The following is a 57,671-nucleotide window of genomic DNA, read 5'->3' as shown; positions in this document are numbered from 1 at the left end:
CTGGATAATTTATTTCAGAATATTATTCGCCATGCAGCAGAGGGGAAATATACAAACATTGTGGTTGATGTAGAAAAAGAACTGATTATGGTTGCAGACAGAGGTCCAGGTATGGATAACTCATCCTATGAGGGCGGAGCAGGGATTGGTTTATCGACTTCAAATTATATGTTGAAAAGAATGAAGCTAAAAGCTGAATTTACATCCAATGAAAATGGTACAAGAGTAGCTATTGGTAGAGCTTAACCTAGAGTTAACCCAGAAGTAAACAGCATGATAACCGAGATGTAACCTTGCTTCTTTATAATTGGAACCATAACAGAAAGGAAGTGTTATGGTTGATTACAATTCATAACTTGGTGAAACGTCGCGGAACTCAAGAGATCTTATCAGGTATCAGTTTTAAGGCCAGACCAGGTAGAGTAACTGGTTTTTTAGGTCCAAACGGGGCAGGTAAAAGTTCTACTCTTCGAATATTGCTTGGGTTAGATCGAGCCACCTCAGGAAATGCACTAATTGATGGGAAGCCATTCGCAGAATTACATAATCCTCTAACAACAGTAGGTGCCGCACTTGATGGATCTGGAGCTCATCGTATGCGAACAGGACGGGAGCATTTGCGTTGGATGGCACATGCCGCAGGATTGTCTCGCTCACGTGTCGAGGAAGTGCTGGATATAGTAGGTCTTACGAATGCAGCCGGTAAAAGAGTCGCGAAGTATTCCCTCGGTATGGGGAGAAGACTTGGGATGGCAGCTGCACTGCTTGGCGATCCCAAAATATTGGTTTTAGATGAGCCCGTAAACGGCCTCGACCCGGAAGGAATTCGCTGGATTCGGACATTTTTACGTGAACGTGCTGCGTCTGGTAATACGGTGTTGCTATCCAGTCATCTCATGGGAGAGCTTGCAGAGACTGTTGATGATGTGGTGATTATTCATCACGGAAAAATCGTTGCAGATGGATCATTAGAAGAAGTCATAGGTAACCATTCCACGCTAGAGGAAGCCTTTTTTGCCCTGACATCTGGACTTGCAGGTGATGTTGTATGAGAGCGTTCAATGCGGAACTATCTAAATTGTTCTCCCTACCGGGAATTTGGCTTGCCTTTCTGATCGGAGCATTTGCCCCAGCAGTCATTGCCGCCTTGGACAGCATAGCACAAAAAGAAGAGATTATAGCTGGACTTAGCACACGGCTATCGGAAGTTGGGTACATTGGATTAGGTCTTGGTGTGCAAGGCGTCATTATTCTCGGTGTGCTTGCCGTCAGCAGCGAGTATTTGGCAGAGAGCAGTGAATCCGGCGGAGGACAGCAGATTACAACAAGTTTAACGGTTGTTTCATCAAGGATTCATTTTTTGCTGGCAAAAGCAGGCGCTGTGACAGTGATCAGCATATTGCTTAGTGTTGTGGCTATTATGACAACGGTGTCTGCTACGCATCTTGTTCTTGGCGAGTACACCCCTGCATTTGAATGGCCTAAACTACTCGGTGCAGTTTGTTACTGGGCATTCACTGCTCTTTTAGCATTTGGGATTACTGTTCTAACAAAGCATGGCATGATCCCGCTTGCTGTGCTCATCATAAATACATCCTTTGTATCATTTAGTTTCCTGCTTTCTAAGGTTACAATGTTGGCGTTATACTTACCGGATCGGGCTGGCTTTGAAATGTTTATGTTTCTGAGCAATAGATTTCTCACCCCGTTCACAGGCGGTTTAGTCATGTTTGCCTGGGTCGTCGTTCTTTTCATTGCTGCAGCTATCGTATTCCATAGAAGGGACGTTTCATCATGAGTTTCCCTTCGAGTAAAAAGATAACACGAATCCTTGGCGCTGAACTGGATAAATTAGTTACACTACCTTCAATATGGATCACTCTTACAGGTACATTCATTCTTAATTTACTGTTAGCTGCATCTTTTACTTCGGTTGGTTTGCAAGGGACCGCAGGAACGCAAAGTATACTGAGTATAGGACTTGCTTCTATGAGATATCTTCAAGCAGGGTTCATTATTCTAGGTATCTTAGCTACTTGTTCGGAGTACAATGGTGGACAGATTCGAACTACTTTAACTACGATACCTTGGCGGGGGATTCAATTATCCACGAAGCATTTTGCATTGGCAATTATAATCATTCCTGCGGCATTTATTATTGCTGCTTCAGGTGTACTATATACTTTTACGATGATGAAAGACACAGCAGTAGTGATCGAAATAGACACGATGATAAAAACACTATTAGGTGCAACAGGTTATCTAACATGTACCACACTTCTTAGTGCAGCTATAGGTGCTTTATTTAGAAGAACCACTCCTGCTTTAGTGGTGCTGCTTGGTTATTATTTCGTTGTCAGTCCATTGACGAGGGATTTTCCTACTATTAGGAAATACTTTCCGGATACGGCAGGATCTTATATGTATATGCCGCCTTCACCTAATGAAATAAATGTCCTTACGCCAATGCAAGGAACAGGGATTTCAATGTTGTGGACACTGATCTTTATTACAGTAGCTATTGTACTTTTCCGTAAACGAGATGCCTAAGGTTTAGGTTCTCAATTTGACAAAAAAATGAGTCAAATCGCGGATTTGCTGTAGTGATGACGGGAAATCCTGCACCTTTAAAGTTATGGAGAAAATCGGAATGAAGTATGAAGGGATTAATCTAACGGGCAGGATAATTCAATCGTTTCTTGAATACATTTTGAGGTGGAGTATTCATGAAGTTCTTTAATATCACGTTAACAGAAATCAAATGAAAAGAGATGATATAGATCGCTTCAATCGCTCAAAAGATAGATCAATATATGAAATCACACTTAACTTGGGAATCATATTTCTCTGGATATTTTAATGGGACTGTTCTTGTGGCCCAAAAAGGAGAAGTATTGTTATCTAAAGGGTATGGGTTCTCTAAGCTGGAACATAACGTACCTAACTATGCGAAAACGAAATTTAGAATTGGATCAATGACGAAACAGTTTACCGCTGTTGCGATATTACATCTTTTTGAATTGAATAATCTAAATGTTCATGAAGGAATAAATAAGTATCTTTTCAATTATCCAAATGGACAGTCAATCTCAGTCCACCACCTTCTAACACATACCTCAGGGATTTCAAACTTAAACTATTTTCATTCTATGAGGCTTTATAATACAGCAGAAAAGTTAGTGGAGCGCATTAAAGAATTGCCCCTATTATCTGAACCAGGAGAACAATTTTCGTACAGCAATGCTGGTTATATGTTATTGGCATACATACTTGAGAAGATTTCAGGACTGAGCTATGAGGACTATTTAAGAATTTACCTATTGGAGCCGCTTTCAATGTATTCTACTGGGTGTGACAATTTCAGAACCATACTCAAGGATAGAGCATCTGGTTATAGTATGTGGGGGGAAGTTTGTAACACCGAATTTATAGATATGTCTACAGCATATGGAGCCGGTAACTTATATTCTACAATAGAGGACCTTTTTTTATGGGATCGAGCTATATCTGAAAAAAAATATATATTCAGTGAAGAATTGACGAGATTATTATTTAACCCAAATTTGAATAACTACGGATATGGTTGGTTTATAACAGAAGATGATTATACGAATCTCCTGCTAAGTAGGTTAAGAGTTCACCATTCCGGCGGAATAAATGGCTTTAGTGCTGAGTACAGTCGAATCATTCCCGATGATATAACAATTATTCTGCTAAGTAATTTTGACTCAACACCTGTTTACACAATAACTAAACAACTTATCGAAATCGTCCTTGAAAGCAATTCGAAGGGGTTATTTGACATCTAAGAATAAGGGATGATTCCCATTCCTCATCACGCGAAATCTCTGGAAACGGAGTCGGTACGAATCATGAAAGAAGCCTGCCTCCCATGGATGGGTTTAAGATGAAATATTATGAAAGGCAGCCTACTATGAACAAATTTATCGAAATAAAGGGTGCACGGGTTCATAATTTGAAAAATATCGATCTTAGAATTCCACGAGGTAAATTGACCGTGATAACCGGAGTATCCGGCAGCGGGAAATCCAGTCTTGCATTCGACACATTATATGAGGAGGGCAAGCGCCGATACCTCATGTTTTCGGGTACGCAGTTTATGGTGGACGCCGCACCGACCTTTGATCAAATCACAGGTCTAGCCCCTACCGTCGCAGTGGAACAAAGAATTATTCGCCAATCCAATCCACGTAGCACGGTTGGAACGCGGACAAAGATTGGCAATATGCTCGCCGTTTTATTTGCTACATATGGCAAGAGAGATCCCATTTACGACGATGGGCTTTCCCTAAGCATGGACATGTTCCTGAGGAACTCACCAAAAGGAATGTGCGTAAAGTGCTTAGGTAATGGAAACGTCTATTCGATTGATGAAGATAAGATATTCTCAGATGGAAGAACACAGTTAAAAGACCTATTAGTCGAACGGTTGCTATATCGGGGAGGAGCCAGAAAGAGGTTGGACGAATTTTGTTCATACCATGGACTGACTGTAACGCAACCGCTTCATACTTTGAGCAATGAACAACTGTTAGCTTTAAAAGATGGAGACCATGGAAAGACAAGTTTTCAGGGTGTCATTCCTTGGCTGTTGAATGGATTTAAATATGGTGAAATTAGCGGTAGGCAAAACGGCATTTTATCTGAAGCGTACGGAAAGAAGGAACCGTGCAGCAAATGTGGAGGAGCCGGCTTGGGTGAACAAGCAATGCATACAACAATAGCCGGAAAAACCATAACAGATCTGGAGAATATGTATATTAGAGAATTGAATGATTTTTTAACAAAGGACAACTCTGAATTATTCGGTATGACGCTTATCAATGAGATTCATCTTAAGTTGGATTGTATGATTGATGTGGGCCTTCACCATCTTTCATTGTCGCGCCCTGTCCCAACCTTGTCGGGTGGCGAAATACAACGCTTGTTCCTCGCTTCCTCTATCATTGCTCAGATGGATTCCATCATCTTTATATTCGATGAGCCGACCATTGGTTTGCATGAAATTGAGAAAGCAAAGCTCATTCAAATTATTCAAAATCTGGTTAATCGGGGGAATACGGTAATAGCTGTTGAGCACGATGAAAATTTTATGCGTGCTGCAGATTATATCATTGATCTAGGACCTGATGCTGGAATTTTTGGAGGTCATCGTATCTTTCAAGGCAGCTTCGACGATTTTATGACCTGTGAATTATCGAGAACCTCGCCATATCTAGCCGATCAAAAAAAGCTGCAAGTAAAGCAGACATATTCTAAGGTAAACCCGGAAAAAATGCTGACGATTGAAAATGCATGCCTACATAATCTTCGCCACTTAACTGTACAAATCCCTCTCGGGGTAATGGTAGGGATCGCGGGGATATCGGGCAGTGGAAAATCGAGTTTTATCTCAGGCACTTTGGTCCCTAAACTAAAAGAGTTTCTTACAATTACAGATGAAGACGAAGAAACGGTATTTTTATCCGATGTAAGGGTAAGTGGAATTGAACATATCAAGAAATGCTTGGTCATTGATCAAAAACCTATAGGAAGAAGCAGAACCTCTTGTCCGGCTACTTACACGGGGATATACGATCGGATCCGAAAAATGTTTGCAAGCACGTCTGATTCGATAGAGAGAGGATATGGAGCAGGATTATTTTCACTGAACTCCGAAGGTGGATGCCGTCAATGCAAAGGTGATCAAGTGATTAAATATCATGTGGGCTTTGGAAACTATATCGAACAAAATTGTGATGCTTGCGGAGGAACAGGCTTTATAGAAGAAGCCATGGAAATAACGATTGAAGGCAAAAATATACGGCAAATCCTCGAAATGAGCGTATCGGAAGCGATAGTTTTTTTCGGAAATGAGGAAAGTGCCGCATATGATAAAAATATCTGCCATTTACTTTTCACTCTTGAACGAGTGGGACTGGGATATATTAAGCTGGGGCAGCAAACACCGACCATTTCCGGCGGGGAGTCTCAAAGGATTAAACTTGCTAAAGAGCTTGGCAAGCAATCGGGGAAGGATCGATTGTATATTCTCGATGAGCCTACAACCGGCTTATCTTTTTCAGATAGTGAAAAACTAATCAAGCTGATGCTGGAATTAACAGAGAATGGGAATTCGGTCATTGTGACTGAGCATGACCCCGCTGTGTTAAGCAATTGCGATTATATTATAGAGTTGGGTCCAGGAGGCGGCAGTGATGGTGGGTTTATTATTGCGCTCGGATCCCCAGAGCAGTTGAAAAGAAACGAAAAATCGATTATCGGCAGGTATTTGAGATGAATTTAGAGTGGCAATATTCCACGCCCCAGGCGGAAGGCATGAATGCGGAGATGTTAGGCGACCTTGATGATTTTGTTAAACAAAAGCGATATCGGCTTGTCAACAGCGTCCTTGTTGTGAAAAACGGGAAAATCGTATTTGAAAGATATTACAACAAGTATAATGAAAATACAAGAAATCAGATTAAATCGATATGGAAAAGCATTCTTTCTTTACTGACGGGGATTTGTCTCGATAAAGGCATGATTCGAAGCCTGGACGAGCCAATCGGCGATTACTTGCCCGCGTTTCAAATGGGTGTCCATCCTTATCATAAGGCCATAACGATTCGGCATCTTCTCACTATGTCATCAGGGATTTTCTGGAACGGCGGAGTTCATTATCATTGCCCAATGGTCGAGCAAATGAAGCGGACGAGGGATTGGATCGCACATGTCGCAGATGTTGCGATGAAGGACAATCCTGGAAGCAGCTTCGTGTATAAAGAATGGGATGTGCTATTGTTATCTGCTGTTATTGGACATGCTTTCGGAAATACGTCGTATGAACTGTGTGAGGAGCTTTTATATAAGCCTCTAGGAATATCGAGTGGAAGATGGGCTGAAAGCCCTTGTGGTGTATCGTATACCGTGATGAAAGGAGAGGAACATTCTAATTTATCTGCCAGAGATCTTGCGAAGATAGGATTTCTAGTTCTAAACAACGGCATTGTAGAAGGCCAACGGATTGTTTCTGAACATTATATTAAGGAAATGCTAAAGCCAAACGACAACAACAGCTCATACGGATATTTGTGGTGGATACTGGAAAATGGTTATGCATGCAGGGGATTCGGCGGCCAAGAGATAAATATTCTGCCTAAGCAAAACATGATAACAGTTATTCAGGCTACCCCCACTCCATCAAGCAAAACTTATGGAGATATTCATAAGGAGATTCTTGAGAAATCTGTTGTTTGATTTAGCGCAGTATGTGCTAGTAAAATGGGGAAAGAAGTCAAATATAAATCGTCGAGCCAACTGAACAAATGGGGAAACAACAATCTAAAACAACACTGCAGCAGCCGGCTACTAAACGGCTGCTGTTTTTGTTGAACTAACGAGCAGGATAGTTATAAAGCACGATCTCAACGTTCCGAAAAAACTTAATTTAATCAGTTGATCTTTGCGCTATATAATTAATTATTAGAAACGACATGAATTCTCTAAGGAAACTAAATTGTGCACAAATAGTTGCGATATGAGAACGTAGCATACCTATACTTTTGATAAGAGGAGGGATCAGATGGATTGGCTCACGAGGATGAATCGAGCGATGGATTACATTGAATTGAATCTAACCGGCAAGATCGAATTGAAGGAAGTTGCTCAATGTGCTTGTTGTTCTTCCTATCAGTTCCAGAGAATGTTCTCATTTATTACAGATGTGTCTCTTGCGGAGTACATAAGGAGAAGACGGCTCACTCTTGCTGCAATTGAATTACAGAATAGTGATATGAGAGTTGTTGACATTGCGATAAAGTATGGTTATGAATCTCCAGTTTCATTCGCAAGAGCTTTTCAATGTTGCATGGTGTTAATCCAGCAATGGCTCGAGAAGAAGGGACTGACCTCAAAGCCTATCCTCGTCTTTCCTTCCTTATTTCAATTAAAGGAGAAAAGGCTATGAACTATCGTATCGAGACAAAAGAACCCTTTCAAGTATTCGGAATCGAAAAAGTGTTTCAATTAAACGGAGTAGATACCCCAGCAGAATTATGGAAGCAAAGCCATGCTAACGGCGAGGTTGAAAGGCTTACGGACAATGCAGGTGATCTACCAGCTTTTTTAAATCAGAACTATCATAAAGTACATGCTGTTTGTAGCTACAAAAAAACGGAAGAAGGTAGTTTTCCGTATATGCTGTCCGCATTTAAAGGGGATTCAAGTATAACGGATGGGTACACAATTATAACAATACCAGCTCAAACATGGGCGATTTTCCCCTCTGATCCGTTCACATGGGACAAATTTGATGAAACCATTGAGACATTATATAAACGATTCTTCTCCGAATGGCTTCCTACTGCTGGATACGAGCAGGTCGATGGGATGGAATTTGAAGTTACAGGAGTTAAAGACGGACTTAATTTCGTTGAGCTATGGTTTGCAGTAAGGAAATTAACTTAGGTATGGTTGTTTAAACACATTTTCTTGATTAGATAGAGCAGTTTTCAAGTTGCAGCTGCTCTATGTTTCGTTAAGCTAACGGGAAACAATTCACGTAATTCATTCAAAATTTTTGAGGAGAGCAAGAGTATGGGTGTTTTCCGGGTATTTTCCGTTTTGATAACCAGGCCGGAAAGCAATGAGAAGATATTAGTCGAGATGAAATGGTTCTGAAATCCGCACTAAGCTAACGGGAACCGCTAGCTCACTGAAAACATCTGGAGGTTGCTGGCTTTTTGGTCGGCTGCACATCGCTCCCTTTAATCGAGCATACATTTTGTGTATATTTAACACACACCAATAAAAGGAGATTAAATATGAGATCAATTGATTTAATTCTTTTAAATTTCAATGAAACACGAAGAAGAAGTATTAAGGTTTGGACTTCGATTCCTCAAGAAAAACTACATTGGAAACCCGATGACGAAGCAATGACTTGTTTAGAGATGATTAGGCATGTACTAGAAAGTGAACATTATTACCATCTAGCTATTCAAAATCGTGGAAGTCTAGAAGTATTCGATTCTCCTTTCGAAAAACAACCATTTTCCACTGTACATGCTGAATTAAATTTTGCAGAACCATATAGAAATCACTTCTTAGAGACTGTTAAGTCATTTTCTGAAGAAGATCTCACCAACATTAATATTGATCGTTCTGATGTAGGTTACGTGAGAAGTTTAGGCGACATGTTACTAAGAATCGCTTACCACGAATCAGTTCATATCGGACAATTGCTCGATTATTTAAGAACTGCACAGGTTCCAAGAATACGAGTTTGGGATTAATAGATAAACTGCGTAATCACTTAGATGGTACGCCTATTTTTAGTTACTACGTTCAAAGCTTTATTTGAGTCCTAATACCGCGCAGCATCCAGCAGTTTCCTTCAACAAGTAATAGTTAGAGGTGTAGAAAATCTATGAACGTATTTTTTAAAGGAACAAAAATGGTATTTGTATTGCTCATTTTGTTAGTAACGATTACAGGATGCACCACCAAAAAGCCTATATCTCCAACTGAAAATCAATCTCTATCTGATCAACCTCAAAATACGAAGCCTATAGAAAATGCTGTAAATGAAACACCCGTTGCCGAAGTGAAGAACATACCCAAAAACAAACCGATTAATTATGATCCTGCCTGGCCGGATCGTTCGGTGAAATCTTCTAACGGGCATCTTGTGAATAGTTGTGTTCCTGATGAGCTACGCAATAAAGCAACTACATTAACAACCAGTGATGGGGTATATCTGTCGGCACTTGTGCTTGGCAGCGGAGATAAGGGAGTCCTGCTTGCACACGAGCAAGGCTATAGCATTTGTTCTTTTCTTGACTTGGGAACAGAGCTGGCTGACAGTGGATATCTGGTTGTTATTCCTGAATCGTAATCATGGTGCCTCACAGAATACTCCGGAGGATAACCAGAATATAGATCGTGATGCAGATGCTGCCTTAAGCGAACTCAAACGATTGGGTGCAAAAAGAGTGTTTTTGGCAGGAGCATCATGTGGCGGTAGTACAGCAATTATTGCAGGCGTTCGTCAAGCGCTGCCTATTGAGGGGCTGATTATTCTTTCTTCTCCTGCACAATGTGGGCCCCATGATGCCATTCCAAGCGTCGAGAAGATTAAAGCACCATCCATGTTTGTTTTTTCACCTGGCGATTATGGAGGCTCAATTGAAAAAGAAGTGCGCAAATTATATCAAGCATCCGGAGCAGCGGATAAAGAGCTGATTGCGGATGAGAGTGGCTATCACGGAACAGATATGTACCACAAGGGAGAGCACGGTGATGCCTTAAAGTCCAAGCTTATTGACTTTGTTAAAAAGGTATTTAATTAAAGTAAATCAGGCGAAGCGTTGTAAAACGACAAGAACATACACGATTAAAAGCCGCATAAAAGCGGCTTTTTTTGTTTTAACGATATATGTTCTGGTCAGAACCCGACGACAAGAACATATATATTTTGCCGAAAAAGACAACAACCTGTACGGTTATAAGCACAGCCACGAATGATACGGAACGGTCATATCTTTGGTTTCTCCTGTGTAACGTTCTGAGTGGCTTTATCCTAAAGAAGTGGGGGGCAGAGTCTCAATCGGCAGATTAATGATGCTTGTATGGCTAATCCGTAATGTCTCCGCACCAGCGAGTGATACCTTCATTTATTTTTTGCATTGGATTCGGATCAGATAGAGAAATCACCCAGGCAATATGTCCATCCGGACGAATAAGTGCCGTGTGGACGTCGTTCCAATCCGCGTCTGCCTCAGCCAAAGATGCATGTAATACTTGAAGATTGCTATACGTTTCCCATTGTCCGCTATTCTGTTCATTAGAATGGAAATGCAACAGAAGAAAAGTACCTTTGTGTTGGAGCTGATAGGTGTTAATCAATTGCCCGTCTTTCAGTTTTAAGCTGAGATCTTTGAACCGTTTCCCGTTAAAAGGATGGGAAGGGGCTTCGGCGTCGGGAGCATAATGTACATCAATTGCGGAAATCTGAGCAGCGATTTGATAATTAGCCTCGGGTATTTGAATCAGATTAGCCAACATGCTTCGCAGTTCCGTGATGGGTGGAGTCACGTCCAGAAGCAAGGTTTGGACCTCGGTATTCCGGAGCAAGGCCGTATTCCATGGAAAACGTTCGGTATGATAACTGTCCAATAGCCAGTCCGGAGCCCAGCCTTTGATTGCTCCTGCTAGCTTCCAGCCTAAGTTCATCGCTTCTTGTAAGCCAACGTTCATTCCCTGTCCACCAGCGGGAAAATGAATGTGCGCCGAATCTCCCGCCAAAAACAATCGACCATTCCGATAGCGTCCCGCCTGCCGCGTAGCATTTCCAAAACGGGACATCCATTTCACTTCGTTCAATCCCAGGTCGCTTCCGGTCGTACGGATGAGCGATGAACGAAACTCTTCCAATGTTACGGTCTCATCCTTAGAGATGTTTCGTCTATTCACGTCGATAATTAAGACCCGATAGATACGATCATTGATCGGCATGATGCTGACCAAACCTTTTTCTGTAATTCGGGATATGACACTCATAGGAGCCAAATCAGATAGAACAGCATCCCCCAGAATAGCCGTGAAGGACGCGTCTGTACCTACAAAGGATATATTTGCATGTTTGCGAACCAAACTTCTGGCTCCGTCTGTACCTACCACATAAGCCGATCTTAACGTTGTTTCTCCATTAGGTCCGGCGATCTTAACGTCAACCCCATCCTCATCCTGATGCACAGTTAGAGCCTCATACCCTCTCCAGACCTCTGCGCCAAGGCTAAGAGCCCATTCCTCCAGCACCTTCTCCGTCTCACTCTGCGGTAAAAAGAGAGTGTGATTGGAAGAAGAATCCAACACAGAGAAATCCAAAGGAGTTTCTAATCCGGCAAAATGTCCTCTCGAAAGTAAGCGGCCTTTACTGATTAATTTTGATTTCACTCCACGCATATCTAATATTTCAAGGGTTCGTGGATGTACGGTAAGCGCACGTGAATATGGGGTTGTCTCTTTTAATCGCTCAATGACACAGACCTTTACACCGGCTAATGCCAATTCTCCAGCTAACATCATGCCGACAGGTCCGCCACCGATTAGGATGACTTCATATTTCATATAAATAACCTCTTTTCTTAAACATTATGGGAAGATCACGATAGCGTCTATTTCGATAAGCCATTCAGGATCGGCTAGCGCTTGAACACCTATATAGGTACTTGCTGACTTCGGCCAGTCAGAGCGAAACACATGAAATCCGGCGTCAAAAATAATCGAAATCAATTCCGGGTGGTGGTTTACCACAAAAATGTTCATTTTTGCAATGTACAATGGATCCGCTCGCGCTGCTTCCAATGCATACTTAAGATTGGTGAACACTTGAATTGCTTGCGCGTAATAGTCCCCTGAACCGATCAATGCGCCTGTTTCATCTACAGCAACCTGACCTGAGATGAAGGCCAGTTTAGAGGCAGTAGTTACCACGACATGGGAAATACAGATGTAACTTTATCCGTCAATGTCCTGGGATTCACGATTTCCATAGGCAGGCATGAACCTCCTTCATTAATTATTGTTTCACTTGAATCTTTTTTGGTATATATAAAAAAAGATGTTATTAAAATTATATATAATTATTGTTTCAAATGAAACAAATTAATTGTACGTTTCGCTCTTTATCCTGTCAACCCCAGTCTCAATAAACGAGCATATCTTTATTTCTCTGGAAACAATCTGTGATATGATGAGGCAAATTAGTCGAGGAGCCAGCATAATCATGGATACTGCCAGTAAGAACAAAACTTCCATTCATGAAGTTTTCGTTCAGTTTCTTGAGCAAAAAGGGAAGGGGAGTTAGCCAACCCGAATCAGCCGGCAGGTGAGCCGATTTCTACCTTCGTAGGAAGAGCCTATACGACTTCCAAGTTATGCTATTCCGTACGGTATCTTACAGAGCAGATCGCGGAAGGAACACTGGTTCCCAGAATTGAGGTGGAAGCGCCATGAACAGATATCAAACGGGTAGCGGATCAATTAATGGAACGGAAGTATAGCGGAAAAATTACGATACGAAGGTGACTACCAAGCGAGGGCTAATTTATTTGGATTAAGACAGGAATGACTTGTGAAGGACTTCCTAAAATGCTTGTCGAATGTGTTCCTATTCGAGCCCTTCTGAAGAGGTGTTGAGACCAATGCTTAGGAAACCATCGGACAAGGATCTAGAAAAGTACTTCCAAGATATTGAGGAAATATTACGAGAGCAGCAAGGCATGACCTTCAAATTTATTAATAAAGATGGGCGGTTTGTTCATACTTATTGCGCTGGACAATTAATGTCCAAAATGGGTTTGGATGAAAGAGACGTCGTTGGGAAAGAACTTAAGGACTTTCTCCCCGCTGGGAAAGCGGCAGCCAAGGAATGGCACTATGTTAAAGCTTGGGAAGGAAATGAAGGAGTCACGTATGAAGGGGAATCGAAAGGCATCTTTTATTTGGCATCTCTGAGACCAATTCGACGAAATGGTAAGGTCATTGAGGTTATTGCCTCATGCGTGGATATTACGGAACGGAAAAAGGCGGAACAAGAGCTGGAAAGAACTAAGAAATTGCTGGAATCTATAATTGATGACTCGGCAGATGGTATTTGTATCATAGATACGGGAGGTAACGTGGTACGTGTAAACCATTCATTTGAAATGTTATATGGTTGGTCTGAAAATGAGTTGGTTGGCAGGCAGTTGCCCATTGTCCCGCTGGAAATGGAAGATGAATTTAAATCCATTACCCAAGAAATCCAAGGTGATATGCTGGCAAAGACTTTTGAGACGGTTCGGCAGAATAAAGCCGGAGAGTTAGTACATGTTTCTATAACCCTTTCTCCAATTAAAAATGGTTACGGCGAAATTATTGCATTGACAGGCATTACCCGGGACATCTCAGAACGAATAAAATCTGAAGAATTTTTCCGGAAAGCAGATAAATTAAATGTTGTTGGACAATTGGCCGCAGGGCTAGCACACGAAATCCGCAATCCTTTAACATCACTAAAGGGCTTTCTTCAGCTTATGAAGGAATCTGATAAGAGAAGAGTTGAGCACTGTGAGATTATGTTATCTGAGGTCGACCGGATGAATAGTATTATCAATGAGCTATTGATATTCTCAAAACCGCAGCCGAAGGTTTTAAAAAGGAACGATATAGGTGCTCTTTTGTATAGTGTAATAAATTTATTAGAAGCCCAAGCTACAATGAATGGGGTTCAAGTTTACATAGAGATACATGGAGATCTTCCTCCAATTTGTTGTTCGGAAGTGGATATTAAACAAGTGTTCGTCAATGTATTAAAAAATGCAATCGAGGCAACTCCCAATGGCGGCAAAATTCATATCGTCGCCTTTGAGCAATTGAATGAGCTCATTATCCGTATTAAGGATGAAGGTATTGGGATACCTACTGACAGCATTCATCGGTTAGGGGAACCCTTTTATACGACAAAGGAACAGGGGACAGGGCTTGGTTTGATGATGTGCTATAAAATTATTCATGACCACAAAGGGAACTTGAGCATTCGAAGCGCCGTTAATCAAGGAACCACTGTCGATATCAAATTACCTGTTACGGACTAACTATTCTGGAATATCGATACGGTGGTTTGAGATTATTAATCGAAATTTAATGGACACAAGGAAACAACGGGGGCGAGATCCATATCTCGTCCCTTCTTTGTAAGTTTAATGCATCATGCAGTTTCATCGATTCGTGCGGCGCTAGTGTTGGATTATTCATTCAGAATGATCAGCTCCTTTTTTTCATCAAACGTTAGATTTTCTAACGCATCGGATCTTATACTAAAATGGATTTCTGGAAATGGGATCCGGATATTCCCATTCATTCGCAGGAATAATAACAAAATCTCAACCCCATAATTACTTCTGTGTAAATCATGATCTTGCCCAAGGGAGGAGGACTCACTGTGCCTAATGAAAACAAAATTGATTTAGCCACTGAAAATGCAAGAAAACCAGCAGAACGTACACTTAACTCGAACGGCAATATGCTGGAGAAGCATGCGTCTAACGCGGTTTCTGAGGCACAAACGGCTTTAAATCAGGCGATAAGCTCGATGAATGAATCTAATGCGGCAACAAATCCGAAAGCTTTGGAGAATGCCCGGCAGAAATTGACCCAAGCAGAGGAATTTTTAGATCAAGCACAAACTTCAGCAAATGCATTAAGTCTGCCGGATCAACAATAAAACAGTAGAGTCTGGCTAATGCAATGACACAAACGTTTGGATAAAAAAAAGTTGTTCTACACAACGAAACCAACGAAACCACTCCCTTGTTAGGAGTGGCTTTGTTTTTATATGCTGATATATCTTTTGTGGTTAAAATGAACTTTGTGCTTAGATACATTACGATCATGAGATGTATTCGAAGTCTAAAGAAACGGTGTTAGGAAATTTTATCCTTGCAAAGAGCTTCACTCAAGTTAGTCTCATTGTTTTGGTCACTTGATTCGGATTTATAAAAATCTTGTTTATCCAAGAAAACGGTGGCCAACATACCTCCAACCAGACCCCAGAATGGCGCACCGATATGGAGAATAGAGATCCCAGAGATTGTGATTATAAAGGAAAAGAGAGCGCCTGATTTGAATGGACCAGAGAAACTCATTTTCAAAGAGTCAACCAGTACACTAATCATGGCGATCCCACCTAGTAATTGAATTAATGAAGCAGGAATGACATGTGGAATTTGCGAAGCTATTGGAGAAAATAGAGCTAATAAACAGGATAATACTCCTAATACAATAGCAGCGACATACCTATGTTCAAGTTTGCCTGATTCTTTATTAACAAGTAAGCCCGTCATGGGACCTGCAATACAGGCTGGGTGGCCCCCAAAAAAAGCATTTATGATGGTACCGATTCCGCTCCAATTAGTCATGGCATTGATCGGTGGACGATAGCCATGGGTCTCTAACATAGCAATCCCTTGGGCATTTTGAATGGCAATAACTGTTAAGAGTAACGGGATGACAAGTTCCCCTACAACGGCAAAACTAAATGATGGGATGATAAAATGGGGAATGCCCATTGCTATATGAAGAGGCTGTGCAGAAACGTCCGGCAAAAATATAAGACATATCATTGCTGCAATGATCGCTCCTAATATAGGCGGAAACTTTTTTGAAAATCGTACGAAAAAAGAAAGCGCAAGAAAGACAAGCAGCGGGATTCCGTTGAGTAACGGATTTTTTACAACCGAGCCGATCATTCCAGTTCCGAAAGGGAGCAAGACGCCTGACACCATCCCCATCATAACCGGCATAGGCAAAACCTTCATTAATTTTGTAACAAGGCCAGATAATCCTAAAAGAAAAATAAGGATACCGGTTATTATATAGGCACCAACTACTTGGTTGAAGGAATAATGGGTTAAGCTTGAGCCCACAAGAATGGCTCCAGGTATCGAAAAGGCATAGCCTATGGGCTGCCCATAATATAAGGAGACGATAAGCGTTAGGAGCCCCCCCACTCCATAAATGGCGAAAATCCATGAGCTGGTTATGCTGCCAGACAAATGACCTTCTGCAGCAGCTTGCAAAACAATTAGTAATGGTCCTGCTGAACCAAAAAGCCAGGCCACAAATCCATTCGATATATTCCCAACGGATAAAAGCTTTGGAAATTGTATGGTATTTTTTTTGAACACCAAAGTCCACACTCCTTCAAACTTATGAATGACACTGCATCTTAGTGTATACTCAATTTATCAATACTTAAAATATCTGTTATATCTTTTTATTATATCTTTTGGGTATGATGGAGGTTTTATCTTGGATATTCGACAGTTAAAATACTTTGTCGCTATAGCAGAAGAAGGTAAGATTACGACCGCAGCAAAGAAATTAAATATTGCTCAACCCCCTTTAAGCAAACAACTCAAACAAATGGAAGATGAGCTAGGCGTTGTTTTATTTGATCGAAATAACAAAAGTCTTCATTTAACCTTGGAGGGGGAAAGATTACTTCTTCGTGCAAAAGAACTTTTAAATAAACTTGATGAAACAATGGTTGAAGTTCAAGAATTGAGGAAAGGCGCCAGTGGGATTTTATCAGTTGGATCCAATCTTTATTGTGCATCTTTAATTCTTTCTAAGGTGGTAGATATTCGTGAGAAAAATCCTGGTCTTACTTTCAAAGTATGGGAAGGTGAAACGATTCATCTCATAAAAATGTTATCTAAACGTCAGATTGAGATTGCGATAACAAACAGTCCAATAACAGAAAAAAGTATCTCTCAAAGGAAATTGGAAAGTGACCCATATGTGCTTGTTTTGCCTGAAAAATGGACGTGGAGTGGATCAGAACAATGCAGGCTAGAGGAAATCATCGATTTACCATTGATTCTTCTGCGACCAAATTATGGTTTAGGTGCGTATGGACAAATTGTCAATGAATTTCAACGGTTAGATTTAGAACCAAATATACTTTGCGAATGTCAGGATTTGATTATGTTACTTGGTCTCGTTTCATCGGGATTTGGTGCAACGATTTTACCACTCTCGTTATTATCCCTTCATTCATTGGGAGGATTGAGAGTCATTCAGCTAAAGGATCAGACCTTATTATCTGAACCCAAAGTAATTTGGAGGAAGCATAGTTATTTATCAAAAGCAGCAAAAGAATTTTTAGAACTATTTTAGAGACCAAAAGGGGGATACTTTAAGACGATAAGAACATACATGCAATAGCCGCGTAGCTGCGGCTTTCGTCGCACTCTGGAACACATTCTGATTGGCTCCTCAAAATGATTCATTTTTGGCTCTATGGATTACCAGTATGACTAACTATACTGAACATGAATTCAAGGTCAAAGGGGCTGAGACAGGTGTTGAAAAGAAAATTAGGGAGATCGGGTCTGGATGTTAGCGCTCTGGGAATAGGTTGCTGGGCGATCGGTGGGCCTTGGCATGATATGTTAACCGGAGAACCTTACGGTTGGGGCGAGGTCGACGACCGGGAATCGATTGATGCCATTCACTGTGCGTTAGATTATGGAATAAATTTCATCGACACGTCTGACAATTATGGGGCAGGACACAGTGAAGAAGTAATCGGACAAGCTCTTCAGGGAAGGCGCGATCGAATGGTTATTGCTACAAAATTCGGTTATGTCACAAACGGGCAGACCAAGGAAGCTTTAGGTCAAAATGCAAGCGTCGAATACATTAAATCTGCATGCGAAGCTTCGCTGCGAAGACTGAAGACCGATTATATTGATCTTTATCAATTCCATATTGGGGATTACCCGGATGAATTGGCTCAAGAAGTAAAGGAAACGCTTGAGGATCTTGTTCGCGAAGGCAAAATCCGCTATTTCGGGTGGTCTACCGACAAGCCCAGCCGCGCCGAAGTATTTGCACAAAGTCAGTATTGTACGGCTATTCAACACGAGTTCAATCTGTTTCACGATAATACGGATATGCTCAAGCTATGCGAAAGGCATCATTTGTCGAGCATCAATCGGGGGCCTCTTGCCATGGGGCTCCTTACCGGGAAATATTCGGAGGTAGTTTCCGTGGTGGATCCAAAAGATATTCGGCGAAGAAACAACTTGGATTGGCTGCATTACTTTAAAGATGGCATTCCATCTTCGGCGATGACGAACCAGCTGCGAGCGATACGGGAAATTTTGACTTCAAACGGCAGGACGCTGACCCAAGGTGCCCTTGCGTGGCTATGGGCAAGAAGCGAAATGACGCTTCCCATCCCAGGTTTCCGCACTGTACGGCAGGTAAGTGAGAATGCTGAGGCAATGAAATTCGGGCCGTTAACCCCGGCAGAAATGGCGCAAATCAGCCAACTGATGACCGAAAAATTCTGACTCGCCTAATATAGCAGATTTTCGAAAATGTATGGCTAAGGGGCGTCTTCTACAGTTTACCATGTGGTCAAAGACCAAGAGGATGTGTCAGTGATCTTAATCCATGTGAAAGGTGCTAAATGAATTATAATGAAAACCGTTCTTGTTCATTCCTTCGGAGGACCCGAAGTGATGAGAGTGGAATCAACGCGGATCCCTAAGCGGCTCTAATTGGGGCTACGGGCTCTTTCGTCATGGGCGTTCCGCATCGTGAAGATTTTACTGCCTTAGCCAATCTGATGGCTAACGGGGTGATAAAAACCGAAGCCCCTAATGTATTTGATCTGGATTTCGTTCGCCAGGCGCATACGAAGTGTGAGCAACGGCACGGCAGAGGCAGAGTGCTCCTCAAAATTAAATGATAAGAAAAGAAACCACATTGATTTTTTACAGAAGTCTATCCTTCATTACGGCAACGGTTTATTTTCTGATGTTCCCTTCTTCTCCAGCAGCGCCAATTTGTTGTCTAGCATCCGGGCGAGAAGAGACTGCGATTGTTCCAATTCTCTTTTCCTATGGTCCATTTCCTTCATCTTCTTACGCAAAAATTCAATGGCCCGGGAGAGCTCAAGTTTGTTCTCGTCTTCTTCCTTCAAAATAACTTTGATTTCCCTTATTGTAAAACCCGCAGCCTGAACCCTTTTAATCAGTAAAAGGTGTTCGACCGCTTCCTCGGTATATTCACGATAATTATTGTCCCTGCGCTCAACGTGGCGTCTATCCAGCAATCCTTCCTTCTCGTAATAACGAATGGTCGGCGGATTTAACCCGGTCTTCTGCGCCAGCACATGAATTTTCATACTTCCTCCCGCGTAAGGCTTGACCTTCAAGTATACTTTATAGTTTATACTTTAGAGGTCTAATGGAACCTTGTCAAACCTATTAGCACAATAGTCGATCGAAAGGAGGAGCTGTGAATGAACGCTCAGAAAAAGAATTCACCGACCAGAGCTGTAGTTTTGGGGGGCGGTGGCGTGACGGGGATCGCATGGGAGGTTGGCGTCTTAGCGGGACTCCTCGAATCTGGAGTAGACCTCCATCGAGCTGACGTGATCATCGGAACGTCCGCCGGTGCCTTTGTCGGAGCAGCCTTGGCCAGTGGATACGACATGAATAATCTGTTTGCCGCCCAGTCGGAGGCGAACGCGGCCGAGTTACCCGTCGCCGCTTCCGATGAATTGAGGCAAGCGTGGTATAGGGCATTTGCCACGGGAGGAAGCGATCCGCGAAAAGTCGGGGCAGAATTCGGCCTTATCGCCAAAAATACTCCCTCTCCCGTATCGCCTGAACAGCGGCGCACCGTGGTCGAGAGTCGTCTTGTGACCAGAAAATGGCCGGCGAATCTTAAGGTGACCGCCATCGATGCCGATACCGGGCAACTTCATACTTTCGATCATCAATCGGGAGTTTCATTGCTCGATGCCGTGTCGGCCAGCGGGGCCGTTCCGGGAATTTGGCCGCTTGTATCGATCGGTGACCGCTTATGGACCGACGGAGGAATGGTGTCCACGACCAATTCACGGCTGGCTGAAGGCTACGAACGGATCGTGATTCTTTCCCCGATGCCAAATGGTTATGGCTCCATCCCGGGAGCGGCGGAGGATGCGGCAAGCATGCGTACAAGCGCGGGCGTTTATCTCATAGCACCTGATGAACGCAGCGTTGTGGCCATCGGCCCGAATCCGTACGACCCGGTCCGCCGCAGCGTAACAGCGATCGCCGGGCGGGAGCAGGGATGCGCTATCGCCGAAGCCGTTCTGACTATGTGGTAAGAAGCCGTTTCTTTCTGTCCTAACGGACAAAAGGGTGCAAAAGATGGCGGCGATTTCGCTCGTTTATCTTAAATTTAAGTACAGCCGACAAGGATAGATGCTTATCTTGCGAATCCATCGAAGCATTAAGCTATTTCAAGGGCTGATTGATCTGTACGTCTTGTTTACGGGAAATAAGAGGGGTAGGATAGTTCTACTATAATGTTTTTTTAACTATACATTGCATCCAGATTATGCTGAAATAATGAGTGAATGGGTTTAAAAATGATAATTGTGGTTGATGGACTTGGGGGAATGGGAAATGTCTTTTATAAAAGGAATAGAATTATGCCGCCGATTTCATATCGAAATCGTTGAGCCTGTAATGAAGGACAAATACTCTTTCTTGTCTTATTCATCGGCTCTAATAGGTCCCGGTAGCGAAGTGCTCGGATATGATACGGAAATGTCGACTGATCACGATTGGGTTCCCCGGGTATATCTTTTTCTTAACCAACCAGATATCGGGTATTCCGAACACATACAATCAACACTGCAAGAACGAGCTCCAGAACGGTTCTATGGCTTTCCCGTAGATATAGGGAGGAGCGTAATTACCACGGTGCCGAGGTTCATTGAAAGTTACCTGGCTGTAAACAAAATTGAAGAGTTAGAGCCAATAGATTGGCTAACCTTTCCTTCGCAGTCACTTCTCGAAATAACACGGGGAGAAGTTTATAGGGACGATAACGGTCAACTTTCCACATTACGCAAACGATTCGAATATTACCCTCACGATATTTGGTTATACCTTATGGCATCCAGTTGGCAGCGAATCGGTCAAGAAGAACATCTGATGCATCGTTCGGGTTTTATAGGGGACGAACTTGGCTCAGCTATTATTGCTTCTCGCCTTGTCCGCGATATTGTAAATCTCTGCTTTCTCATGGAGCGTCAATATGCACCTTATCCAAAATGGTTTGGTACTGCATTTAAACGTTTGAAATGTTCTGATCAAATACTTCCTTACCTTTGGACAGCTCAAACGGCAGTTACATGGAGAGAACGCGAGTATGTTTTGAATAATGCTTACAAACATCTATCAAATATGCACAACGGACTAAAGATCACTGAAAAGATCCCTGATGAAGTTTCATACTTTTTTGATCGTCCTTTTAAAGTAATGGGCGGTGGAGATATTGCTTGCCTCATCGCAAATCAAATTGTCGATACGACATTCGGCAGTTATCCAAAAAACGCTTGATTGGTAACATTGACCAGATCACAGACAACACAGATTTCAGGAACATGAATAAGTGGTCTGAGGGAGAAGGAGTATACGCAAGAAAAGCTTTGAAAAAACTATTTAAGCCCGGTTTGTAATTTAAATCCAAAAGCCTTCCACGGTGACCGTTAAGAGCCGGGATGAGGCGCTGCAGGCTGTGCTTTCCAGAATCGACCCCTACGGCACTGTGCAAGAAGTTTTTGGATGGCACGTTGGTCACTGATTCCATTGAATATTATAAGCAGAATAAAAATGCCAGATGCCATACGGCCAATCGATGACATTGCTTATGATGGTGGAGAGTTAGAAGCATGTGTAGCTGTTGTGGCTGCATTGCGGTATTGGCTGGGTGAGAACCCAACCATATTTTTAAACATTTTATTGAAGAAACTTAAGTCCTCGTAGCCGACATCCTGGGCAACTTCCATAATTTTGCGATCGGACTGCTCCAGCAGTTGCTTCGCCACTCGAATGCGTGTTTCGTTGCGGAATTCAGTGAATGTCTTGCCGATATATTGCTTAAATTTGGTTGAGAATCCGGTCTGACTCATCCGGCACATCTCGCTGACCTGAGCAAGCGTTAACGGCTGTGCGTAATGCTTGCGAATAAACTCGCTGATGTGCAGGATGACCTTCTCGTCAGACGATAATTCCTGCAGGGGGGAATGCTTCCGGTCGTGATGGCAGCGGCTCAAAAAAATAAAAAGTTCAATCAGGCGCGTCTTCGTCAAAATACGATATCCAAGCTTTTTCTCTTTGAAATCGAGAATCAAGCGATGGAGAAGGGATTCCATTTCGATCTGTTCATAAGGCTTCAATCGGAGATGCCCTTGAAAACGTACTGTCTTTCGAAGAAAGGGTTCCAAGTAGAAGAAGTCTACGAAGGAGGCGACATCGGCGAGCGGTTCCAATTCGCGCCGTAACAACTCGGGTTGAAAGAGCACGTTATATACGACCGGGAGATGCGCATTGCCCGCTCGATAAGCATGCTCCTCATCCGGCTCGATCATGAAAACGTCGCCTTCCGCAATATTGTAGTACTCTCCTTTATAGTAATGCTCTCCTTGTCCTTGGGCAACGTAAGCAAGCTCGATGAAGTCATGCGAATGGGAGGGGACGATCTCCCCCGAGCTGAATCGGTAGGGAGCGGCATGAAACAGGAAATCACGGCTTTCTAGGAACTTTCCGCTGTCCATTCGTGTCATGTGATCATCTCCAATATTTTACATAGGACTAATCATAACTAAATTATAACGCTTTGCAGGCAAACGGGTAAGACAGAAAAGGCGAGCCGAATGACCCGCCCGCTCTCGTTCCTAAGGCTGTTTGGCGACCAAAGGAAATAAACCGCCGCCGAACGGTTGCCCTCCCTCAAGACCTGCATGTTCTGTTACTAGATGGCTTTTGCCGCTGTAAATGGTTCCGTCCGGCATGTAAATGATTGCCAATACACGTCTTGGTTCGTCGCTTTGATTCGCGTGTGCGAAGTGGAAGGTGAGACCATGGTGGAACGTGCAGCTGCCTCGTTTCAACGGGACCTTCACGGGCTTCGTCTTCTCTAGCTCTGTTCCTTTGATCTGATCATATAAGTCCTGAGGGTCTGCTAAGTTAATCCCTCGCAGCGTGCCCACCTTATGGGAGCCAGGAACAAACATCATGCAGCCGTTATGTTCGTCGACATCATGCATTGGAATCCAGACAGACAAGGCGCCGGGTTCAGTCATCGGCCAATACGGAAAATCCTGATGCCAAGCCGTCGGCTTGGAATCCTGCGGCATTTTCCACAATCCGTGGTCATGGAAGAGGCGAATGCCGCTCGCGCCGCTTAGCTTCATTGCCATCTTAGCCAGCTTCGGGTGAAATGTGTAACGGCTCATACCGCCATGATCGCGCCAAAGGTTTACCTTCTGGTTTAATACCTTGTAGTAGCTCTTGCCTTTGACAGAGGTGGCTACCGAATGATTACTTTCCTGTGTCATGGCTTCCTCCAAAAACTCGGATAATTCATTCATTTCTTCTTCCGTTAGGGCATTCTCGATTTCAACGAAACCATTCTCCCGATAAAAATCAATTTTGCTTTGCGGTAACAGTACATCCATCGCGATAACTCCTTTCCAACGTATAGGGTGGTCATCTTTGATTACACATTACCAGAGGAATATGTTCTAATTCTTGGTTTTTTCTACAATACAGTAAGGTTATTTTTCAAAGTGAAAATGTAAGAATCACCTGAATCTGATGTATAGCCGTACATCCGGGATGAGCCGATTGAAACGCCGCCATCTTCTGATTCGATGCTTATTTACCATACCAATTTTATTTCCGACTGCCCGTTCCAGCGATCTGGATAAGCTCTTTTTCAAAAATGGGGAATATAACGTATGAAACTAGCTACATGTGCAAGCAGAAAAAAACGCTCATTAAATGAGCGTCAACCAATCAATAACTACAACGGTTATTGATAACGAAGATTAGTTACTATCCGTTCGTTCACTTATTTTCTTATTTGCCTGCATATCTTCAAGCAGCTTGTTATATTTTTCGGTTGCCCGCTGGTATGCGTCGGATCCCAGAAATAAGCAGGTCGGTGGATTGTCGGATTCTACCAGCTCGATAAAAACTTCAGCAGCCTTTTCGGGATCACCAAGCTGCTTGCCATGATTTGCTGCAAATTGTTTAATACCTTCGTGGAGAGGAAGATAATCCGCTATTTTATAATCCGCGACAACAAGAGATTCGGCTGAGTTAAACTCAGTTCTAAATCCCCCCGGCGCAACAACCGTTACATTAATGCCCATAGATCTAACATCCTGGGCTAACACATCAGACATCCCAATAATAGCTGACTTTGTGGCAGCATAAATACTCCATCCCGTGTGTGGAGCAACTCCAGCGATGGATGAAATATTAATGATGTGGCCATAGCGTTTCGCCCTCATGTAGGGTAAAACACTTTGGATCACGTAAATACTGCCAAACACATTAACTTCGAAATTTGACATGATCTCTTGTTTGGAAAGTTCCTCTATCGCTCCTCCAATTCCGTATCCGGCGTTATTGACCGCTACATCGATTTGTCCGAAATATTCGTATGCCAATTTCACGGATTGATCAATAGAATCGGAACTTTTCAGATCCACTTGCAGTGGCAAAAAACGACCCTCTGGGACTTGGCCAACAGCTCGTTTCAGCTCCTCTAAGATTCTTGATGTGGCAGCGACCCGGTAATTGTTACTTAACAACTTTTTTACAAGAGCAAGTCCAAGACCTTTCGAAGCCCCTGTAACATACCATACCTTTTGATCCAGCAATGATATCTCATCCTTTCATTTAAGATGTGTTTATTATGTATCAGCACCTGCTCTGACCTGTATAAGAAAACTTTCAACATTATGCCTATTCTTGTCATACTATTAACAAACACAATGCTTTACTTTATATTTAAAAGCATGAGAGACATCATATTAGAGCAGAGGTGTTCCGTGTGACCGAAATCGCTTTGCAACAACAAGAGTTAGCGGGACTCATCAAAAAGTTTACCGGAAAAGATGGGGACCATAAAACCCTAATTCCTTCACTCCATCTCATCCAAGACTCCAAAGCAATGGTCCCAATATGTAGGATTCAAAAGCCCTCCTTATGCATTGTTGCCCAAGGTGAAAAAATAATCATTCTGGGCAATGAAAGTTACAAATACGGGGTTAGTGATTATTTAGCAGTGTCTTTAGACGTGCCTATATCGGGACAGGTGATCAAACCTTCGTCAGAAGCTCCCTTTTTGTCAATCAGGCTTGATCTTGATGCAGGAGAGATTTTTGAAATCATGAAGGAGACCCATCTGTTTCCAGAAAGCACAGAGCATTATCCGAAAAGTTTATTTGTAGGTAAAATGAACATTAATCTTCTTGATGCAGTGATTCGGCTAGTAAGACTATTGGATACTCCAAAAGATATTTTAGCGCTAGCACCATTAATCATTAATGAAATCATATATAGGTTACTTACTCAAAAGGAGGGGGATGTTTTCAAGCAAATTGCTACATCTGGGAGTCATTTTGCAACGATTGCAGAGGTCGTAGAACGAATTAAAACAAACTTTAACAAACCTTTACGCATTAATGAATTAGCGCAGATCGCCAATATGAGTACTTCATCTCTGTATCGACATTTCAAGCAAGTCACTGCGATGACACCCGTTCAATATCAGAAACAGCTGCGATTACAAGAAGGGCGGAGACTTTTAATAACTGATAAATACAACGTCGCGGATGTGGCATTTCATGTCGGCTACGAAAGTCCTTCTCAATTCAGTCGCGAATATGCCCGATTATTTGGGTGTCCTCCGACTACCGATATTTTACGGATGCAGTCCACAACTAATTTGTCTTCTAGTTAAAAGATCAGTTGATTAAACTTAGGTCCCGAGCATGTTCGCACTGCTCGGGACCTTTCATATTTGGTTATCCGTAATTGAGGTGTGGCCATTTATAATTATTGATTGCTATTCGATTTCGCGTGACGAAGAGCAGAATGTATCATACTGTTACGTTCAGCAAGACAATAAGATTTCAACTTTCGTGCCTTGCCATACTTTGGACTGCACTTGGATTTCGCCACCGTGTGCTTCCACGATGGCTTTGGCGATGCTCATTCCGAGACCGGAGCCAACCGTCGATTCTTCCGTATTCGTTCCCCGGTAGTAGCGATTGAACAAATGTTGCAGGGTTTCCTCGTCCATTCCTTTACCGTTATCGATCACTCGTATGCAAGCCTTGTCGTTGATCCTGCCGACAGAGACAGTGACGACTACGCCCGGGGGATTATGCTTAACGGCGTTGGACAGCAAGTTGTCCATTAGCCTCTGCAGCCAGGTCTCATCTGCTTTTACCATTAAGGGACGCTCATCCCCAACATAGTGAAACTGATACTCGGACATTGTGGCGTCGTTGACGTACTCCAGAACGGAGCGGCGTACTAACTCATCCAAATCCAACTCCCGAAGACTCATGATAGAATCTCCCTGCTTAAGCTGATGAATCATGGAAAAGTCGGAGATCAGCTCAAGCATATAACCCCCTTTTTCCCGAATCGTCGATCCCATGATCTGCATTTCTTCCTGACTCCATTGCTCAGGCAGACTCTCCAGCATATATCCGTAGCCTTGAATGGTGGACAGGGGGGTGCGCAGATCGTGGGAAACTCCTGACATCCACTCCGCTTGTGCCTTTTCCAGCCTTTCACGTTCCTTCTCGGTTTGTGCCAGTTGATGAGTCATCTGATAGAAGGATTCAATCACTTCCTTATACAGTTTGTACCTGATTCGCAATGTGCCGTTGCGGCGGAATACCTTTCGCTTGTCCTTGGTGGTCAGCACTTCGTCGTATTGCCCCTTACGCATGCGCTCGAACCAGCCTGCGAACAGAATGAGCGGCTGACCGTAGCGGAATCCATGCCATATGGAGACCGGAACCGCCAAGAGAAGGATTAGACCAGAAAACCATAAGAGACCACGTGTTGCCGTATCGAGCACCGGATGCTTCAGGGGACCTCCGGTTGGATTAGGCGTATAGAGGATCCAGGTCCTTCCGCTCAGCTTGTCCCGCTGGGAGACAATATTTGTCTCATAATTGCTGGGTGATTGCTGGATGGCCAGAACATCCAGCGGACGATATGCCTTCTTGATGTTTGCTTCATCACCGATACCTTGTATGGTATTGCCTGCGGGGTCAATCACCTGAAGATAGCTGCCGGTGTCACGCAGTCGCTGTTCCAAGGTGGGGACCGCTTCACTTCGCACCATCCCCTGCATCCCGTAATCGTCAAACAAGGCCATAAGCTGGTCGAGATTGGGACTATGGTAGCCCAGCATATATAGGTGCGGCTCGTTGAAGGCAAAATTTAGCTCTGTGTTTACGGCATACGTTCCAAGTGTACGTGTCTCTTGAATATCAAGCAATTGAGCGACGGAGTAGGAGGTCGGCAGCACATGCTGCGGAGTAGAGTTGACATTGTAAACAACTTTTCCTTCGGCATTAACAACTTGCAGCCACATTCCTTTTTCTTCGATAAGCTTCTCCCACTTGGACGAAATCTGAATGGTCCCATCCTTGGAGTTAGCTTCTTGAGCGATCAGCTGCAGGGCGCCTGCCGGAAAGTTTCGGCGCATTTCATTGTTCTTCGCATTCTGAAAGTACAGGATGCAGGCAACCAGCGTAATGGCCAGAATCAGCAGGGAATAGAAGATCAATTGATACGTAAAGTGGAAAGCCATGCGTTGTTGTATTTTCATCGCTCCTGCGACTCCTTCACCAGCTTGTATCCGAGCCCGCGGACGGTAACGAGCAGCTTCGGATCACCGGGATCGATCTCGATCCGTTCCCGTATGCGCCGAATGTGAACCATGACCGTCGAGTCATCTCCCAATCCGTTGATCCCCCAAACCTTCTCGTATAGCTGCGTTTTGGAAAATACAATTCCAGGATGCTTACAAAAGTGCAGCAGCAGTTGGAACTCCTGAGCGGGGCATGGAACTTGTTGTCCATCCACGATCAGCTCGCCCTCCGCTTCGTTAACGGTAAAGCGGCCGAACCGGTACCCCCCTAGATCGGGCTGCTTCATTGGGTTGGCTGTAGGAACTTCCGGCTCCAGTCGGCGGATGCGCGCCTGAATTCTCGCGGCTACCTCCAAGGGATTGAAGGGCTTTGTGATATAATCGTCCCCGCCCATAGCGAAGCCTCGCAGGACATCGAGATCGGAAGCCTTGGCCGTCAGGAACAAAATATGCGGATTCCCATATTCGCGGAGCTTCGAGCAGAGCTCTAGTCCGCTGCCGTCGGGGAGCATAATATCGAGCAGGACGATATCGGGGGCAATGCGCGTCGCTACATCGAGTGCTTCTGCACAAGTTGACGCCGCGTACAAGCGATGAAACCCTTCCCTGCGGAGCACCATTTGGAGCATCGTAACAATCGAGGGCTCGTCGTCAACGATTGCGATTTTAATATCTGATAGATTAGTCATCATGTTCACCCTTTCCCATAGTAGCATACTCACATTAACAGAACCTAAACAGCTGGGAGCAATATTAAGGTATTGTTCATCGCTTCGTTTAGGTTCTGTTTTAGTAGCGTTGATAAGATTGGAAATGAGGTTGCTAAGCAGCCACCAAACGCCGCTGACATTCAATAAGGTATTATCAAGAACGCAACGCGCAGCCCCAGGAATGGCTTGAGAAACGTGACCTGTAGTCGCAGAATTCGTTCTTGCTACATTTATCAAATTAGGAAAAGGAGATTTTATGCAAATGAAAAAAATAAGCGTATCATTGTTGTCCCTAGCCCTGCTTACCTCTGGATTCTCTTCCGTGCATGCAGCAGAGAAAGCCTCTACTGTATGGCTTAACGGTGAGCAAATCCAATTGAGCAACTCGGCATCGATCGTAGAAAAAGGGGTGACACTCGTTCCGATGCGTCCGCTACTGGAGAAGTTGGGTGTCAAAGTGAACTGGAATGGAGCGACCCATACCGTTAATGGTACCAAAAACGGCCTATCCTTGTCCCTGAAGATTGGCAACGCCAATGCAACTGTAAACGGCAAAACTGTCAAGCTGGGTGTTTCTCCAAAGCAAGTCCGGGAAGTAACGTATGTGCCACTTCGCTTTATCGCGGAGACTGCAGGCTATCAAGTGGCCTGGAAACAATCCTCTCGCCAGATAAGCCTTACTTCCAAGCAGCAAACGGAAGGCAGCCGTGGCTATTTGTGGAAGGTAGAGCATAAAGGCAATACGGTGTATCTGCTGGGTTCACTTCACTACGTGCATGAAGGAATGTACCCGCTAAGTCCAGAGATTGAGAATGCCCTCAAAGCAGCTGATTACTTGGGTGTTGAGGTCGACTTGTCAAAGGTCGCTCCTGAAGAATTACAAAAACTGGTGGTGGGACTGGGTCTTTATAAAGATGGTACAACTCTGAAAGATCATATCTCCGCTGAAACGTATAAGAAAGTCACCGCCCTTCTAAAAGAAAATGGAATGCCAGTGAACAGCTTCGACCATTTCAAGCCGTGGTTCGTCCAACAAAACGTTCTGGGCATTATCGCTGGTAAAGAAGGCTATCAGTCAGAAATTGGGATCGACCAGTACCTGATTGATAAAGCCAACAAAGCGAAAAAACCGGTTGTTGCTTTGGAAACTATCGATTCCCAACTCCAAACGAACAATAACTACTCAGACGCGCTGCAGGAAAAATTGCTGCTCCAAACACTGAACCCATCTGCTGGGGTCACCCTTGTTCCGGATGGAGGGATCGATACTTTCGCCAAAATGTGGAGAGAGGGAGATGATAACGCATTGAATGCGTATATCAACTCTTCAGACTGGGATGCTGAATATCACAAAGCTTTGCTGACTGACCGCAATGGAGAAATGGCCGACAAGATAAAAAACTATCTAAATGGTGATAAAAAAGAAACCTATCTAGTCGTCGTCGGAATGCTGCACATGTTAGGCGACGAAGGGGTCGTTCCATTGCTGAAGATGGAAGGCTATAAAGTGGAAAGACAGTAGTCCTTATACGATTTGTGTACACAAAAGTTATCATAATGATGTTCTCAGCAACAAAACCTAAAATTTAGACGAACTGTTCTTTCTTAGCTCCTTGGTTATTGCTTACCTCGTGCTGAACCGACTAACGATCTTTCTGACGCGACCCTAATGGAGTCTTGGGAAAATCAATCAAGAAAGCAATCAACATCCAAAAGGAAAACAGAGGCGTCATTCCATAATGAATTAAGGAGGGATAATTTATGATCATGACCACTACATCAACTATTGAAGGTTCACCGATCAGGCAGTATTTGGGCATTGCCACTGGTGAAGTGATCATGGGGGCTAACGTATTCAGAGACTTCAAGGCTTCCATTACCGATCTGGTAGGGGGGCGCTCGCGCGCTTATGAAGGTAAGCTTCAGGAAGCAAGGGATGCGGCATTTGCTGAGATGACCCAGAAAGCTTCGAGGATGGGAGCTAACGGGATTGTTGGAGTCGATATTGACTATGAAGTTATTCGCGAGGGCATGTTAATGGTCGCTGTAAGCGGGACTGCGGTAATCGTATAAGCCCACTTAACAGCATTGCTAATGGATTGTGTTGGAGCGCGCGCTAGAAAATATTAATTTATATTGGGAGTGTTTATGATGTCAACCAAAAAGGGCTTGCAGCAAGAAACTTTGGATCCCGCCCTTCGAGTTCGCCCCCTCGTGCGATGGGGTGTTCTCGCATATTTCCTCTACATTGCAGTCTTCTACGGTATCTTTGTGCTCAACGGCATCGACTATACGCGAGTGGGTGAGAGTGAGCGGACCCTTCTTCTCGGGTACGTAGCAACGCTGTCCGGCGGTGCTGTACTAACCTTCACATTCCTCACGATCTACGGATGGTGGCGCCCCGCCCTGGTAGAACGGCGAAGTCTTTCTCGATGGACGATGACGTTCCCGATTATCATGGCGGTCATCGCGATTGTGAACATGCTGATCGGAGATTTCACCCGTGTTACGCCCCTCATGTGGCTATATCTCATCGTCGGCAGCATCCTGGTCGGCTTCAATGAGGAGATGATCCATCGCGGTCAATTGATAGTCGCTCTGCGCAGCCGATTCGGTGAAACTGGGGTCTGGCTGCTCTCAACAGCGATGTTCGCAGTCTTCCATCTGCCGGGCATGTTTTTGGGCCTCGGAGCCGGTGCGCTATTCCAGGTAGTGATGGCATTCGGCCTCGGTTCGATCTTCTATCTCGCCAGGAGGTCGACCGGATCGCTCGTGGCCTCCATGTTCCTGCACGGACTTTGGGACTTTAGCGTTTTCTCTACACATAACTCGTCGTTTCACCTGGCTGGTATATTAGCTCCGTTGTTGGCGATCGGTGCGGCGATCACGGTTCCGATCATTCTCCGCCGTGAAAAGCGACGCGATAGTATGAAACGTGTAAATCAAGAAAACTGAAGAATGGGTAACCTCAACTAACTAACTAACCTCATCCAGTAGGATTACTCAATCACAACATCTTCAAGGAAAATGTCGTCTTATCTTCAGATAAGTAAACCTTGAAGGTGTTTTTTACGTCCAGGCAAATAGCAGGGTCGAAAGAAGAAACGAGTGCGATAAGTTGATTGTTCATGAAGATGACGAAATTATTCCTATTATTTGTGAACACATAAGATCGGCATCAGAAACATTCTGTGAGATCAAGGATATTGGGGATTTTTGGTGGAAAGTATTCTCGGAAGCATTTCGCAAAAGTTGTGGCGATACTTTCCAAACACAGCGAAGCTTTGGGATTTTCTCGCTTTCAGAGACCATACAGAACTACAACTTCAGGCTGTGTAGCGGAAGACATTATAAAGATCCAATTCGAGCATTGGCAAAGACCAAAAATTTTCGAAGACACAAAACCATTTCTTCAATCGGTGCGTGGTCTAACGACGCTTATCCTCTCCAATATAGACACCAAGGATATTCATGAAGCAATAAGATACCATGATATCCATTTTAATGATGTAATAACCAGTGAGGACTTTAAGTCCTACAAACCTAATCCGGAGTTGTTTAAGGAAGCGTTACTAAGATATAATTTAGATCCAATCGAGGTTATCCATATTGGAGACTCTATATTAAGTGATGTATGTGGGGCACAGAATGTTGGAATCAAAACGATTTGGCTGAATAGGCCCAATGAAAAAAGCCTGAGGCATAAATCCGGACTACATATGTAAGGACTTGTTTGAAGTGAGGGGTGTTTTGAACAATTTATTACGCTAACCGGAAATGATAGTTCAATAAATAAACTAAAGCACGGCTGCCGGCATGGATTGGCAGTCGTGTTAAGCTAACGGGCAGGATAGCATGATGATAAAGCTATGCAATTACTTAAATTATGAATGAAAGAAGGCATAGAAAATGATACGAGAAATTGAACAGCAATTCACTGAAGAGATCCTTACCGAAGCAATAAAGCGATATGACCTTAATAAAGACACTGTTCGTTCATTGGGCGGTTATGAAAGCTTCGTTTATGAATACCAGAAAAACAATGCATTTTTCATATTAAAAATCTCACATACAATCAGAAGATCAATAAATAATATACGGGGAGAAATTGAATTTTTAAATTTTTTGTCGAATAAAGGACTGGCAGTTTCAAATGCTGTTCCATCGACCAGGGGGAATATGGTTGAAGAGATTGCTGCAGAAAATGGTTCGTTCCTAGCCATTTCATACGAAATGTCTCTTGGAAAAGAAGTGTCAGGTGAAGAATGGAATGAATCGCTTTATGAAAAATGGGGCGAATTTCTGGGGAAAATCCACCATGCCACAAAGAGTTATGAATGGAGTAATCCGGCGTTTAAACGACAAGCCTGGGACCAAGAAGTTCAATTAAAAGCGGAGAAATACCTGCGACCTGATGATGAAATGATATCAATTCTAAAAGAAAGATTAACAAAACTTACTTCTCTGCCCAAGTCCAAAGATACATACGGTTTGACTCATACTGATTTTCATCAAAGTAATTTTTATCTGCATAACGGAGACATTTATTTATTCGATTTTGATGATTGCAGTTATACGTATTTCATAAACGATATCGGAATTACATTGTGTTATGCACTTTTTTATCCCTTTAAGGAATTTGAAAATAAAGCGGAATATTATAAATTGTTTTTCCGCCATTTTATGAAAGGATATCTGAAGGAAAATACAATCCAAGAAGAAGAAATAGTACATTTACAAGATGCTATTAAACTTCGTTATGCATTGCTGTATATTTATTTTCATCAAGCAAACGATGTGTCAAATTTGGATGAACAATCAATGAACTGGTTAAGAGAGCTCCAACGAGTAGCCGCTTCTGATGAACCTATGCTGCCGATTGATTTTGTTCAAGAATTTAAAAGTATTTATAATAGTATTCATTAACCTGGGAGCATTGTATTGTACCGGCTGCCGGGTAAAACTGCCAAAACATCTGTAATTGATTTTGGAGTGGATGATAAATTCGTGAACGAAAGTTATGGGTATGCAACGGTATAACAAGTATCTTTATTGGGCTAATGGAAAAGGCTTTCATCATTGATATATTGGGAAGAGGTTGACGTTCATGTTAGCAGAGCGATTTATTAATGACAATCTTGGAAAGTGTTTGCTTAACCGGAATAATTACCGACCGTTTCCTACAATCGAAGACCGAAGTCAATGGAAACAGCTACCATTGAATCTTAGGTCTTTTTGGATCAATGAAGCCACAAGTAAGCTTCATTATGCATGGCCTACTATAACTGCCACTCAATATATGGATTATAGCAGAACGGGTAATCGGGTCGATTTTGACAATGCTTCGTGGAAAAGAAGAGAGGTGCTGTCTTCTTTAGTCATCGCCGAATGTTTTGAAAATCAGGGACGCTTTATGGATGATGTCATAAATGGAATATGGTGTATATGTGAAGAAACATTCTGGGGAATCCCTGGTCACGGTTATATGATGAAGAGGCAGGATCCACTTCCAGACATATCGGATCAGATCATTGAATTATTCTCTGCCGAGACGGCCGCGCTGCTTGCATGGACTTATTATCTGCTGAAAACCAAATTGGATGGAATAAGCATTATGGTAAGCGAGCGTATACAGCACGAGGTGAAAAGGAGGATTCTTGATCCTTATTTACAGCGGAATGATTTTTGGTGGATGGGTTTCAATCAGGAGAAGATGCTGAACAATTGGAATTCATGGTGTAATTCAAACTGCTTAGCGGCGTTTTTGCTGTTGGAAGACGACCCCAATCGACGAGAAGCAGCGGTGGTCAAGGCGATGAGAAGCTTAGATATGTATCTACATAGACTCCCTTCAGACGGCGGTTGTGAGGAAGGTCCGAAGTATTGGATGTATGCCGGAGGAACGATTTTTGATAGTCTGGAACTGCTTTACGGCGTTTCCGGCGGTAAAATTGATGTATACCAAGAACCTCAAATTAGGCAAATAGGATGTTATATTTACAAAGCTTTTATCGATGACTCGTATTATGTCAACTTCGCTGACAGCCAGGCACAAGTCCATATCCCCGCGGAACTTACATATCGATATGGACGCCGTATTGGAGATTCGAGGTTGTGTGAGCTTGGAGCAAGGGTCCAGAGAATGAAGCGGGAAGAAGGGACCCGCTTAGAGTTTTCATCCATGTTTCGCCTTTTGCCGGCTTTATTTAATTATACGGAAGTAGAGCAATATTCCGGAAAATCTCCTTATATTCGAGATGCATGGTTTGACAGCATTCAAATCATGGTGGCACGAGAGCAGGAGGGTTCGTCCAAAGGGCTATTCCTAGCTGCCAAGGGCGGGCATAACGGTGAAAGCCATAATCACAATGACATTGGACAATTCATTGTATATTGTAATGGCTCCCCGATGATCATTGATCCCGGATTATTGACCTACACATCTAAATCGTTTTTCTCGGAGCGATATACCCTATGGGCGATGCAATCAGGATATCACAATCTCCCTATTGTAAATGGCGTTCAGCAACAGGACGGAAGACAATTTAGGGCCGATGAAGTCGAGTATAACCTGAATGATAACGTTACATCGTTATCAATGAATCTCGCGGGAGCCTACCCAGGGTTCGCCGGAATAAAAAGCTGGATACGATCAGTTAATTTCTATCGTGATTTGTCCCCGAATATTGAAATCAGTGACAATTTTCTTCTAAATCAAGTGACGGATGATATCACACAAATTCTAATCACGCCTCACCCTCCTCAAACCCAAGAAATTGGGAATATTATCCTTCAAGATAAAAATTACAATAGGGTAAAAATACAATATGATAGCGAAATGTATGCGTACTCAGTAGAGAAAATTTTACTCGAGGACGAAATCATGAGAGAGATATGGGGGGATGCCTTGTATCGGATTAAGCTTACAGCCATTAAACCCGCCGCGCAGGGTGAGTGTGTAATCAGGATTAGCAGATAGTGGCGTTATGCTAAAATGATGAGCAGGGAAACTAAGCTCAATGAGGGCGAAATGAAGTAATCACTAAACTAACGGAGACTTTAGTTAAACAATAGAGGAGCATATCACCGTCTGATATGCTCCATTTTTTATTACGCTAGTAGGCTTTTTGATGATCCTGTAGTGCTCATCTTCGTCAGACGCCGCCTACCAAATTGGCCAAAAGAGCCAGTGCAGAGAACAACTTACCATCGATTGCCGTCGTTTGCCCACCAAAGACCTATCGTCGAGCAGATGGTTCCTCATAGCTTTGCAAGCCAGCATCGCGCAAAGTTCTTCCGACATAGCCCAACTCTCGACGTGCAGCAGTATCGTTGACGGTGAACTCACGCCCAATCACGCGTATCATCGAGCGTGAGATCGGCGGATCGCCGTCTTTCCGCGTGACGGCCCACATCGTGTCGAACAGCTGGCCAATGGCGGAGGCGAGCCAGTAGGGCATCGAGCGCAGCTTATCGATGGACAGGCCCTGCAAGTTCGCAAGCGAGGCGACGAACTCACGGAAAGTCTGCCCTTCCTGGTCTTTGATGAAGAAGGCATGGCCGCCTTCTCCGCGTTCAAGAGCGCATTGTATGGCTTCAATCACATTGTCCACATGGCAGGTTGAAAAAGGGTAATCGCCGCGGTCGATGAACGCGAACTGTCCAGACCCGACTGCTTCGGGAAGCGCTCGGCTAAACGGATCACCAGGCCCCCAGATAGCCGGTGGGCGAAGCGCGATCGTGCGAAAGCCGGGTTTGTTGGCTGCCAGAACCAATGAATCGGCCCGTGCCTTGCTCGCTAGGTAGGCGGAGAAGTGGTCCGGGAAAGTCGGCGCGCTTTCATCGGCGTCGCGGATGAGCGTACCGCCGTTATCCATGTGGATCCCCGCCGCGCTGATGTAGACGAATGTCTTCGCACAGGCGGACTCGGCTGCCTTCAGCAAGGCTGCGGTGCCATCAATGTTGGTACGGAAGAAGGGTTCGCGAGGCCCTGAAAAGCGGAAAAGGGCGGCAGCATGTACAACCGCATCGATCATCGGTAACACGATTGGCGTGCTGCTTTCGAGATCGGCATCGACCGGCGTCGCACCCATGGCCTTGAGTTTGGAGTGAGATGATACAGAGCGTGTGAGGGCGAATATCTGGTGACCATCCTCCACGAGCTTCGGGATGAGGCGGCCGCCGAGCAGGCCGGTGCCTCCCGTGACGAGAATTTTCATTGTGTTCTTCCTTTCGGTTCGGAGTTCAGGATAGACCGCATGGCGCCGCCACGGATTGATGGTACAGCGTCAACCGACGCGCCTCCCGTCAAAACCAGACTAATGCCGAACAATCGATCATCGTATTGTGGAGTGCATCTTTCATAGAATTTTCCTTCTTTCCATCTTTTGGTTATTTATCTAGCGATCTTAGCGAAGTGCTCCAGCGTACGAACCAATTGGGCTGTATAAGACATTTCGTTATCGTACCAAGCTACGGTTTTCACCAATTGCTGGTCACCGACGGTCAGAACTTTCGTCTGCGTGGCGTCGAAGAGCGAACCGAATGTGATGCCTTTGATATCGGAAGATACAATTTCGTCTTCCGTGTATCCGAAAGTTTCTGGATCGGAAGCTTGTTTCATAGCAGCGTTAACTTGCTCAACCGTTACCTTGGTATTCAAAACGGCAACGAGTTCAGTCACGGAACCTGTTGGTACAGGTACACGTTGAGATGCCCCATCCAGTTTGCCCTTCAGTTCCGGAAGAACCAGGCCAATGGCTTTTGCGGCACCGGTGGAGTAGGGGACGATGTTCTCCGCTGAGGCGCGCGCAGCTCGGAAATCGCCTTTTGGATCCGGAGCGTCAAGCGTGTTTTGGTTACCCGTGTAAGCGTGAACGGTCGTCATCAGCCCGGATTGGATACCAAACTTGTCGTGCAGAGCTTTAGCCATAGGGGCCAGGCAGTTGGTTGTGCAGGAAGCGCCGGAAATGACGGTTTCCGTTCCGTCCAGTGTGTCATGGTTCACGTTGTATACGATTGTTTTCATGTCGCCTGTAGCGGGGGCAGAAATGACGACTTTCTTCGCTCCGCCTTTCAGGTGAAGCTCGGCCTTTTCTTTCGTGGTGAAGAAGCCTGTACATTCGAGAACAATATCAACGCCAAGCTCTCCCCAAGGAAGCTCTTCAGGATTCCGCTTAGCCAGAACCTTAACCTCTTTGCCGTTTACTTTGAAGGCTCCGTCATGGACTTCAATGTCACCGTGAAAAGTGCCTTGCGTCGTATCATATTTGAGCAGATGAGCTAACATTGTAGCGTGCGTAAGGTCGTTAATCGCTACAACCTCGACGCCTTCCACATCTTGAATTCGGCGAAAAGCGAGTCGTCCGATTCGTCCAAAACCGTTTATACCTACTTTTACAGTCATTGAAAAATCCCCCTATAAGTTTTATTTATTCCAACAAGCCAATGCCTGCAATGAAATGAAAATGACCCAGCGCTATTTCATTCCAGAATGGCTTGTTGTATAATGCGAAAAGAGACCGATCGGTATTTTTTATATTAGCATGATATTAGTGAATTGCAAGGACGAATTGGATAATTCGTTTTAAACAAATGAAATAAAATACGGTTCATACGGAGGAGCTCATGAAAAAAGGGGACAGAACACGGGAACACATCATTATGAAATCGGCTGAAATTTTTAACCAGAGAGGATATGCCGGTACATCGCTAAACGATATTATTGCCGACACAGGAATTAAGAAGGGGGGCATCTATCGACATTTTGCCAGTAAAGACGAGATAGCGCTTGAAGCCTACAATTATGCTTCCAGTATGGTCGCCAGTAAATTTTCTGAAGCGGTCGATCAAGAGCAGTCTGCGTCAGGAAAGTTGGTTGCTTTTTTTCGTGTCTATGAGAATGTCGTCAACGATCCCCCATTTATTGGCGGATGTCCCATGCAGAATACAGCTGTAGAAAGTGACGATACTCATTTGGAGCTTTGTGGTCAGGCAAGGCAAGGGATGCATACCTTCTTGGATATGATGAAAAGTATTATTCGTGACGGCATTCAAGCTGGGGAGTTTAGGGAGGATCTGGAGGTTGATGCGCTAGCATCATTTGCATTTTCCTTGTTGGAGGGAGGGATTTTACTCAGCAAGTTGGATGGGGATAACAAGCACATGCTAATGAATACAAAAATCTTCTCGTCCTATTTGCAGCAATGCTGCTTAAAGACCTGTTAATCTGGTGTACTGGCACATCGGAATGGAGCTTGCAGCTGTCTTATGCAATAGCCCAAACGGGTGGTTTTTATATTTTTCACGGAGTTGTAAGAAAGAATTGATCTTTACTTGAACGTTTAGAGGAGAAGGTGTGACCACGATTGCAAGGCTAAACGTCGTATATATAATAAATTTTAAATATCAGGTTTTGTAATATTTCAACTGCATTTCTCACAAATTTGGGGAAATGCCAACGTACTATGTGAAAAAGTTCTCTTTTTATTCACGAAGGAGCAAAGCATTCTGTCAGCCCCCGAAGGTCGTAAAGTTTAACGTCTAAACCTGATGTTTTATTTTTTTCATTTTGTGTACAGGAACAGTGTTGAAGGGAGGCAGTTAATATGGGAATCGATACGGTGCTATGGAGTAAACTCGTGACTGGAATGACACTAGGATTCCACGCTATTTTCGCGACACTTGGCGTGGGTATTCCATTAATGATTTCACTCGCCGAGTTTATCGGTATTCGTAAGAAAGATCTTCACTATATTCTAATGGCAAAGAGGTGGTCACGAGGGTTCGTTATCTCTGTTGCAGTAGGCGTAGTCACAGGAACAGCAATTTCGTTGCAACTCTCCTTGGTATGGCCCAATTTTATGAAACTTGCGGGAAATGTTATTGCGCTCCCATTGTTTATGGAAGTGTTCGCCTTCTTTTTTGAAGCCATTTTCCTAGGGATTTACCTGTACACGTGGGAACGGTTTAAAAACCCGATGATGCATTGGTTACTAACGATTCCTGTTGTCATCGGTGCAGGGATGTCAGCAGTATTTATCACGACAGTAAACGGATTTATGAATCAACCTGGGGGATTTACGTTTGAAGGAGGACAATTCACAGCCGTTGACCCCGTTCAAGCAATGCTGAGTACGGCAACATTCTCCAAGGTGTTTCATGTATTAAGTTCGGCCTATTTAACAGGAGCTGCTCTGCTGGCAGGTGTTGCAGCATTTGCAATACTTCGAAAAGGGGTTTCAGCATACCACAAAAAAGCCTTAAAGCTGATGATGGGCGTCGTCCTCCTGTTCGGATTGCTCAACACGTTAGCCGGGGACGTATCCGCCAAGTTTTTGGCCGAGCATCAGCCGGAGAAGCTGGCCGCTGCAGAATGGCATTTCGAGACTGAAAACGGTGCGGACCTGGTTTTATTGGGATGGCTTAACGCTGAGCATGAAATCATTGGGGCGCTTCATCTTCCGAAATTTCTCAGCTTCCTGGCCTTTGGAAACTTTAATGCGAAAGTGATAGGGCTCGAAGAGTTTCAGACGGATGAACGTCCACCGCTCCTTGTTCATTATTTGTTCGACTTGATGGCAGGAATCGGATTCACATTATTGGGAATTTCGCTGCTGTATTTTCTGTTTGTAATCTGGAAAAAGCGTAACGAACTCAACAAGTGGTTGCTGCGAATGATTGCATTAGGAGCACCGCTTGCTTTTTTAGGAGTTGAACTGGGGTGGTTTTACGCAGAACTCGGCAGGCAACCTTGGATTATCCGAGGATATATGCGAGTAGAGGAAGCGGCTACGACATCCCCAAGCGTCAGGATCCTTTTTTTCTTTTTCCTTCTACTATACATCGTATTGGGAACCGTAAGTGTTCTTGTGCTTCGTCGCATGTTCAATAATAATCCGGCAGAAGTTGAGATGGAGACGTGGACGCAGCATGCAAGCGACAAATCAACATTGAAGGGTGAGCACACATGATGAATTACGAATTGATTGGAATTTCAGTGCTCTGGTTGTTTTTGTACGGATATATCATCATCGCTTCCATTGATTTTGGCGCAGGTTTCTTTGCCTTTTATGCTCGTTTAACCAAACAGGACCATGTAATCAACAAATTGATTTCTCGTTACTTATCGCCAGTTTGGGAAATCACGAATGTATTTTTCGTTTTTTTCTACATTGGCATGATCGGCTTTTTCCCGGAAACCTCCTATTATTATGGATCAGCCATGCTTGTCCCAGGAAGTCTTGCGGTCATTTTGCTCGCTATACGCGGTTCGTTCTATGCATTTGAAAATTATGGCTCCAAAAATAATATGGTTTATCTGTTTCTGTATGGAGCAACCGGAGTGCTTATTCCTGCTTCTTTGTCAGTGGCGCTGACATTATCCGAAGGCGGATTTATTTTGAAACAAGGAGAGACGGCCTCGTTGGATTACTGGGCACTCTTGAGCAGTCCACTGTCTTGGAGCATCGTTGGACTGGCCATCGTATCTGTTTTATTCATTAGCGCTGCTTTTCTGGCTTTTTACGCTTCACGTGCTGAAGATCATGCAGCATTGAAATTGATGCGAACCTATGCGCTTTTTTGGAGCACGCCTACAATCGTTATCGCACTGACAGCATTTATTTTTTTGGGTCAACACAATGAGCGGCATTTCCAAAATATGATGGATTTATGGTGGCTACTCGCGCTCTCCGTTGCCTTTTTCATGATTGCCATGTGGTTATTATACCGAGGAGGCCGTTACGGGATGGCGTTTATATGCATCATGCTGCAATTCTTCAGTGCTTTTTTTGCTTACGGCATTGGGCAATATCCTTACATTCTTGACCCATACATCACCATTCAAAGTAGTGTCACCTCTTCGTCTATGGGATTCGCACTGGTTGTGGCGTTTATCAGTGGTATGTGTCTCTTAGTTCCTTCATTGATCTTGGTCTTCAGGCTTTTTCTGTTTGATGCAGATTATGTGAAAGGAAACAAATAGAATAGTACATTGTTTCATACGGAATATTCCCTCAAGGCCACTTTCCGGAAGGAGGAGAGTTTTTACGTGAAGAGAAATAAAACCCTCATTGCTCAACACATGTCTGCACAACGAAAATATCTTGTTCTTCTTGGCATCATATCCGTTGCACTTGGTACAGCTATTGTTGGTCAGGCTGCATTGCTTGCAGAAGCCATCCAGCGTATCTTCGTGGAAAAAGCCTCTTTCTCATCCGTGGCTATGATCCTTGGCATGCTTTTGGCGATGATGGCTTTACGTACATTGTTTTCATTTGTAAATGGGAGAATTGGTCTCCATATGGCTGCCACTGCAAAGACCAACATGCGAGAATCTGTTTTGCACAACTTGACCCGTGTTTCCATGGGTTTAAGTCTTCAAGGACAGACGGGAGAGAGGGTCAGCGTAGTATTGGATGCCGTAGATGAGGCGGATAGTTATTTCAGTCAGTACATCCCGAAAATGGTGGAAGCCATGATCATTCCGATTTTGGTCCTGATCGTTACATTTACTCAACATGCCAATTCAGGTTGGATCATGATGTTTACGGCTCCGTTTATTCCGATATTCATGATCTTGGTGGGGCTAAAGACGAAAAATAAATCGGAAGAAAAATATGCGCAGCTGGCCAACTTTTCCGGTACGTTTTTGGATTCCCTTCAAGGGTTGGTTACATTGAAAATATTCGGGCGAACTCAGCGTCGGCAACAGGAGATAGAGCGCAGTAGTCTCAACTATCGGGACACAACCATGGATATTTTGAAAATCGCATTCATGAATACGTTCATGTTGGAATCCATTGTGATGCTTAGTATCGGTGTTATCGCCCTTGAGTTGGCCATTCAGTTGGTTGTTTTCAAATCAATGGCGTTCCACACTGCTTTACTCGTTCTGTTACTCGTTCCAGAATTTTATAATCTCTTAAAAAATACAGGCACCGCTTTCCATAGCGGGCGGACAAGCATGGGAGCGATCCGTAAGGTTGAGAGTATGCTTGAGAAGAATAGGGTAGAAGCGCATGTAAGCGATGGTAACGATCGGATGCCAAATTTTCAATTGTCCCATGCAAAGCCACTTTCAGTACCCCCTTCGATAGAACTGAAAAATGTACGATTTCAGTATGCTCCAGATTCATTTGAATTCCACTCGGGAAATGTGTTTCTTAAACCGGGGGACAACATTGCCATTGTTGGTAAGAGTGGAGCCGGTAAAACGACACTGCTTCATCTTATTGCCGGTTTGCTGAAACCGGATTCGGGGATCATTCTGGTTAATGGAAACCCACTCTCTCATGATCATGAAGAAGTATGGTTTAAACATGTCAGCTACATCACACAGCACCCTTACATTTTTGCAGGTACATTCGCAGAAAATATTGCGATCGGTGCAGGTAGGGACGTATCTAGGGCAGAAATCGAGAAGGCGGCAGAGGAAGCCGGACTTACAGCCGTTGCAGCACAACTGGATAAGGGGTTTGATACATTCGTTGGCGAGGGCGGACGTGGACTATCTGGTGGTGAAAAGCAACGTCTGGCCTTGGCACGCGCATTTTTGAAGCGACCTGCCATCATATTGTTCGATGAGCCTACAGTAGGGCTCGATTTGCACACCGAAAGCATACTGCAACGTTCCATTTCCATATTGTCGAAAACGTCTACCATGATTACTGTGGCACATCGTTTATATACGATTCAACATGCCACCAACATCTTGTTTGTTGACCATGGATCGATCGTGGATTCAGGGTGTCACGAGGAGCTTCTGAAACGCTTGCCCCAATATGCTGAAATGGTCGCTGTTCAACAAAAAGGAGAATTAGCATGAGTGAGCTGGCTATGTTTTCGAAAGCAATGTTTCAAGAGCGGAAGGATATTATCTTTTCGATAATAGGAGGGTTTATTGCTGGAATAGCCGGTGTAGCTCTCTTTTCCGCAAGTGGCTATCTGATTTCTCAAACGGTATTTGCGCCACCGCTCTATACATTGATTATCCTTACATCCCTTGTGAAATTTCTTGGTTTTCTCCGGTCGGTGAGCCGTTATGGAGAACGATTGTATACCCACCGGGCGACGTTCTCCATCCTCAGCCGTTTGCGAACTTCCTTTTTTGCTAAACTCATCCCTTTGACCCCTGGAATACTGAATAAAAATCGAAGTGGGGACTTACTTGCACGGATCGTTGGAGATGTAGAAAGTTTACAACACTACTTTCTGCGCGTTGCATATCCGCCGCTTATTGTAATTATGGTGTTTTTGGCAACGGTGCTTTTTACAGCTTCCTATTCCTTCTGGATTGCTGGTTTGCTGGTATTGGGAATGTTGATGACGTCACTGGTCGTGCCTGGAATCGTTCTGTTGGGACAACGAAAAATACATGAGCGTGTCCGCGAGCAGCGATCGAAACTGTCCACGGAAATCACAGAAACACTGTATGGATTTCGGGATTTAAAGATTTATGGGCAGTTGGCACAGCGTGAGGAGCAACTTCAGCGCTCTTCTGCTACTTTGGCAGCTGAACAGCAACGAGCTGCTGTCCAATTGTTACTGGGACAATCCATGCATGTTTTTGTTACATTTTTTATTGCTTGGGGTGTGCTGACGCTCAGTGCCTATTTGATTCTGGACGGAAGACTTGCTGGCGTATTTCTTGCCATGCTGGTCATGGCCACGCAAACCGTTTTCGAAGAGGCAGCTGCTTTGGCTGTATTACCTGCATATAAGCAAGATAGCGAACATGCAGCCAATCGGCTGACGGAAACAATACCATCTCAAGCTACGACATTGCGATTAAGTAAGTCTGAGTCTTTGCCAACCGATTTACCTGTATCCATTGAAATAAGCAACGCTACTTTTCAATATGAGGGGGAGTGGAGGCCAGCACTTATGAATTTCTCACTACATCTTGCTGCGGGTTCTAAAACAGCGATAGTTGGGCCGAGCGGGTCAGGAAAATCTACGTTAATCGAGTTGTTGCTCAAACTGCGAACAACAACATCGGGGAATATACGCATAAACAAAGTCTTGATTAACGAATTGGAGGAGGCAAACATCTGGGAATTGACAAATGTAGTGTTGCAACAAAGCCATTTTTTCAAAGGGACGCTTCGTGAAAATCTGTTGGAAAAGGCAGATGAACATTCTGACGAGGAGCTAATGGAGGTACTTGCTAAAGCCCAATTACCAAATATTTCGCTAAACCAGGTGGTCTATGAGAAAGGTGAAAACTTATCCGATGGAGAAAAACAGCGTCTTGCCTTAGCACGAGCCATGCTACGCAAAGGACAACTTTGGTTGCTGGACGAACCAACGTCTTCTCTGGACTATGTAACCGAGCAACGCGTTCTAAAGCAATTGTACGAGCAAGCGAGCGGAGATACACTTCTTCTCATTTGTCATCGCCTCACCGGTCTAGAGAAGATGGATCAGATTGTTGTCATGGAGCAGGGCAAAATTGTGGAGATCGGCTCATTTACGGAATTGATGGAACAGAAGGGATACTTTTATAAGTTAAAACAGATTGAACTACAGATGATTGGTGAATCTGGAGTTTAAAACGCTTGAGCTCCTGTAAGCTAATCGGTTGGTTCGGTTCACTCAGGACGTAGGAGGGCGATTGAAATGATGACAAACCATAGAAGAGTTTTACTAGTTGATGACGAGACACGCATTCGCAACATTCTACGAATGTATTTGGAGTTCGAAGGATTCATAGTCGAAGAAGCACCGAATGGTACACAAGCCATCCAAAGATATGGTGAGAAGCACGCAAATTATGATTTGATCGTGCTGGATTGGTTACTGCCTGACATGAATGGGATTGAGGTTTGCAAGTGTATGAAACAGATACAACCTGATATTCCGATTCTGTTGTTAACTGGGCGATCGGAAGAAAAGGACCGCATTGAAGGTTTTGAAGCGGGAGCAGACGATTACGTCATCAAGCCATTTAGCCCAAGGGAAATTGTGCTTCGTATCCAAAACATGATAACCCGTGTATATTCTCCCAATCCCTATGTTTCTGAAGATTTGCTAAATAACGCTTTCAAGATTGGTGAAATTGTGCTTTATCCTTCATCACGCCGTGTTATGGTGAAACAAAATGAGGTTCATCTGACTCCGAAAGAATATGATCTGCTCTATTTCCTGATCACACATCAAGAAAAAGTATATTCTCGTGAAGTATTGCATACTGAAATTTGGAAGTCATCGCACAGAGAGATTTACGACCGTCGTACAGTAGATACCCACATTAAACGCCTGCGTGATAAGCTATTCTCCTATTACCCGGAAGGAAATGGATGGATTCGTACATTATGGGGACATGGGTATATGTTCAAACAAATTTAAGTACAATACTAAACTGGCTTCAGGCATTAAGATAGCAGGCAGGACTGTTTACTAATGCGAGCTGTTGTTGTTTGAATTATTGACAGAATATTGCGCCTATCTTATATTGAACTTAATTAATAATTACCAAATGCGATGAAGAGGACAAGTAGATCAGGAAACGCCGTTCAGAGAACTGCCGGTTGGTGCGAGGCAGAGGATATCCGAATCAAAAATCACCTCAGAGCTGGCCTCCGAATTATAGTAGATGGGCCCGGGATTCTACCGTTACAAAGAAGCATCGTTGTTGGACGATGGCTAAGAGGGCGTTTATTATAAACGTCAATCAGGGTGGTAACGCGGAGCAACTCCGTCCCTAATGGGATGGGGTTTTTTTGCGTCTTCAAAGAATATTTATTATATTGGAGGGTTATCGAATGAGTAAATTGATGTTACAGAACGTTTGACATTACAGCAACTTGAATTTGATGATGCTGATTGGGTACGGATTGGTGTAGTTTAACAAGCTGGGTTAACGATCAGAAGTTGAGCTGATGAAAGGGTGATATTGCAATGCAATTCAAGTTGTATACGGATGTGCATGAGTTTTACAATGACACCTATGATGTGTTGATGCGTCATGAAGCGCAAAATTTGATTCCTCTTGGCAATATCATAATGGGGCATGAAGGAAAAGACACAACAGACTGGCGTAACCCTGTAAATTGGCTTATGGCAACTATTACGGATGCTAAGGGCATACAACTTACCGCCATAATGACACCGCCACACAATATTACGCTTTATGCAACAGACAACATCATTAACCCAGATGCGATAAACTGTCTGATAGATGGGCTGAAAGACCGTGAAATTCCAGGTGTGATAACTGAAAAAAACTTGGCAGAATATTTTGCCAAAGAATATACCTTGCGCAGGGGAATAACCTTTAAAACCACCATGAGCCAACGTATCTATGAACTTACGGCAGTAAACCCAGACATTCAAAAGGTTGGTATCGTTCGATTGCTAGATGAAAAGGATATTCACTTTTTCCCATACTGGGCTGAAGCATTTTATGCAGCGGGGAGTTATGGCAAAACAGAAATGTCCATCCCGCAAAATGCAGACCCTTACCTCTACCGAATAGCATCAAAAAAGCTCTATATTTTAGAGGACAACGGGATACCCGTTTCTATGGCAGGATATACAAGGGAATTGCAGACGGCTATTGGCGTCGCATTTGTATATACCCCTCCATATGAACGCAGGAAGGGTTACGCTACTTCAATTGTGGCGCAAATAAGCCAACTTGCATTGGATAAAGGGTTTACTAAGTGCGTCTTATATACAGACCTAGCAAATCCCACATCTAATAGTATCTATCAAAAGATAGGCTATATGCCAATTTGTGATTCGCTCCAGTTAAAATTTGAATAGTACAATGATGCGGACAGAACTTCTGCTACCTTAGAAAATAAGAGCATCATATAGAGTTATAATGAAACCACTTGGAGTTATAGGGGGAAACACATTCTATGTTAGGCGCTGAGATCAGCATAATGGAGTATTTTACGGAGCAAAACATCGAACTCCTTTTGGAGCGTTTCCGCTCGCTGGGGCCACTGCCCGGCATTCTGCTAACTTTTCTAAAGTCTTTCGTTCCGCCACTGCCTACTATCATGATTGTCGGCGCCAATGCCGCCATCTATGGATTGTGGCTGGGTTTTTTATATTCGTGGATCGGCCTTGTAACGGGCAGTTTTCTTACGTTTTGGCTTTTTCGCAAAGCGTCGGATACACCATTTATTCAACGCTGGGCGGTCAGGCCCAAAGTACGGATGGCCATGGTATGGGCACAGAGGAACGGGTTTAGCTTTGTTTTTCTCTTAAGCATGCTCCCGATAGGACCGTTCGTAGTCATAAACATGGCCGCGGGATTAACGCGAATGCCGACGGTTTCCTTTGCGGCAGCCGTAACTCTAGGCAAAGGTGCCATGGTATTCTGCGTTTCCTATATCGGAATGCATCTGTCCGATTTTATTGCCCAGCCCGTCAAGTTAATCGGAGTGGCATTGTTTATTGCAGCTTCCATATGGTTGAACCGGAGGCTGCAGGCCTATTTTACGTCCTCGGCAGCTGTGGCATCCGAGCCCTCGAACACTATGGAATAAAGCGGGGAGAGAACTTGGAGTTAGATTATAAATATTAGAATCATGAAGGGGTATGTTGCCAGGCTGATTTGGTCATGTAAGACAGAAGAATATACATGCTTATTAGCCGCGTAACTGCGGCTATTTTTGTTCAAACGATAAATGTTCATGTCAGCTTCACTTATTCTAAAAGGTTGTATCGAAACCGCCGATCGCGCTAAAATGGCATTAAATGTAACGCTCAGAAAAACGGGGGCTTCGCCGTGACGATGAAATGGATCGACTTGTCCAGGAATGCGATAGACTTATACGAGCAGAAACATCGGGGCGGGCATCTCGTGTCCGAGCACTATCACCAGACGCACCAGCTGCTATTTGTGCTGGAAGGGGAAGGCACGATCCGGCTAGGGGGGGAAGTACGGAAGCTTACGGTCGACGATACGGCGCTGATCGTTCCGTATTCCGTCCACTCCGTCATGTCCGACTTCAGACTGACCTTGTTAGTGTTAGCGTTTGACGAGGCAGTGCTCGATCCGGATATGAGGGCGCAGCTGCTCCACGCCAACTTTCCGGCCTCCTGCCTGATGAAGCCGGGATTGTTTGCTGCGAGCGAACTGCGTCAGCTGCTGAGGAAAATGCTGTTCGAGCAGTCCAGGGAGCTGTCGCCGCTCGTCCGGCTTTCGCTCAAAGTCCAGCTGTCTCAGCTGCTGCTCTTGCTGGTTCGATCGGCCGGAACGGAGGCCGCCGGAGCGGGCTCCAGCTCCAACAAGCTGCGTGCAGAGAAAATTCGCAGCTATATCGATTCGAAGTATTTTGATCCGCTGACCGCTGGGGACATCGCCTCCAAGCTGGACATTAGCACGCGGCACGTGAACAACATCTTCAAGGAACGGTACAACATGACACCGATGCAATATTTGACCGAGGTACGCATCCGCGTCGCCCAGAAGTTGCTGGTGGAAACGGGTAAGGACATTATTTCGATCTGCTTCGAGGTCGGCTACGATTCCGTGTCTACGTTTTACCGGTCGTTCAAAGCGGTCGCCAAGCTGTCGCCAAAAACGTACCGGGAACTGAACGCGCCCGAGCAAGCTGAGTAGCAGGGATCCTTCCGTCAAACGGACAGCGAGCGCACAAATGTGGGATCAAACGAACAAGATAACGATCAAAGGACGACCAGCCGATTGATTGAAACATATTTTCCCCTTCATCCCCCATCGGCTAAACGTCGGCGGGGATTTTGTTTTTCGCTCGAATAATTCGCTTCCAAAATTGAGAATCGTGTTCCCGTAATCGTAAGAAAAGTGGTTTCGCATCGACTACAATACGATTATACGAAGCGAAGGGAGCGATGAACGATGGCAGTTCGCAACATCGGCATTATTATGAACGGCGTTACCGGACGGATGGGAACCAACCAGCATTTGGTCCGTTCAATTCTTGCGATTCGCAAGCAAGGGGGCGTCGCGCTACCGGACGGCGACGTCATCATGCCCGACCCGATTCTGGTCGGACGGCAGGAGAGCAAGCTGCAGGCGCTGGCCGCCGCCCACGGCGTCGAACGTTGGAGTACCGATCTTGAAGCATGCCTCGCCGATCCGTACTATGAAATCTATTTCGACAGCCAGACGACGGTGCGCCGCGCCGAAAGCATCAAGCAGGCGATCGCCGCGGGAAAGCATATTTATTGCGAGAAGCCGACGGCCGTCGATTTGGAAGGGGCGCTTGAACTGGCCCGCATCGCCGCTGAGTCCGGGGTAAGAAACGGCGTCGTGCAAGACAAGCTGTTTTTGCCAGGATTGCTCAAGCTGAAACGCTTAAACGACTCTGGCTTCTTCGGGCGTATCCTGTCCGTGCGGATGGAATTCGGCTATTGGGTATTCGAGGGCGACTGGCAGCAGGGTCAGAGGCCATCGTGGAACTACCGCAAGGAAGACGGCGGCGGCATTATCGTCGACATGTTTGCACACTGGCGTTATGTTCTCGAGAATTTGTTCGGGGAAGTGAAGGCTGTTTCCTGTCTTGCCGCTACACATATTCCGAAACGTCTGGATGAACAGGGCGTTCCGTACGATTGCACGGCGGACGATGCGGCGTACGCCATATTTGAGCTGGAAGGCGGCATTATCGTGCAGGCCAACTCGTCCTGGGCGGTGCGCGTAGACCGCGACGATCTGCTCACGGTTACGGTCGACGGCACCGAAGGCAGCGCCGTGGCGGGTTTGCGGGACTGCAAGACGCAGCATCGGGTCAACACGCCGAAGCCGGTATGGAATCCGGACATTCCGAACCCGTTCCAGTTCCGTGACCAATGGGTGGAGGTGCCGGACAACGCGTCATACGACAACGCGTTCAAGGTGCAATGGGAAATCTTCTTGAAGCATGTCGTCATCGGCACGCCGTTTCCGTGGGATTTGCTCGAAGGCGCGAAGGGCACCCAGCTTGCCGATCTCAGCTTGCAGTCGTGGCAGGAACGCCGCTGGATCGACGTGCCGAAGCTGAGCCTGTAAAATAAATACTAAAAAATCGGCTTTTCAGCACCGAGAAGGTTGGATGAAGCTAGGGACTGAGCAACGCAGCGTAGGTGAGCCTACGTGAGTAGCGGAAGGCCCGGCTGAATTCAAGATTCGACGTCGAGTAAGCTTCATAGCTATACTTCGTGATCAAAAGTCGATTTTTTAATTACCTCTTAAGGAGGGGAATACAGATGGCCAAATCGTTGCTCCTCCCCCGCGCAGGGGGAGTGTTGTATGAGTATACACCGGGCAAAGCAGGCTCGTTCTCCGTGCCGGCCAAGCCGTTTACGGGCCGCATCGCCTTCTCGGCCGCCCATGTCGTCTGCGATCCGTTTGCGGACGCAGATCCGCTGCATCATTCGCAGATTGATTGGAACTCGACGCTCGCCTACCGGCACCATTTGTGGTCGCTCGGTCTGGCCGTGGCGGAAGCGATGGATACCGCGCAGCGCGGCATGGGCCTCGACTGGAACCGCTCGAAGGAGCTTATCCGCGCTTCGATCGCGGAAGCGCGCTCGGTCGATGGCAAAATCGCCTGCGGCGCAGGAACCGACCATCTGTTTCCGGGACCGTCGGTCACGATCGCCGACGTGGAAGCCGCCTATGAAGAGCAAGTCGGCTTCATCGAAGGCGAGGGCGGTCAAGTCATTCTGATGGCGAGCCGCGCGCTTGCCGCCTGCGCGAAAGGGCCCGAGGATTACGAGCGGGTATATGGGCGCATTTTGGGGCAGGTGAAACAGCCGGTCATTCTGCATTGGCTTGGCGACATGTTCGATCCCGCTCTGGCCGGCTATTGGGGATGCAAGGATGATCTGGACGAGGCGATGGACGTTTGTTTGCGCGTCATTCGGGCAAACGCGGACAAGGTCGACGGGATTAAAATCTCGCTGCTCGATGCCGGTAAAGAAATCAAGATGCGCCGGCTGCTGCCGGAAGGCGTCAAGATGTACACCGGGGACGACTTCAACTACCCGGAACTGATTAAGGGTGATGAGCAGGGCTACAGCCATGCGCTGCTCGGTATATTCGACGCGATCGCGCCGGCCGCTGCCCAGGCGCTTCATGCACTAGACGCAGGCGATCTGGTCAGTTATGAGGCGATTATGGAGCCTACCGTTGCCTTGTCGCGTCATATTTTCCAGAAGCCGACGTACGCCTACAAGACAGGAATTGTGTTCATGGCCTACTTGAACGGCCACCAACCGCATTTCCGCATGATCGGGGGAGCGGAGGGATCACGCTCGATCGTCCATTTGGCCGAGCTGTTCGTGCTTGCCGACAGGGCTGGGCTGTTGGCCGATCCGGAGCTTGCCACCGAACGGATGAAGCCTATCTTGGCGCTGGCGGGTATTCGGCCGTAATCATTTATAGAGATGTTTGAAATCAAGGAGGGATCAGTATGGAACCGCTTCGTTCCATAGACAGACTCAGCTTGAACCAGATTACGACCGATCGGCTGAATATGCGTGAGGCCGTGGAAGCATGCGTTCGCGCCGAAGTACCTTGGATCGCGCTATGGCGGCATAAAGTTGGCGAGACCGGCCTGGCCGAGAGCAAGCGGCTTGTGCGGGACGCGGGCCTGCGCGTCTCCAGCCTGTGCCGTGGGGGTTATTTTCCGGCGGCCACCGCGCCTGCGCGCAAAGAGCGGTTGGACGACAATCGCCGCGCTGTCGAGGAAGCGGCCGAGCTCGGCACCGATGTGCTCGTGCTCGTTTGCGGACCGGCGCCAGACCGGGATATCGATTTCGCCCGCAAGACGGTCGAAGAAGCGATCGCGGAACTTGTGCCGTTCGCCCGCTCGCACGGAGTCAAACTCGGTATCGAGCCTTTGCACCCGATGTACGCCGCTGAACGCTCCGTCATCAATACGCTGGCGCAAGCCAACACGCTCGCGGAGCAGCACGACCCGCAAGACGTCGGCGTCGTCGTCGATGCGTTCCACGTCTGGTGGGACCCCGAGCTGTACGCGCAAATTGAGCGAGCCAAGGGGCGTATACTCGGCTTCCACGTCTCCGATTGGATCGTGCCGGTACCCGACCTGCTAATGGGCAGAGGGATGATGGGGGACGGCTTTATCGAGTTGCGCCGGATGCGTCATGCCGTTGAAGCGGCCGGTTATCTGGGGGCGATCGAGGTGGAGATCTTCAACCGGCAGGTATGGGATATGCCGGGAGACGAGGCGCTCACGCTAATCAAGGAACGTTATTTGCAGCATGTATGAATTATAAATTTGCAGCTTTGGCGAACCGGGAGAATCGTTCCCGGCACGTCAAGGCATAGCTTTGGAGGGAAGGAATGTGAAGATTTGTCGCACCGCGCTGATCGGGATCGGGGGATTCGGCGCTGAACATGTGAAAGTCATGCAGAAGCTGGTCGAAGAGGGTAGCCTGCAGGTTGCTGCTTTTGCGGAGCCGAATGTCAGCGCTCATCAAGAGTCTTACGGCAAGCTGACCGCGCTTGGAGCCGTCCATTATATAGACTACGTGCAGATGCTCACGCTGCATCCGGATATCGATTTCGTCGTAATTGTCACGCCGATCTCCTCCCACAAGCCGATGTGCATCCAGGTGATGCGGATGGGCTTTCACGTGCTGGTGGAGAAGCCCCCGGCGGTAACGATTCAGGACTTGGACGAGATGATCGCGGTGCAGCTGGAGACCGGGCGCTTGTGCCAGGTGAACTTCCAGAATACGTCGGGCCAGGCGTTCCGAACGCTGCTGGAAAGGATCGGCTCCGGTGTGCTCGGGCAGGTGGAGCATGTGGTCGGCATTGGCATGTGGAAACGGCTTCGCTCTTACTATGATCGAACCCGCTGGGCTGGCAAACTGGTCAGCGACGGCCAGTATGTGCTGGACGGGACGTTCAACAATCCGTTTGCTCACTTGCTGCACCATAGCTTGCTGGCGGCCGGAGGAGGCTCCGCAGACTTGTACCCGGAATCGGTGCAGGCCGAGCTTTACCACGTCAATGACATCGAAGGGGACGATGTCTCCTGTATTCGCGCCGTTATGGCTAACGGTGTGAGCGTTCATTTTTACGCCATGCTTTGTCGCGAAGTAAGCGAAGTGCCTTCGATTGCAGTTTACGGAACGCGAGGGGAAGCGCATTGGAATTACCAGAACAAGCTGACCATTCGCGCACAGGACGCCGAAGAGGATTTGGCGTTTGGTCCGACCGATTTGATGTGCAGCATGTATCTGAACCTGATGGAAGCGATTGAAACCCCAGGGAAACCACTCTTCTCGCCGCTCAAGGCAAGCCGAAGCTTCGTGCTGGTATCCAACGGCGCCTATGAGTCGGCTCGCGCCGTTCGTGCCATTCCCGGCCGATTCGTGACCGAGAGGGAGGATGGAGACTCCACGGTGCGCTTGCTGCCCAGCTTGTCCGAGAAGATGAGAGACGCGGCAGCGAAGCGGCAACTGTACAGTGAATATCCGCTTCCTTGGGCGACGCCGACCCGGCTGTTCCGGATGGAGGGCTACAGCCGATTCGAGCTGCCTGCCAATATGCGCACAAATAACGGTAGACCGACCAATTAGAGGCGTTCCTTCAGGGGTCTTCTTTTTACAATGTCGAGGTTTAATCTAAAGATAAACCATAAATCAATAGTTTCCCTAGGCAACTCCACTATTCACTGTTTTTTTGGATTCCAACACAGTTAAAGATGGGGTTTCTTGTTGCAAGGGGAGGCCGACCATGTTACATGCATTAAAATTTCATTTTATGTAATTTTGGAGGCATGCTACCTATTTAAATGAATCAGGACCAAATGGTCTCTGGTTCTTTATTTTGTTTACCTGACTAATTCCTCACTCTACAGTTTACATACAACTACCTTTTTAAGTTATTACCAAATTGATTTAAGGGAGTACATTTTTTTATTTCATCCTGAAGGTAAAATGATAAACATGAGAGCTCCTTATTACAGTCGGAGGGATGGGAAAAATGAAAGCGGTTTTAGACAGCTCCCGAAAGTACGGCGCAACAAAAAGGAAAAATAACTTTCTGTACTATATCAAAAGAGACGGTCTGTTATATTTTCTTTTGCTGCTGCCGATGGCGTATATCCTGATTTTCAAGTATGCACCCATCTATGGCCTTGTGATGGCATTCCAAGATTACAACATTTTTGAAGGAATTAGAGGGAGCGAATGGGTAGGACTGGATGTGTTCCGGTTTATTTTTGAGCAGGACAGCTTCTACCGTGCATTGAAGAATACGCTGGTCCTGAATGTGCTGGACTTGATCGCGGGTTTTCCAGCGCCCATTCTTCTGGCGATTTTGCTCAATGAAGTAAGACAAGCAAAATTCAAGAAAATGACCCAGACCGTGTTGTATCTGCCCCACTTTTTGTCCTGGGTTATTATTGGCGGTATGGTCTATCTGATGTTTTCTAACGGCGGCATGATCAACAATTTCCTGTCGAGCTTTGGTTTGGAGAAGATTGAGTTTCTGTCGCGGAAAATACCTTGGCTGATTACTTATATTGCCGTTGGCGTATGGCAAAATATCGGATGGGGCACCATCATTTATTTGGCAGCCATTACCGGAATCAATAGGGAGTTGTATGAGGCTTCCGATATTGATGGCTGCAGCAGGCTTCGCAAAATGTGGCATATTACACTGCCTGGCATTAAGTCAACTATCAATATTTTGTTGATTCTCCAAATAGGAAGAATGGTTTCTATCGGATTTGATCGTCCCTTTGTGATGGGGAATTCACTGGTTAGCGATTACTCTGATGTTATCAGTACTTTCGTGTATAGAGTTGGTATTAGTTCGGGTGATTTCTCCCAGGCAACGGCGGTAGGATTGTTCCAATCCGTGGTCGGCCTGATCCTGCTGTTATCTGCAAACTTTGTTGCGAAAAAATTAGGCGAGGATGGGATATGGTGAGGATGGCGATCAATAGGGGCAAGATGAAAAAAATGACTGTAGCGGATATTGCCATCATTGTATTTATCGCGGCATTGTCCTTCACATGTATCGTACCGTTTCTGTATATGATTGCGCTTTCTTTCAGTTCCAACGAAGCAATTATTTCTCAAAAGGTAGGACTGTGGCCAGTAGACTTCACAGCAGAAACGTACAAAACCATATTGAGCGATATGGATATGCTGTATACGCTTGGATACAGTATTGTGCTTACGATATTTTACACGTTGGTATGCATGTTCCTGACCATATGTGCAGCGTATCCGTTAACGAAGAAGCGGCTGAAGGGAAGAAACTTTATTTTGACGGCGTTGGTCTTCACCATGTATTTCAGCGGCGGTTTAATTCCCTCCTATATTCTGGTTAAAAACCTGGGCATGATGAATTCGGTTTGGAGCCTGGTTTTGCCGGGTGCCATGAGCGTGTTTAATATGATCATCCTGAAAACCTTCTTCAGCAATCTTCCGGAGAGTCTGGAAGAATCGGCAGCCATTGACGGGTGTTCGGATCTGGGCATTCTCATCAAGATTGTGCTCCCCCTTTCGTTGCCATCGATCGCCACATTAAGCCTTTTCTATGCGGTGGACAGATGGAATGGATTCCAGGATGCGCTGTTCTATATTACGAAAAAAGAGCTGTACCCTATGCAGATGAAGCTATACCAGATCATTTCGGCCAATCAGCAGTTGGATAGCCAACAAGGAGGAGAAGGAAGTGTCGGCTCCTATATTGTCCCTGAGTCTTTGAAAGCGGCCAGTGTCATGTTTACAACGATTCCGATTTTGCTGATCTATCCTAAACTGCAGAAGTATTTCGTGGATGGTGTGATGACTGGGGCTATCAAGGGATGATGGGGAAACAGATTATGATGAAGGGGGGATCACGGCCTCGCGGATGATTTAAAAGAATCAATCACAAGAACGAAAGGGTGGTTAACGTGTATAAGGGCATAAAGAAGAAAGCAGCAATTCTATTCAGCACAGTGCTTCTAGCCGTAGGAGTGGCAGGCTGTGGTGGCGCAGGCAATAACAATGGGGAGACGGTATCAAAAGGGTCCAACGCATCGGAAACGGGCTCCGGTTCCCCAGTAACCTTGACAGTGGAAGTGTTTGACAGAGGTATTCAGGGACAACCGGACTTAAACAACAACAAGTGGACCAAATATGTCAATGAAAAATTCGGGAAGCCTAATAACGCCATTGTAAAATTTGTTCCTGTCCCCCGTTCCCAAGAAGTCGATAAGCTGAATGTGTTGATGGCTGCCAACGAGGCTCCTGATATTTCCTTCACTTATGACGGGAATACCGTAACCCGTTTCGCAAAAAGCGGTGGCCTTTATACACTGGACGAATTGTTGGAGAAGCATGGTCAGCAATTAAAGTCTTATCTGGGCGAGAAAGTTCTTTCCTACGGGAAATATGAGGGCAAACAAATCTCGATCCCAGGCAAGCGGACTCTGATTGCTTGGAACGGCATGTTTATCCGCAAGGATTGGCTGGATAAGCTGGGAATGCCTGTTCCAACGAATCGGGATGAATTATATAATATCCTCGTTGCTTTCCGTGACAAGAACCCGGGTAATGTGGATGGTGTCATTCCGTGGGCAACAGCGGCTTCCGGCATGAACTACACCTTTGGCAACCTGATTCCTTCGTTCTGGGGTCCGATGTCGGAGGAGGAATTCGTTACCACCACCAATTGGCTGAAGCCCGGCA

The 57,671-nt window shown here is 45.2% G+C and carries 53 protein-coding genes and 1 other annotated feature (2 of these 54 cut by a window edge); of the genes, 42 read left to right on the top strand and 11 right to left on the bottom strand.

The annotated features are described in order from the left end of the window. The 12 genes from IAE55_RS18250 to IAE55_RS33845 form a co-directional block, all read left to right on the top strand. Positions 1-246, top strand: the end of a protein-coding gene (locus tag IAE55_RS18250; protein WP_200633463.1) for a sensor histidine kinase. It extends 765 nt beyond the left edge of the window; only the last 246 of its 1,011 coding nucleotides appear in the window; the start codon falls outside the window, past its left edge; its stop codon occupies positions 244-246. Positions 247-338: 92 nt separating this feature from the next. Next, positions 339-1,052 (top strand): ABC transporter ATP-binding protein, encoded by a 714-nt coding sequence (locus IAE55_RS18245; RefSeq protein ID WP_200633462.1) that lies wholly within the window; start codon positions 339-341, stop codon positions 1,050-1,052. After that, the gene (locus IAE55_RS18240) at positions 1,049-1,798 is read left to right on the top strand and encodes an ABC transporter permease (protein ID WP_200633461.1); all 750 of its coding nucleotides are present in this window, start codon (positions 1,049-1,051) and stop codon (positions 1,796-1,798) included. The genes IAE55_RS18245 and IAE55_RS18240 overlap by 4 nt, the downstream gene beginning before the upstream one ends. Beyond that, positions 1,795-2,550 carry an ABC transporter permease gene (locus IAE55_RS18235; RefSeq protein WP_200633460.1) on the top strand — a complete coding sequence of 252 codons (756 nt, stop codon included), beginning with the start codon at positions 1,795-1,797 and terminating at the stop codon, positions 2,548-2,550. The genes IAE55_RS18240 and IAE55_RS18235 overlap by 4 nt, the downstream gene beginning before the upstream one ends. A 263-nt stretch (positions 2,551-2,813) precedes the next feature. Then, positions 2,814-3,809 (top strand): serine hydrolase domain-containing protein, encoded by a 996-nt coding sequence (locus tag IAE55_RS18230; protein ID WP_200633459.1) that lies wholly within the window; start codon positions 2,814-2,816, stop codon positions 3,807-3,809. Between the two features lie 98 nt (positions 3,810-3,907). After that, the gene (locus tag IAE55_RS18225; RefSeq protein WP_200633458.1) at positions 3,908-6,301 is read left to right on the top strand and encodes an excinuclease ABC subunit UvrA; all 2,394 of its coding nucleotides are present in this window, start codon (positions 3,908-3,910) and stop codon (positions 6,299-6,301) included. After that, positions 6,298-7,260 (top strand): serine hydrolase domain-containing protein, encoded by a 963-nt coding sequence (locus IAE55_RS18220; RefSeq protein WP_200633457.1) that lies wholly within the window; start codon positions 6,298-6,300, stop codon positions 7,258-7,260. The genes IAE55_RS18225 and IAE55_RS18220 overlap by 4 nt, the downstream gene beginning before the upstream one ends. Positions 7,261-7,585: 325 nt before the next feature. Then, the gene (locus IAE55_RS33860; RefSeq protein WP_234489662.1) at positions 7,586-7,969 is read left to right on the top strand and encodes a helix-turn-helix transcriptional regulator; all 384 of its coding nucleotides are present in this window, start codon (positions 7,586-7,588) and stop codon (positions 7,967-7,969) included. Beyond that, on the top strand, positions 7,966-8,469 hold the full coding sequence (locus tag IAE55_RS33855; RefSeq protein WP_234489661.1) for a GyrI-like domain-containing protein: 504 nt from the start codon (positions 7,966-7,968) through the stop codon (positions 8,467-8,469). The genes IAE55_RS33860 and IAE55_RS33855 overlap by 4 nt, the downstream gene beginning before the upstream one ends. A 356-nt stretch (positions 8,470-8,825) precedes the next feature. Then, on the top strand, positions 8,826-9,296 hold the full coding sequence (locus IAE55_RS18210; protein WP_200633456.1) for a DinB family protein: 471 nt from the start codon (positions 8,826-8,828) through the stop codon (positions 9,294-9,296). A 134-nt stretch (positions 9,297-9,430) separates the two neighbouring features. Then, positions 9,431-9,898, top strand: a complete 468-nt coding sequence (locus IAE55_RS33850; RefSeq protein WP_234489660.1) for a hypothetical protein — start codon at positions 9,431-9,433, stop codon at positions 9,896-9,898. Then, positions 9,867-10,352: an alpha/beta hydrolase gene (locus tag IAE55_RS33845; RefSeq protein ID WP_234489659.1), complete on the top strand. Its 486-nt coding sequence runs from the start codon at positions 9,867-9,869 to the stop codon at positions 10,350-10,352. The genes IAE55_RS33850 and IAE55_RS33845 overlap by 32 nt, the downstream gene beginning before the upstream one ends. Before the next feature lie 283 nt (positions 10,353-10,635). On the opposite strand, the gene IAE55_RS18200 is transcribed toward IAE55_RS33845, so the two are convergent. Both IAE55_RS18200 and IAE55_RS18195 read right to left on the bottom strand, forming a co-directional pair. Continuing rightward, positions 10,636-12,132 (bottom strand): monooxygenase, encoded by a 1,497-nt coding sequence (locus tag IAE55_RS18200; protein ID WP_200633455.1) that lies wholly within the window; start codon positions 12,130-12,132, stop codon positions 10,636-10,638. A 24-nt stretch (positions 12,133-12,156) separates the two neighbouring features. After that, positions 12,157-12,498, bottom strand: a complete 342-nt coding sequence (locus IAE55_RS18195; protein WP_325168658.1) for a RidA family protein — start codon at positions 12,496-12,498, stop codon at positions 12,157-12,159. Between the two features lie 710 nt (positions 12,499-13,208). On the opposite strand from IAE55_RS18195, the gene IAE55_RS18190 reads away from it, so the two are divergent. Then, positions 13,209-14,642: a PAS domain S-box protein gene (locus tag IAE55_RS18190; protein ID WP_186382088.1), complete on the top strand. Its 1,434-nt coding sequence runs from the start codon at positions 13,209-13,211 to the stop codon at positions 14,640-14,642. Positions 14,643-14,989: 347 nt separating this feature from the next. Further along, positions 14,990-15,271, top strand: a complete 282-nt coding sequence (locus IAE55_RS18185; protein ID WP_145018871.1) for a hypothetical protein — start codon at positions 14,990-14,992, stop codon at positions 15,269-15,271. Positions 15,272-15,470: 199 nt separating this feature from the next. Here the strand turns inward: IAE55_RS18185 and IAE55_RS18180 are convergent, their stop codons facing one another. After that, entirely contained in the window at positions 15,471-16,733 is a 1,263-nt protein-coding gene (locus tag IAE55_RS18180) for a benzoate/H(+) symporter BenE family transporter (protein ID WP_186325802.1), read from the bottom strand. A gap of 124 nt (positions 16,734-16,857) precedes the next feature. Between IAE55_RS18180 and IAE55_RS18175 the strand changes: the two genes are divergently transcribed. The 3 genes from IAE55_RS18175 (at position 16,858) to IAE55_RS34360 (ending at position 19,309) form a co-directional block, all read left to right on the top strand. After that, the gene (locus IAE55_RS18175; RefSeq protein WP_200633454.1) at positions 16,858-17,727 is read left to right on the top strand and encodes a LysR family transcriptional regulator; all 870 of its coding nucleotides are present in this window, start codon (positions 16,858-16,860) and stop codon (positions 17,725-17,727) included. Between the two features lie 185 nt (positions 17,728-17,912). After that, positions 17,913-18,908: an aldo/keto reductase gene (locus IAE55_RS18170; RefSeq protein ID WP_200633453.1), complete on the top strand. Its 996-nt coding sequence runs from the start codon at positions 17,913-17,915 to the stop codon at positions 18,906-18,908. A gap of 233 nt (positions 18,909-19,141) precedes the next feature. Next, a complete protein-coding gene (locus IAE55_RS34360; RefSeq protein WP_145018880.1) occupies positions 19,142-19,309 on the top strand; it encodes a zinc-binding dehydrogenase in 168 nt (55 codons plus the stop codon). 45 nt (positions 19,310-19,354) lie between these two features. Here the strand turns inward: IAE55_RS34360 and IAE55_RS18160 are convergent, their stop codons facing one another. Then, a complete protein-coding gene (locus IAE55_RS18160) occupies positions 19,355-19,747 on the bottom strand; it encodes a MerR family transcriptional regulator (RefSeq protein ID WP_145018883.1) in 393 nt (130 codons plus the stop codon). A gap of 117 nt (positions 19,748-19,864) precedes the next feature. Here IAE55_RS18160 and IAE55_RS18155 point away from each other — a divergent pair, with 117 nt between their 5' ends. Continuing rightward, on the top strand, positions 19,865-20,719 hold the full coding sequence (locus tag IAE55_RS18155) for a patatin-like phospholipase family protein (RefSeq protein WP_200633452.1): 855 nt from the start codon (positions 19,865-19,867) through the stop codon (positions 20,717-20,719). A 301-nt stretch (positions 20,720-21,020) separates the two neighbouring features. Continuing rightward, positions 21,021-21,962, top strand: a complete 942-nt coding sequence (locus IAE55_RS18150) for a DUF4037 domain-containing protein (RefSeq protein ID WP_200633451.1) — start codon at positions 21,021-21,023, stop codon at positions 21,960-21,962. A gap of 308 nt (positions 21,963-22,270) precedes the next feature. On the opposite strand, the gene IAE55_RS18145 is transcribed toward IAE55_RS18150, so the two are convergent. The 3 genes from IAE55_RS18145 to IAE55_RS18135 all read right to left on the bottom strand — a co-directional run bounded on the left by IAE55_RS18145 (position 22,271) and on the right by IAE55_RS18135 (position 25,294). After that, positions 22,271-23,188, bottom strand: a complete 918-nt coding sequence (locus IAE55_RS18145; protein ID WP_145945603.1) for an AraC family transcriptional regulator — start codon at positions 23,186-23,188, stop codon at positions 22,271-22,273. A 111-nt stretch (positions 23,189-23,299) separates the two neighbouring features. Beyond that, positions 23,300-24,082: a phytanoyl-CoA dioxygenase family protein gene (locus IAE55_RS18140; protein WP_200633450.1), complete on the bottom strand. Its 783-nt coding sequence runs from the start codon at positions 24,080-24,082 to the stop codon at positions 23,300-23,302. A gap of 372 nt (positions 24,083-24,454) precedes the next feature. Beyond that, entirely contained in the window at positions 24,455-25,294 is an 840-nt protein-coding gene (locus tag IAE55_RS18135) for an SDR family NAD(P)-dependent oxidoreductase (RefSeq protein ID WP_200633449.1), read from the bottom strand. Positions 25,295-25,467: 173 nt separating this feature from the next. On the opposite strand from IAE55_RS18135, the gene IAE55_RS18130 reads away from it, so the two are divergent. Next, positions 25,468-26,379 (top strand): AraC family transcriptional regulator, encoded by a 912-nt coding sequence (locus tag IAE55_RS18130; protein ID WP_325168657.1) that lies wholly within the window; start codon positions 25,468-25,470, stop codon positions 26,377-26,379. A 153-nt stretch (positions 26,380-26,532) separates the two neighbouring features. Here the strand turns inward: IAE55_RS18130 and IAE55_RS18125 are convergent, their stop codons facing one another. After that, on the bottom strand, positions 26,533-28,272 hold the full coding sequence (locus IAE55_RS18125) for a sensor histidine kinase (protein WP_200633448.1): 1,740 nt from the start codon (positions 28,270-28,272) through the stop codon (positions 26,533-26,535). Continuing rightward, positions 28,269-29,003: a response regulator transcription factor gene (locus IAE55_RS18120; RefSeq protein WP_145018904.1), complete on the bottom strand. Its 735-nt coding sequence runs from the start codon at positions 29,001-29,003 to the stop codon at positions 28,269-28,271. Before IAE55_RS18120 ends, IAE55_RS18125 begins: the two co-directional genes overlap by 4 nt. Positions 29,004-29,286: 283 nt before the next feature. On the opposite strand from IAE55_RS18120, the gene IAE55_RS18115 reads away from it, so the two are divergent. From IAE55_RS18115 to IAE55_RS18090, 6 genes are all read left to right on the top strand, one after another. Then, positions 29,287-30,546 (top strand): TraB/GumN family protein, encoded by a 1,260-nt coding sequence (locus IAE55_RS18115; RefSeq protein ID WP_200633447.1) that lies wholly within the window; start codon positions 29,287-29,289, stop codon positions 30,544-30,546. Positions 30,547-30,785: 239 nt separating this feature from the next. Further along, the gene (locus IAE55_RS18110; RefSeq protein WP_145018910.1) at positions 30,786-31,097 is read left to right on the top strand and encodes a YbjQ family protein; all 312 of its coding nucleotides are present in this window, start codon (positions 30,786-30,788) and stop codon (positions 31,095-31,097) included. 75 nt (positions 31,098-31,172) lie between these two features. Then, complete coding sequence (locus IAE55_RS18105) at positions 31,173-31,979, top strand: CPBP family intramembrane glutamic endopeptidase (protein WP_200633446.1); 807 nt, start codon at positions 31,173-31,175, stop codon at positions 31,977-31,979. A 236-nt stretch (positions 31,980-32,215) separates the two neighbouring features. Then, positions 32,216-32,749: an HAD family hydrolase gene (locus IAE55_RS18100; protein ID WP_325168656.1), complete on the top strand. Its 534-nt coding sequence runs from the start codon at positions 32,216-32,218 to the stop codon at positions 32,747-32,749. 184 nt (positions 32,750-32,933) lie between these two features. Then, the gene (locus IAE55_RS18095) at positions 32,934-33,950 is read left to right on the top strand and encodes a phosphotransferase enzyme family protein (protein WP_200633445.1); all 1,017 of its coding nucleotides are present in this window, start codon (positions 32,934-32,936) and stop codon (positions 33,948-33,950) included. Between the two features lie 181 nt (positions 33,951-34,131). Continuing rightward, a complete protein-coding gene (locus tag IAE55_RS18090) occupies positions 34,132-36,003 on the top strand; it encodes a heparinase II/III domain-containing protein (protein ID WP_200633444.1) in 1,872 nt (623 codons plus the stop codon). 259 nt (positions 36,004-36,262) lie between these two features. Here IAE55_RS18090 and IAE55_RS18085 read toward each other — a convergent pair whose 3' ends face one another. Together IAE55_RS18085 and gap are read right to left on the bottom strand one after the other, a co-directional pair. Beyond that, complete coding sequence (locus IAE55_RS18085) at positions 36,263-37,243, bottom strand: NAD-dependent epimerase/dehydratase family protein (RefSeq protein ID WP_200633443.1); 981 nt, start codon at positions 37,241-37,243, stop codon at positions 36,263-36,265. Positions 37,244-37,419: 176 nt separating this feature from the next. After that, entirely contained in the window at positions 37,420-38,430 is a 1,011-nt protein-coding gene (gene gap, locus IAE55_RS18080) for a type I glyceraldehyde-3-phosphate dehydrogenase (RefSeq protein ID WP_200633442.1), read from the bottom strand. A gap of 221 nt (positions 38,431-38,651) precedes the next feature. Between gap and IAE55_RS18075 the strand changes: the two genes are divergently transcribed. The 16 genes from IAE55_RS18075 to IAE55_RS18000 form a co-directional block, all read left to right on the top strand. After that, positions 38,652-39,251, top strand: a complete 600-nt coding sequence (locus tag IAE55_RS18075; RefSeq protein ID WP_200633441.1) for a TetR/AcrR family transcriptional regulator — start codon at positions 38,652-38,654, stop codon at positions 39,249-39,251. 380 nt (positions 39,252-39,631) lie between these two features. Then, on the top strand, positions 39,632-40,996 hold the full coding sequence (locus IAE55_RS18070) for a cytochrome ubiquinol oxidase subunit I (RefSeq protein ID WP_200633440.1): 1,365 nt from the start codon (positions 39,632-39,634) through the stop codon (positions 40,994-40,996). Beyond that, positions 40,993-42,009, top strand: coding sequence for a cytochrome d ubiquinol oxidase subunit II (locus IAE55_RS18065; protein WP_234489657.1), 1,017 nt, complete (start codon positions 40,993-40,995; stop codon positions 42,007-42,009). The genes IAE55_RS18070 and IAE55_RS18065 overlap by 4 nt, the downstream gene beginning before the upstream one ends. Before the next feature lie 99 nt (positions 42,010-42,108). Beyond that, entirely contained in the window at positions 42,109-43,851 is a 1,743-nt protein-coding gene (gene cydD, locus IAE55_RS18060; RefSeq protein ID WP_234489689.1) for a thiol reductant ABC exporter subunit CydD, read from the top strand. Then, positions 43,848-45,578, top strand: a complete 1,731-nt coding sequence (gene cydC, locus IAE55_RS18055; RefSeq protein WP_145163876.1) for a thiol reductant ABC exporter subunit CydC — start codon at positions 43,848-43,850, stop codon at positions 45,576-45,578. Before cydD ends, cydC begins: the two co-directional genes overlap by 4 nt. Positions 45,579-45,644: 66 nt before the next feature. Further along, positions 45,645-46,373, top strand: a complete 729-nt coding sequence (locus IAE55_RS18050) for a response regulator transcription factor (protein WP_105442805.1) — start codon at positions 45,645-45,647, stop codon at positions 46,371-46,373. A 126-nt stretch (positions 46,374-46,499) separates the two neighbouring features. Further along, positions 46,500-46,733, top strand: a binding site (T-box leader). A 192-nt stretch (positions 46,734-46,925) separates the two neighbouring features. Beyond that, positions 46,926-47,792 carry a GNAT family N-acetyltransferase gene (locus IAE55_RS18045; protein WP_200633438.1) on the top strand — a complete coding sequence of 289 codons (867 nt, stop codon included), beginning with the start codon at positions 46,926-46,928 and terminating at the stop codon, positions 47,790-47,792. Positions 47,793-47,914: 122 nt separating this feature from the next. Beyond that, complete coding sequence (locus IAE55_RS18040) at positions 47,915-48,526, top strand: TVP38/TMEM64 family protein (RefSeq protein ID WP_234489656.1); 612 nt, start codon at positions 47,915-47,917, stop codon at positions 48,524-48,526. Positions 48,527-48,774: 248 nt separating this feature from the next. Beyond that, a complete protein-coding gene (locus IAE55_RS18035) occupies positions 48,775-49,605 on the top strand; it encodes a helix-turn-helix transcriptional regulator (RefSeq protein WP_234489688.1) in 831 nt (276 codons plus the stop codon). Between the two features lie 258 nt (positions 49,606-49,863). Next, positions 49,864-51,015: a Gfo/Idh/MocA family protein gene (locus tag IAE55_RS18030; protein ID WP_200633436.1), complete on the top strand. Its 1,152-nt coding sequence runs from the start codon at positions 49,864-49,866 to the stop codon at positions 51,013-51,015. A gap of 197 nt (positions 51,016-51,212) precedes the next feature. Then, positions 51,213-52,382 (top strand): dihydrodipicolinate synthase family protein, encoded by a 1,170-nt coding sequence (locus IAE55_RS18025; protein ID WP_200633435.1) that lies wholly within the window; start codon positions 51,213-51,215, stop codon positions 52,380-52,382. Between the two features lie 38 nt (positions 52,383-52,420). Continuing rightward, positions 52,421-53,242 (top strand): sugar phosphate isomerase/epimerase family protein, encoded by an 822-nt coding sequence (locus IAE55_RS18020; protein ID WP_200633434.1) that lies wholly within the window; start codon positions 52,421-52,423, stop codon positions 53,240-53,242. A 76-nt stretch (positions 53,243-53,318) separates the two neighbouring features. Next, positions 53,319-54,560, top strand: coding sequence for a Gfo/Idh/MocA family protein (locus tag IAE55_RS18015; protein WP_200633433.1), 1,242 nt, complete (start codon positions 53,319-53,321; stop codon positions 54,558-54,560). A gap of 406 nt (positions 54,561-54,966) precedes the next feature. Continuing rightward, positions 54,967-55,917, top strand: a complete 951-nt coding sequence (locus IAE55_RS18010) for an ABC transporter permease (RefSeq protein WP_076321385.1) — start codon at positions 54,967-54,969, stop codon at positions 55,915-55,917. After that, positions 55,911-56,807 (top strand): carbohydrate ABC transporter permease, encoded by an 897-nt coding sequence (locus tag IAE55_RS18005; protein WP_200633432.1) that lies wholly within the window; start codon positions 55,911-55,913, stop codon positions 56,805-56,807. The genes IAE55_RS18010 and IAE55_RS18005 overlap by 7 nt, the downstream gene beginning before the upstream one ends. Positions 56,808-56,893: 86 nt before the next feature. Further along, positions 56,894-57,671 carry the 5' portion of an extracellular solute-binding protein gene (locus IAE55_RS18000; RefSeq protein ID WP_200633431.1) on the top strand. The gene runs 824 nt beyond the window's last position, so 778 of the gene's 1,602 nt are visible here — the first part of the coding sequence; the start codon lies at positions 56,894-56,896; its stop codon lies off the right edge, out of view.

This window comes from Paenibacillus sp. S28, assembly GCF_016624415.1.
Lineage (GTDB): Bacteria > Bacillota > Bacilli > Paenibacillales > Paenibacillaceae > Paenibacillus_AQ > Paenibacillus_AQ favisporus.
The sequence above is the reverse complement of the archived record's forward strand: the minus strand, read 5'-3'. Positions and strand labels throughout refer to the sequence as shown.

What these genes read in the sequence shown, in the direction of transcription:
- IAE55_RS18240 (WP_200633461.1), top strand. Translation starts at nt 1,049, where the DNA reads ATGAGAGCGTTCAATGCGGAACTATCTAAATTGTTCTCCCTACCGGGA.
- IAE55_RS18155 (WP_200633452.1), top strand. Translation starts at nt 19,865, where the DNA reads ATGAACGCTCAGAAAAAGAATTCACCGACCAGAGCTGTAGTTTTGGGG.
- IAE55_RS18115 (WP_200633447.1), top strand. Translation starts at nt 29,287, where the DNA reads ATGAAAAAAATAAGCGTATCATTGTTGTCCCTAGCCCTGCTTACCTCT.
- IAE55_RS18065 (WP_234489657.1), top strand. Translation starts at nt 40,993, where the DNA reads ATGATGAATTACGAATTGATTGGAATTTCAGTGCTCTGGTTGTTTTTG.
- cydD (WP_234489689.1), top strand. Translation starts at nt 42,109, where the DNA reads ATGTCTGCACAACGAAAATATCTTGTTCTTCTTGGCATCATATCCGTT.
- IAE55_RS18075 (WP_200633441.1), top strand. Translation starts at nt 38,652, where the DNA reads ATGAAAAAAGGGGACAGAACACGGGAACACATCATTATGAAATCGGCT.
- IAE55_RS34360 (WP_145018880.1), top strand. Translation starts at nt 19,142, where the DNA reads ATGGGCGTTCCGCATCGTGAAGATTTTACTGCCTTAGCCAATCTGATG.
- IAE55_RS18025 (WP_200633435.1), top strand. Translation starts at nt 51,213, where the DNA reads ATGGCCAAATCGTTGCTCCTCCCCCGCGCAGGGGGAGTGTTGTATGAG.
- IAE55_RS18050 (WP_105442805.1), top strand. Translation starts at nt 45,645, where the DNA reads ATGATGACAAACCATAGAAGAGTTTTACTAGTTGATGACGAGACACGC.
- IAE55_RS18210 (WP_200633456.1), top strand. Translation starts at nt 8,826, where the DNA reads ATGAGATCAATTGATTTAATTCTTTTAAATTTCAATGAAACACGAAGA.
- IAE55_RS18070 (WP_200633440.1), top strand. Translation starts at nt 39,632, where the DNA reads ATGGGAATCGATACGGTGCTATGGAGTAAACTCGTGACTGGAATGACA.
- cydC (WP_145163876.1), top strand. Translation starts at nt 43,848, where the DNA reads ATGAGTGAGCTGGCTATGTTTTCGAAAGCAATGTTTCAAGAGCGGAAG.
- IAE55_RS33850 (WP_234489660.1), top strand. Translation starts at nt 9,431, where the DNA reads ATGAACGTATTTTTTAAAGGAACAAAAATGGTATTTGTATTGCTCATT.
- IAE55_RS18030 (WP_200633436.1), top strand. Translation starts at nt 49,864, where the DNA reads ATGGCAGTTCGCAACATCGGCATTATTATGAACGGCGTTACCGGACGG.
- IAE55_RS18040 (WP_234489656.1), top strand. Translation starts at nt 47,915, where the DNA reads ATGGAGTATTTTACGGAGCAAAACATCGAACTCCTTTTGGAGCGTTTC.
- IAE55_RS18035 (WP_234489688.1), top strand. Translation starts at nt 48,775, where the DNA reads ATGAAATGGATCGACTTGTCCAGGAATGCGATAGACTTATACGAGCAG.
- IAE55_RS18020 (WP_200633434.1), top strand. Translation starts at nt 52,421, where the DNA reads ATGGAACCGCTTCGTTCCATAGACAGACTCAGCTTGAACCAGATTACG.
- IAE55_RS18105 (WP_200633446.1), top strand. Translation starts at nt 31,173, where the DNA reads ATGATGTCAACCAAAAAGGGCTTGCAGCAAGAAACTTTGGATCCCGCC.
- IAE55_RS18110 (WP_145018910.1), top strand. Translation starts at nt 30,786, where the DNA reads ATGATCATGACCACTACATCAACTATTGAAGGTTCACCGATCAGGCAG.
- gap (WP_200633442.1), bottom strand. Translation starts at nt 38,430, where the DNA reads ATGACTGTAAAAGTAGGTATAAACGGTTTTGGACGAATCGGACGACTC.
- IAE55_RS18085 (WP_200633443.1), bottom strand. Translation starts at nt 37,243, where the DNA reads ATGAAAATTCTCGTCACGGGAGGCACCGGCCTGCTCGGCGGCCGCCTC.
- IAE55_RS18145 (WP_145945603.1), bottom strand. Translation starts at nt 23,188, where the DNA reads ATGACACGAATGGACAGCGGAAAGTTCCTAGAAAGCCGTGATTTCCTG.
- IAE55_RS18150 (WP_200633451.1), top strand. Translation starts at nt 21,021, where the DNA reads ATGTCTTTTATAAAAGGAATAGAATTATGCCGCCGATTTCATATCGAA.
- IAE55_RS18200 (WP_200633455.1), bottom strand. Translation starts at nt 12,132, where the DNA reads ATGAAATATGAAGTCATCCTAATCGGTGGCGGACCTGTCGGCATGATG.
- IAE55_RS33860 (WP_234489662.1), top strand. Translation starts at nt 7,586, where the DNA reads ATGGATTGGCTCACGAGGATGAATCGAGCGATGGATTACATTGAATTG.
- IAE55_RS18160 (WP_145018883.1), bottom strand. Translation starts at nt 19,747, where the DNA reads ATGAAAATTCATGTGCTGGCGCAGAAGACCGGGTTAAATCCGCCGACC.
- IAE55_RS18235 (WP_200633460.1), top strand. Translation starts at nt 1,795, where the DNA reads ATGAGTTTCCCTTCGAGTAAAAAGATAACACGAATCCTTGGCGCTGAA.
- IAE55_RS18090 (WP_200633444.1), top strand. Translation starts at nt 34,132, where the DNA reads ATGTTAGCAGAGCGATTTATTAATGACAATCTTGGAAAGTGTTTGCTT.
- IAE55_RS18220 (WP_200633457.1), top strand. Translation starts at nt 6,298, where the DNA reads ATGAATTTAGAGTGGCAATATTCCACGCCCCAGGCGGAAGGCATGAAT.
- IAE55_RS18120 (WP_145018904.1), bottom strand. Translation starts at nt 29,003, where the DNA reads ATGACTAATCTATCAGATATTAAAATCGCAATCGTTGACGACGAGCCC.
- IAE55_RS18095 (WP_200633445.1), top strand. Translation starts at nt 32,934, where the DNA reads ATGATACGAGAAATTGAACAGCAATTCACTGAAGAGATCCTTACCGAA.
- IAE55_RS18230 (WP_200633459.1), top strand. Translation starts at nt 2,814, where the DNA reads ATGAAATCACACTTAACTTGGGAATCATATTTCTCTGGATATTTTAAT.
- IAE55_RS18190 (WP_186382088.1), top strand. Translation starts at nt 13,209, where the DNA reads ATGCTTAGGAAACCATCGGACAAGGATCTAGAAAAGTACTTCCAAGAT.
- IAE55_RS18140 (WP_200633450.1), bottom strand. Translation starts at nt 24,082, where the DNA reads ATGGATGTACTGTTACCGCAAAGCAAAATTGATTTTTATCGGGAGAAT.
- IAE55_RS18125 (WP_200633448.1), bottom strand. Translation starts at nt 28,272, where the DNA reads ATGAAAATACAACAACGCATGGCTTTCCACTTTACGTATCAATTGATC.
- IAE55_RS18045 (WP_200633438.1), top strand. Translation starts at nt 46,926, where the DNA reads ATGCAATTCAAGTTGTATACGGATGTGCATGAGTTTTACAATGACACC.
- IAE55_RS33855 (WP_234489661.1), top strand. Translation starts at nt 7,966, where the DNA reads ATGAACTATCGTATCGAGACAAAAGAACCCTTTCAAGTATTCGGAATC.
- IAE55_RS18010 (WP_076321385.1), top strand. Translation starts at nt 54,967, where the DNA reads ATGAAAGCGGTTTTAGACAGCTCCCGAAAGTACGGCGCAACAAAAAGG.
- IAE55_RS18225 (WP_200633458.1), top strand. Translation starts at nt 3,908, where the DNA reads ATGAAATATTATGAAAGGCAGCCTACTATGAACAAATTTATCGAAATA.
- IAE55_RS18005 (WP_200633432.1), top strand. Translation starts at nt 55,911, where the DNA reads ATGGTGAGGATGGCGATCAATAGGGGCAAGATGAAAAAAATGACTGTA.